This window comes from Pseudomonas orientalis, assembly GCF_002934065.1.
GTDB classification, from domain to species: Bacteria; Pseudomonadota; Gammaproteobacteria; order Pseudomonadales; family Pseudomonadaceae; genus Aquipseudomonas; species Aquipseudomonas orientalis_A.
Genome location: NZ_CP018049.1, coordinates 4,871,535 through 4,929,205, shown reverse-complemented (window position 1 = coordinate 4,929,205; position 57,671 = coordinate 4,871,535). Strand labels below are relative to the sequence as shown.

The following is a 57,671-nucleotide window of genomic DNA, read 5'->3' as shown; positions in this document are numbered from 1 at the left end:
AGTGTTTGTGCTGTACCTGGGCACCATCCTGCCGGCGGGTAGTAACGGCCCCGTCGTCGGCCAGACTTCGCGCGGCCTGTCATTCAGTTTCAGCAGCCCCCAAACCGTAATCTACTTCACCAGCGCCTTGCTCACCGTTCTCGCATTGGGCGTGTTTGCCGGTTACGCCTGGCACAGAAAACTGCGCGCGCCGCGTTACAACGTTTATGAACACGGCATCGAGCGCTTCATCAACGACCAGCACGACTACACCGCCTTTACCGACATCGAAGACCTGTACCTGTTCGGCTCCGGGCAAACCGTGATGACCGGCATGATCACCAACCTGGCCTATCGCCGTAACGCGTCGGAGCCTTTTCACCGAGTGATTGAAACCCTCAAGGGCTTTTACCAATTCCAGCAATTGGTGCGCGAGCTGCATGTACGCGCACGCATGCCGGCGGTGATTGCGACGCTGGAAACGGGTGGAGCGGTGACGTTCAACTGCATCAGCTCGGGGCAGGTCTGGGGCAAGCGCATGAGCGGCAACTTCCTGAAAATCACCACCTCGCCGATTGTGGTCAGCCGCGCATTCCTGCAATACCAGGGCCGCACAGTGCCGATGTCTTCGCTGCGCACCGTGGACCTCAACGCCTGGACCGAAAAAGTGGTGATCAAGGACGAGAGCGGCACAGCTGTCTTGTCGACCATCGCCACCGGCATCCTGAGCCACGACCTGTTCCTCAACACCCTTGATGCGGTATTGGCGGTCGAAGAACAAACCCGCGAGCTGGCGTGAGCCGGCAGCGTTAAGGATGAGGACTGAACGATGATTTATCGCGGTGCAGGCTGGCTCACCTTGTTTACACCCGTGGCGATGGTGCTGCTGTTAATGTGGCTGTGGCCGGATCCGAGCGTCAAGCCCGGCAATACCTCGCTTATGCAAGTGTTGATCGGGTTCGGGATGGGCTCGGCGATCAATGTTGTGCTGGGCTTCGTGTTGAATCGAAAGGTTCACGCCGACGGCGTGCGTCATCACTTCTTTTTCATGCCCATGCAATGGCCGGCACTAGCGATCACGCTGGTGTGCGCGCTGATCGCCCTGTTGAAATAAGCTTACCGACCGCTCGGCAAGGGCGGTCGGGTTTCGACTTGTTCGAGGCTTATACGATACGTGGTGTAAGTGTCGCCATCCCTGAGGTAAAGGTCGCTGTGATAACGGCTGACGGCGCCTTTGAGTTTGATGTGCAGGCCGTTGGCGACGCGCTGGATGACCACGTCTTTCAAGTCGGTGTCCGAGACCAGGAACGGCGGGGTTTTGCCGAGGTACACCTTCATGGTTGCGTCTGTCGATTCACGGTAATCCATATAGAACCTCAGCGTCTTGGGTTCCGAGCGATCCCTGGCTTCCTCGACGATATAAAGCCATTCCCCCGGTATGAAGTTTTGCTTCAGGACTATTTGCGGGGGAAGCTCGGGTTTGTGCACATAGGCATAAATGAGAAACCCCGCAAGGCAGAGCGCGAAGATGATTGCCAGGTACTTTTTAAGCCTGAGCTTGAGGGCTTGCCATTGGGTTTTATTCATAAGCTTCAATGTTAGGGGGAGACGGTGTCATTGCGGTGCGTTGATGATAATCGTGTCCAGACCCAAAGGCAGTGTTCAAATCCACTGATCATTCAAGGCAGTTCGGTCCCCCCCTTCATGACCGGTGTTCAAGATGCCCCGTGGCTCGATCATCATCAGCTTGGCTTCGCCTTCGGCGGCCGTGCGGTGCTCTACGCCGCGAGGGACCACGTAGAGCTCGCCTGGTGCCACATAGACCGGGCCGTCGCCAAGGTCGATACGCAGCGTGCCTTCCAGCACCAGGAAGGCCTCGTCGGTTTCAGGATGGGCGTGCCAGATGAATTCGCCTTCGATGCGCACTACCTTGAATTGGTAGTTGTTCATTTCGGCGACGACGCGCGGGCTCCATTGTTGGTCGATGAGGGCGGCTTTTTGGATGAGGTTTATGGGGGCGGTGGGGGGCTGAACCATGACGGACACTCGGGTAGGTGAGGAAAGTCAGGTTAGCCAGAAGCATGGCGCAGGGCTTGAACGATCATGCAATAGGCGTCATCGCGCGGCTCTGAATTCAAGCCCGCCGCACTTTGCCGGCGAGCCAGGATAGCGCTATCGCCGGAATCGAAAGAAAAGCCGCATACAGGATACCGACACCCAGCAACGGGGAAGCACCCGAGGTAACCAACATCACCGGGATCTGAGCAAGCATTACGACGGCGCCTGCGGACCACTGGGCGCTTTTCAACAGGGCTCCAAGAATCACCGACAGAGCAAGCGCGGCGGGATAGATGAGGGTCCAATAACTGGCCAGGTCCCATGGCTCTTTAGTCCCCGTAACTGCTGAAACAACAGCCCAAAAAAATAGGGAAACAACACAGGTAGCGGTGAATGCCATGATTCTCCTGTTTCACTTTGTCCAAAGACCGTTGGACGCAATCGAAATTTATTATGATCGCAGTGAAGCTCTGCGCTTCACCACGTTGGCAAGCAAACTGGAAAGCGATTCGATTGAGTAAGGTTTCGGCAATAGCTCGAACCGCTGACCACCCGCTTCAATTTTGGCGAACTCGGAGCTGTAGCCTGTGGTGAGGACCACGGGCAACCATGGATAAAGTACTTCGATAAGTTCGAACAACTCGATCCCGCTCATGCCGGGCATCGTGATATCTGAGAAGACGACATGAAAATTTTCCGGATTAGGTGAGAGCGCGATAAGCGCTTCCTGCCCGCCAGATACCCAGTGGACGGTATAACCCAGCTGCTGCAGAGTATCAGAAGTAAAAGTCCCGATATCTTCATTGTCCTCTACAACCAGCACTGCATATCCCTCGCCGCACTCCGTAACTGCAGGTGCGGCATCAATGGTCTTTTGCACGAATGCCTCGACCCGTGGCAGATATAGAGTAAACGTGCTGCCAACACCCTCACAGCTACTGACCAGGACCTCTCCGCCTGATTGCTTTGCAAACCCGAAGACTTGAGAGAGACCGAGCCCAGTGCCCTGCCCAACACCTTTGGTTGTATAGAACGGCTCAAAGATGCGCTCTAATTTGTCTGCAGAAATTCCTGTGCCGGTATCAGATATGGAAACAGTTACGAAATTTCCAGGACGCTCGGGGTGTGAGCGCACTGCGGGGAGCGATGTATTCTTATTAACGTTGATTGAAAGCTCTCCCACACCGCCCATTGCGTCCCGGGCGTTAACGAGCATGTTTACCAGCGCGGTCTCGAACTGGCTTACATCGGCATTGATAAAACACGGCTCATCACAGATATCGATGGTCACACTGATCCGTGACCCAGTGAGTGTGTCCATCATCTCGCCTATTCGCACAACACTCTCGCCAGCGTTAAAGATTTCCGGTTGCAGCTTTTGTCGTCGTGCAAATGCCAACAACTGGCTCGTCAACCGCGCCGCGCGCTCTACCGTACTTGAAATCGCTTTGATGTATTTATCGCGGCGATCTTCTGATAGGACTGGGCTGCTGAGAAGATCTGTACAGGACTTGATAACCGTCAGTAGATTATTGAAATCGTGGGCGACACCACCCGTGAGCTGCCCAATAGCTTCCAGCTTTTGCGATTGCCGCAGCGCCTCCTCTGAAAGCTTCAATGCCTCGTTGGCATCTTCCTCCGCTTGAGTATCCCGGCCAACCGCGTGGATAAAGTCTTTATCCGGCACAGCCGTCCAGGAGATGGTGCGATATGAGTTATCCGAATGCCGGTAGCGATTCTTGAAAGTAGGGAAATGCTCCCCTCGTTTCAGATCGGTCATCGCATCAATCGTCCGCTCCAAGTCATCAGGGTGAACGAAGTCAAGAAACTGGCTATTTATGAGATGTTCTTCAGGCCATCCCAACGTTTTACTCCACGCAGGGTTGACCGCCGAGATTTTCCCATCGAAATGAGCGACCAGCATGAGGTCTGCGGAAAGCCGCCAAATGCGATCTCGGTCCTGGGTTTTCTCGACAACTTGCTGCTCCAACGACTCGTTGAGTTTGGCCAATGCATTCTGGGCATCACGCAGGGCCGTCATGTCGCGAGAAACGCTAAGGATTTTTTCAGGTTTCCCATCCGAGCCAAAAATAGGACTGACTTGAACGTGCCACCATTTCAGCGTCCCACCCATGGTGAAAGCAGATCCCATAAAGCTGGCACTCTTACCTTCGCGAGCAGATTGCACGGCAGCCTTGGCATCCACGTTTCCCTGATCCTGCCAGAAGTCAGGCCATGGACAGCCGCGTATTTCGTTGAAATCGCTGACCTCCATGATCTCTTTACCCAACTCGCTCATGAACGTCAGGCGCGCGTCCAGATCCAGTACCTTGATGCAGTCGTTTATGCTCGCGAGAACACGGTCGGTGAACGCCTCGTTCTCCTCCAGTTTCAGTGCTCCGTGCACCTGCGTCGTGGTTTCGTGGACACGGCAGAACATTCCCTCAGGCTTTCCAGTATCCCCATGCAGTGGCGAAAACGAGAATGACCAGAAAGTCAGCTCGGTCACGCCCTCTCGAACAAGTGTAATCGGATGGTTTTCAAAGCGGCTTGCCTGCCCCTGAAGCGCGCTTTGCGCAATGGTGCGTACTTGCTCCCATGCTTGCCCCCAAACCAAATGAATCGGCGCGCCCAAGGCAGCTTCTGGCGCGCATGGGAGATTGATGAGGTAAGCGTCATTGAAGAACAGTTGTAACGCGTCTCCCCACACGAGGTACATGCTCTCGGGTGAGTTCAACATCAGACTGAGTGAGCTTTTGAGCGCCATAGGCCAAGATTCTCTGGCCCCCAGAGGGGTTGCAGACCAATCCGTTTCGCGTATGAGGCGCCCCATATCTCCGCCGCCGGCAGGGAGGTCAAACGAAACCATGTACTTGAAAGCTCCCTCGGCCAAAAGGTGGCCAATACGCTGCGAGAATAAGAGCGGGCATGATGTCATTTATGCCCGCAGCACAGCCATCTATAAAAAGACCTGGAGGTGCCTTCGGTCGGGTTTGGAGTCAGGCTCTGGTGCTGTGTTCAATGTAATGCTTGAAGTGAATAGTCCCAGGATTTATGACGTCGCCGAGTGAGCGTTTCTGGCCGGTTGCTGCCGGGCGCGAGCGGCAACTCTCAGTTGTTGTTGGCGACCCGAACTATGTGCATACACTGAAACTCTCCGAGAAAGGTAAGATGACGGCCCATCGTAGCTGCGGCTTTGATCATCGAACGTTCCATCCTCGGTTGCGTTGGCTTCCGAGGTATTCACTAAAATCGTGGTGCAGACTAAGGCGATCATCGACGCCGAAAAAGTTGGCGCCGGAGGGGAATTAGAACTTGCTACTGTGGCTGAAAGGTCTAGTGGAATCAGGGGGAGATTACATTTGAAATAATGGTTGTTTGACCTCTGTTTTATTTGCTTCGCTGTGAGATGCGTAACACGGGGGTAAATCACAAATCTTTTTCCGCCCCAACTCTTACCTTACTCCGGCATTTCTACCGGAAACCTTTCGCCACAGATCCAGCCTTCCAGCCCCAACCCCTCCTGCGCTACCTTCCACCGTCGCTTCCAATCCAGCGACCGGACCTGATAATCCGAAAACAATAGGCTCACTTACTTAGGAGCTTATCAATGAGCGTTTCTGATAAATCGTACCCCCGCAATTCCTCAACCCACACCTCCACCCACTTGGGAGGTGCCCAATGATCAACCCACCCCTCAACAAAACCCTCGGCGTCATCACCTTTTCCACCTGCGGCAAACAGCCCAACCTCCACCGCCTATTCCGCGTCAATTCCGGCGTCCCCATCCGTGAAGCCTTGGAACACGCCTCCGAGCTTCTCCACTGTTCAAAAATGCTGGCATTGGATGCAGCGATGGATAACAGCGCAGATCGCTATGCCTGGGCAGCACATTATTTGGGCGAGATGGCGAAGGCGGTGGTGGATGATTTGGCGAACGGGATGTTGCCGAATGGGGTGACGGAGGAGGGGGATTCGGTTGGGGTGTAGGCAGGTGGTTTGAGGGTGTTGGGGCTGGCGCAATCGCAGGCAAGCCAGCTCCCACATTTGGATCGTGTTTCAGGTCGGTAATGGGCGGCAAGCAATGAATCAGCTGTCGCCACTTTTCTACAGACGAAAAAAAAGACCTTGAATTTCAAGGTCTTTTTTTAAGATGGTGCCCGAGGGAGACTCGAGCGTTCCATATACTACGTGGCTTGCATTAGAGTTACATGCTAAGGGATACACGTAGGGATACACGATGCTGAGTGTTGTTTTCAATGCCATCTGTCAGCATTTGGCATTCAGCTTCAGAATGAGAGCATCAAACGCATCTTTATCTATTCCGCGGATTATCCACTTTTTTAGAGTGCCATTCCATTTAGCTCCGGCCTTCTTCAGTTCAGCCTTATGAACCATAGAACTTCCGTTGACTACGTGTCCTTTTCCATATGCCTCTAGCGTTAATGGTACATATGCTTCCTCGACAGGTGCCTGTTCCTCCGATGTGAGCTCAATACTCGGCGAGGTCTCCGGCACGGCGTCTTGGAAGGATTTCAACTCGAGCAGCTTCGCCCTTATCTGCATGCATACAGGATTTGTAGCTGCGAGCCAGTTTTTGTCCCGGCGTCCAGATTCATATTGCCCAGGAGTAATGCCCATAAGGTCAGTCGGTAAGCGGAGGTCACCTGTAACATCGGGAGTGATGAAGAAGCACCGCTCGATACCTAAGCGCCCCACGAACAAACCTAATTCGAAGATTACATTGTCCCTTACTATCGGGTTCTCATTGCCCCGCATTACTGAAAGATCGTCGGGGCTAAAAACAAAAACACCGAAGTCTGATTCCCGCAAGGTTTTTATCAAGCTGTAAATGGTGCTGCCGGAAATTTGGAAAACGCCATTGGCCCACACGGTGCATTCCGCATCACGTGTAAGATTCGAATGAATGGCGTTAGCGATATCTAGGCCCTCGCGCGAAGACCCGATAAATATTTTAGGCTTCATTTTCTCTCCCTGAATCCATGATTAAGTAAAGCTTCCGATGACACCGGTCATAACCGAGCCTGCCAACGCTACTAATTTGCCATCACGGCGTCTACCTTTACCTGGTTTCGCGGTTTTGCTACAGGGGCGTGCTGTCGCAAGCGTGGGAGGGACCCTACAGAGAAATGTCTGGCACGGGGCATGAAACCCGCGGGATCGTGGTAGCGGCAACCACACCAGCTTACTGAAATTTCAATGTTGAAATTGAAAGGATCTTGAAGAAAAAAGGGCATCGTTACCGTATTGGTAACGGTACTCGCAGATGGCTGAAAGGGTAGGGCATATGCACTGGTGAACTGGAGTTCACCAGGTTCACCTGTTCACTAAGCTGGGTGCCCTTCCGCTAACACGATCCGGCGGGTTTCATGCCCCGTCCCTTCAAGAATGCGTCAGGGGCTCCACTATCGAACCAAAGCCAAGATCATGACCCATCTCGCTTCGCTGGAGGAGCATTCCTAATGGGGCTAGGGGGATACCTTAATAAACCGTGTTACGCGCGTTACGCGTGTTACATTTTTCTGTAAGTATATAATTTTAAATGATTTATCTAGTGTTACGCGGCTGTGACTGGTTTGCCGATATGCGTGTTACATGGCAAATAGGTGTTACATCAATGAATGTTCTATGAGGAGCGGTTTGTGATGGCTAAGGCAGGCGTCATCGAGCTGGGGTCTTTCGTTTAGAGGAGCCATGCTACTCTAACCATGGTCATGCTATTCCGCGTAGGCGATCAGTGGTGAAAGCCTGTAACGCATGCCTCATGATCAGAGCTCTATGCTTATTGATCAGATAGTTACTCACGGCGAATCGCTATCCGAATTGTAACATTCCCTCTCAGCTCCCGTGACCGAGGGCAGCTTTTCCTGGCGACGCCGTGATTTTTTACGATGTTTTTATTCCATAAATGGGCCGTAAATTAGACTTTCCCCAATCATGAATCGATTGGGATGAGGGAGCTCCATTTTCTGAGGTGAAGTATGCGGGTTACAGCCTCCCATATCGTCAACTGGGCAAGTACTCAGGCCAAGGAAGCGCAAACTGATCTACCGCGCTGGGTGAGGCGGCTTTGCTTCGACCCCGAAACGACCCGCCAACTTTCATTCCCTGCGGGTGACTCCACCTATGTGCCTGGCTGGGACGGTATTCTTTTCAGTGAGAGGGGGAATGCCTGGGTGCCGTCAGGAGCATCCCGCTGGGAAATCGGATGCGATCAAAATGTGCTTGGTAAAGCTAACGGCGACTACCAAAAACGGACAGAACAAATAAGCGAGGCAGAACGCTCAGCATGTACCTTTGTCTTTGTCACTCCTCGGCGCTGGGCGAAGAAGCTCGACTGGGTAGCGGAACAGTGCAACAAAGACGAATGGGCGGATGTCCGGGCCTATGATGCAGACGACCTGGAGCAGTGGCTCGAGCAAAAACCGGCAGTGGCTTTGCAGTTTGCCGAAGAGCTGGGTTTAAGTGGCTGGGGTGTTGTAAGCCTAGCCCGTTACTGGGATTCGTGGGCGCGGCAATGCAGACCGCCCATCACTCCCGAAGCTCTATTCATGGACCGTACTCAGGTGTTTGAGGCTCTGGGTGAAAAAATCCAGACGACAAATACCTCGTCGAGCTCGGCTCATCCGTTAGTTATACGTGCTGACAGCGTGGAAGAAGCCGTAGCCTTTACGGTGGCGATGGTAATGGCCTCCCGTGACCTGCAAGACCATGCCATGGTTGTGACCGAGCCTCAGGGATGGCGCTATGTGGAAGCGAATCCGCAACTGCGGATTGCCATCGCGGCAAGAACTGAAACGGCCCTTAATCCGATATTGCGCGAAAAATTACGTGTGATCGTGCCCCACGCCACAGGTGATTTGGTCGGTAAACCTGAGGGTGATGAACTGGTATTGGAGCGACCGAACATCTATGAGTTCGAGAAAGCCCTCATTGCTATCGGTATGGAAGAGTCCGATGCCAAACGTTATGCCCTAAGCACTGGACGCTCTTGGACCGTACTTCGCCGGCAAAGAGCCTTAAACCCTGCTATCCAGCAGCCCCCTTGGTTGTTTACCCCACAATCAGCCAGCCTGCCTCTGCTTTGTCTGCTTGGAGCTTGGTCTGCAGACACAGCTGCGGATCGACAAGTAGTCGAGCGAATGGCTGCTCGACCCTATGAAGAAATCGAGCGCGATTTACGCCAGCTAGCCCAACTTGACGATGCCCCAGTGCTGAATATCGGCGCGGTATGGAAAGCTAAATCGCCATTGGAGCTGCTGGACCAATGTGGAAACCGAATCACCAGCGGCCAACTGGATCGTTTTTTCGCCATTGCTCGGGAGATGCTCTCGACACCTGATCCTCAGCTGGAATTACTAGAAGACGATCGGTGGATGGCACAAGTCCATGGCAAGGTTCATCCCCATTCGGGACTGCTGTTTGAGTCGATCTGCGACTCACTTATGAAACTGGCTGTGCGTGGCTCAGAACAAGTGGGACTCAAAGCACTAGACATAGAAGAGCGCGTATCAAGGTTGATCCATGAGTTGCTCGATAAGGCAGATGGCCAACGCTGGCTTTCGTTGGCCTCTTATTTGCCCACCCTAGCAGAGGCCGCGCCAGATGACTTTCTTCGTGTTGTAGAGAGCAGTTTACGGATGCCGGATGCACCGGTGACAAGGCTTATTTCCGAAAACAGTGATTCTGGTTTTGGGGGGCGCTGCTGGCACTCCGGCTTGCTTTGGGCATTGGAAACCCTCAGTTGGGCTCCGCGACGCTTGGCCCCAGTAGCCCTCATCCTAGCCCAGCTCAGCCATGTTCCCATGAGAGGCAACTGGGGCAATAAGCCTAGCGGGAGTTTGTTCGGCCTTTTTCGCTCCTGGCTGCCACAGACCGCAGCTAGCTTGCCGGAGCGTATCAAAGTGCTCAACTTACTGATTGATAGGGATGCTGAAGCCGCTTTTCGTGTATTGAGACAGATTGCAGCAGGCGGCCAACAGGCGGCCTTCCCTGCCCACCGACCAAAGTGGCGTGAAGACGATGCTGGGGCCGGCCGTGGCGTTACCTACGATGAAATGCATGAAATGTTGGATTTCGCCAGGGGAAAGCTTCTCCAACTGAGTGAAGGCAATGCTCCTCGAATCGTCTCTTTGCTGCAAAAAACCACACTTAGAGATATAGAGGAGCTACCCAGGGTGCTGGCACTGATTGAGCCCTTCACCCTGGCAACTGCGAAAGATGAAGATCGGGAAATAATTCGAATTGCGCTACGACAGATTATTCATTGGCATCGTAATTACGACGACGCACCAGCTAACGAGCTGGATGAATGGTTGTCGCCCGCAGAGGCATCCTACGAGCTGCTTGCCCCACGGGGCTTAGTGACTCGCCATCGCTGGCTTTTCGACAGCCATTGGCTAGAGCTACCTAGCCGAGATCGTGATGACGACTCTTGGGAGCGCGGTAATGCCATAACTCAAAAGAGAATTTCGGCATTGACCGAAATTTATCAAGCTCAATGCATGGTCGGTATTGAGAACCTAATCAGGGTGTGCGCTGAGCCCAGTACTGTCGGGGCCACATTGGCTCGGGTTGTTTGGGACGATATTTTCTGGCCTGAGTGGATTACTACGAAGGGTGAGGACTTCTCCGCTGGTATGCCTATGAGTCTGTGTATTGCAGGGTTCCTTCAGACACTCCCTGCACCAGTTTCGGGCGAGCTTCTTCAAGCGGTTATTGGACTAAGTAAACAGGACGCAGGACGACCTGAAAAACTGGCCCGGGTCTTGGCTTTGGCGACACCAAATCAGGAGACCTGGCAACTGGTCGAGGCATGTGGCCCTGAAGTTTCTGCAGCTTATTGGCATGGCGTGCGACTGTATACCCGAGGTGACAACAAGGAACTGAAGTTTGTATTGAAGCGCCTCTTGATGGCTAAACGACCACTGAGCGCGCTTCAATACTGCCAATACTCTCTCGAACACACCGACCCTACCCAGCTCTTTTCAGCTCTTCAGCAGCTGCTACATGGAGAGGTAGAAGATGGCTTGCAACTGGAGTCTTGGCACCTAGAGAAAATGTTAGGACGGCTTGAGGAGTCTGGTGAGATTGACAGGATGGCACTAATACAGCTCGAGTTCGGATTGTTTCCGTTCCTACGATACGGACGAGAAGTTAAGGCCAATGCCTTGTACGAAGGAATTATGTCAGAGCCAGAACTCTTCAAAGAGTTAATTTGTTTATTGTACAAACCAGAGCATGGAGACAGAGAAGAGCCGACTGAAGCATCTAAAGCGACTGCAGAACGTGCATGGAGCATTCTGCACTGTTGCAAGCGCCTACCAGGGACTCAACCTGATGAAAGTATTAATGGGGATATTTTTTACAAGTTCATCAAAGAAGTACGTGACTTATGCCGCGTTGCTGATCGACCAACCATGTGTGATCAAACTCTGGGACAAATCCTTGCTCATGCCCCCGCAGATGAAGATGGTACTTGGCCTTTTGCTCCCGTAAGAGAGCTACTCGATAGTCCTGATCTAGAGGAAATGAGGCGCGGATTCTGCATTGGCACATCGAATAAGCGGGGAGCCACCAGCCGATCACCCTGGGATGGGGGCGATCAAGAGCGAACGTTGGCAACGTACTTCCGTGATCAGGCGAGGCGAATTCAATACTCTCATCCCGTTGTAGCAACAATGTTGGAGGGAATTGCTAAAAGCTACGAGCACCATGGGAAACGTGAAGATATAGAAGCCAATCTCAGAAAGGAGAGTTTCTAGCAGCCCTGCGAATCGTCCCAGATTTCGTAGATACCCCAAACCATAGAGGCCATGACTCGTGAACTCCCGCTTCGGCCCGATTGCTGCCTCTCGTTAAGGGCTGCAATCGGTCAAAAGCGGACGGTCGACATAGCCGTGGCATTATGGTATTGCAGCGGGTAGAAAATTTATTTTTCACGTTTAACGGCTTTTAAGATCGATTGCATCCTATCTGGAGGGGCTGCAACCAGCCTATAAAGAGATGTTCTACCAATGACTGTTGAGACACGGTATTCCAAAGGTAAGTCTCTCAGAAACAAATATCAGTAACCACCCAAATGAGATATGCGAAATGGGCCTCTCAGAATTCAATAGTTCTATATCTCAATTTTGCATAGAGATTTATAAAGCGTTCAATAATTTAAAAGATCCGATAATGACTGCCGCACAAGCAGCAATCACGGACGAAAAGAGTTCGATTTGGGCAACATTAATAACTGATATAATCACTGTAGCCGCAGCCCTAGGCGCACTCGCACTTCCTATATCATTGAATGTTATCGAAACGACTAGGACGCGCTATAGAAGCCCTTCGCTATTAAAAATAACCTCCTCGCTGTCAGGGGTAGATGCCAAAAGGCTAAATCAACATCTATTTATGGTCCTGGGGGCTTCTCTTGTAGCTAAGTTTTTTATTTCAATTCGAGTGTTCGACTTGATTTCCTTGGTTCCGTATTTATTCGGGCTAATGGTCGGATTCTGTGTTGTGGTGTACCGGGTATACCAGCACCTAAAGTTTACCTATACGTTTATGTCTAATATAGAAGCAGTTCATGAGCGTATTTATCTAGATATTAACAAGTATGCAAAACGCAGTTTTTTGTTAGACGATGATAGACGTGGAGCAGTTGGTAGGGGGGTGCTCAAAATAAATAGCTTTTTCTCCAATCGAATAAAAATACAGGACAATATCGCTGCGCTTATGGAGCTTGAATCATATCTGCTCTGCGCAGACCCTATGAGAACTGATTTAGATAGCCGAGTCAGAACTATTTCCTACAAAGCGTTCAACAACCTAGAGAATAACGATGCAAATGAGTTCGTACGTCATTTGCTAGCTTCTCTTCCTTCGGTATTAGCGTCAGTTGAAGTATCTAGAGAGGTAGACGTTTATCAATCCGTCGCTGGCTTTTATTTAAATTTATCCATGGGTGCAATTCTCGCCAAAGAAGAATACCGATCACAGATTGGAGTAATTGAAAGAATCGCGAGATTCAGAGAGGAAAAGCTTCCTTCGTATGGTCGATTTTGCCGCAATGGTCGCTTATTTCTTAGCTTTGCTAACAAAGCTAAATCCGGCAATGAAGCCTATGCATACCTTCAAGCACACTTTAACTTGCTTATCGAAACATCCGCACGCGAGCAGCCGGAAAACATCCCGGAGTTGCTGAGAAATGTTCGTCAAGTAATACAATATAAGGGCAACTACAACAAAGGTGCCTGGGACCTTCCTGAGAGGGTTGAAGAATTGTGGGGATACTCACTGATGCCAGAGCTTGACAAGGATATCAGTGATACTTACGCTGGAAGATTAGCAGTAGACGAGCTTTATAAAAAAATAGAGAAAAAATACAAGCCCGAGATGCGAGCATATATCGACGAAAAGTTTGCAGACAAAATAGTAGCTAGAGAAAAACTTGATAAGATAGATGCGGCCTTAGAGGAGTGCTGGCACGGTATAGAACTGAATAGATTTTCTAGCGAAATAGAAACAGAAACCCTTAGGGTTTTAGCCACCTTATTATCAACTCACCCAGAGATATTCGTAGAGTGCAGGGAGTTACGAAACCCAGCAGGATCGCAATCATTCAATGTGGGGCACTCACCAGTTCCAACCTCAATGAGCGAGTGCGTCGCGGCATTTCTATCCGCGAAGAATTTCTCTGACTTTTATCCAGTTCGCAATGAACTCCAAGAATATAAAATAGTAGATGCAATAGGTGCACTCATAGCTTATGAGCTTTGGAATACTTTTATATTGCGTGCAAGTGGAGCCACGATCAAGCCTGAGATGTCTATTCCGGTGATGCCAAGTTGCCAGCTTAGAGAATTAAAAGCTGCCGCGCAAAGGATCCCCCTACTTCAAATATCACTTCTAAAAGCATTAGCCAATACTCGATTTATAGACCGGTTAGGGATTTTGTCGGAGCAGGCGTTAGCTTTGCGCGAATATGCTTGCGAATTTTGCGAGCTTCTGAGTGGGGCAGTCATAGAGAATACGAAAAATCTGATTGCAAATCAAAAGCTGGATGTTGCATCTCTAGAACGATTCAAGTGCGAAGTTACTGAGGCCTTTGGGGCGTCTGTAAAGAAATATGATTTATTCAAAAGAGTCACACTGGGTGAAGTGTCGCCTATAGTTTCAAATATTAGTCTCCCTCGCGAAGCGTTTCTTTCGGGGAACGATACTTATTACGTTTTCGATACATACGGATTCAATTTTGCTCAAGAGATTCACCACTGGCTAAATGCTCAAATACTATTCCGCAGTCAACTGACTGGAAACGCTGAAATCACATTACCTACTCGCAAAGCTGAATGGATGATTTGCTCTTCTAACGCGCTGAAAAAATTTCAAGCAGCCGGATTTACAACCTCTGGTCGAAAACTTATATGGCCTGACGGGAGGGGGAGTATGAAATTCATTGAGATTAATTGCGATGGTTGTGGATATTACTTGGTTTTCTCTGGTGAGAGTCTGGTTAAAGTTTGCTATGTTCATCGTGAAAGTGCACTGCCAATTAGCATTAGCTTTGCCGATAATGGTGAGTTCGTCGACTTTAAGATTGAATATTATGTTGGTGTTCGGCAATGAGGTGTATTGAATTATCCCATGTTTAGTGACGTGCTCCAGTGACCAGTTTTGGCCGATGCTGTTGAAAAAGTCGGAAGTGGTTCTCAGGGCAAAAAAGTAAGCGCATGAAATTGAAATCTTAAATGGCTGCTCAGGCATTCGACACAGATTTCACGTGGCCGCGCGAAAGTAGGCTACTTCACCGGTCAGCTTCCGGGCAATTCGAGAGAACCGACTGTTTCAATAGAATCGGCCGAAAGCATAAGCCCTCGGCCGCCAAAGATCAGAAAAAAGGTTGAGTCCATTATTTGTAATGGAGGACCTAGCGAAGCGGAAGCAGCTTAAGCTTTCACTTCTTCATCATCCGTCCTTTCTTTTGAGCTGAAGGTCTATGAAATCAAGCTCTGCCTTGATTGCATCATTCGTGAGCGTTTCGACTTTAGTGTTTTTGTTTGCTGCTTCGTTGAGCTTTCTCATATCGGCTATGGCGGCCATTATCCCGTTCAAATGGAGCTTTCGGGCCTTTAGGTAATCAGGCATCTGTGCGCTGTTCTGTGGTGGTTTGTTCATGGTTGGACCAATGGTAGGCCCGAGGCAATCGGCTTCCGCCGGTTGCCTCGGGGAAGGTTTGGGTTAGGCTGCCAATAGGTCAAGCAAGCTGTGTTGGCGCGAGCGATCTACGAGTTCTCGCCAAGTCCAGCTTCCAAAGTGCTCGCCCTGTTCAGGGATCTCCAGCTTCATCAGTGCAACCGGGTCACGACTAATCAGGTTGCGTGCTGCCCACAGCTTGCCGCCGGTCTCCAGCAGTGTTTTCGCGGCCTCATTCCATTGTTCTTCCAGCACAGTGTTCGCCAAGTGAGCCGCTTTATTCTCGATCTCGGTGCGTTCCTTCTGTGCCTCTGTGATGTGCAGATCAATCGTCACCAGCTCTTGTTCCAGGGCGGTGATAAGCAGTTGTTGACGGCGGTGATGCTCAACCGCGGCGGTTAGGTTCTTTGCTGCCTTTTGAGCTTCTGCGTTAGCTGCTTTCTCGCCCTCCACATCGCCCCAGGCGACGGCCTGCGCATAAGCGGTGGCAGCGTCCGTTTCAGCTTGTCGGGCCTTTGCCATGTCTTCCTGATCGTTTTGACGGACCTGCTGCAACCGGGTCTCGATGCTGCTGCGCTTTTCGTTGAGTTCCATCTCGTCAGCTTTCCAGTTCGCCATATCGCTGAGATAGCCCGCAGCCAAGCTCTCACGGTTCGCCAATGTCTCAAGGCGATCAATCTTCTGGTTCAGTTTGCTGATCTCGAGGTTTCGCGAGTCGATGCGTCTTTTGTGATCGTTGATTTCATCCTGCACGGCCCGTTGACGGCCCTGCTGGATGACCTCTGGGCTTTCCAGCGCCTCTTCGAAGGGAGCCAGGTCGCGCTGTATGCTCTCCATTTCGAGGGTCAGTGTGTCGCGGCGGTCTTTCAGTTCTTGGATAGTGTTCATCTGTATTGTCTCTGAGCATTACGTTTGATAGGAGTGGTTGAACGGCTGGCGAGGCCGGGAATGAGCCGGCGCTACCTCGATCAGCAGGCCTGTCGTCAGGCGGCCTTGGCCTCGCCTTCATCCGTTCCAGGGACTGTCTTCACCACATAGCAGCGTTGAGGTCCTAACCCGGGCAGGCGAATCAAGCTGTACGCCTTTCCATCACTTCCCGGCTCGAGCACGCCCCGTTGCAGCAGCTCCTTGTTCACCGCACTGATATTCATGCCCTTGAAGATCTCGGCCCTCCAGGCTTCAGGCAGCACGTAGTAGGTGTTGGTGGTGTGCAGGGCGTCGCCCATGCCGTGTTCCAGGGTCTTGCGAAAGCCCAACCGATCAATCGTGCGTGGGCCGTGCTCATCGATTTTGGCGGCGGCGGATTCCCATCGGGTGAAGCGGCTTTCTCCAAATCGCTCGATGACCTGGCGTAGCCGCGCCAAGATCGCATCACCCTCGAAGTTACCGGCGCCGCCACGTTCGGCCAGCCACGCATGCAGACACACCCGTGCGGCGGTCGTGGCTGTGCCGTCCGGCCAGCCCGTGACGCCGAAGGCGGTGGCCAACTCTCCGGCCGCTGCTGCGAGACCGAAGCGAAGGGCGGCACGTTGCGCCTGACCACTGGCCGAAGCGGGCAGGTTTTGGGTGATAAACTGCTCCACCGTGCGACGAACGATCACCGACCATCTGAGCATTTCCCCAGGCGCGCACAGTGCGTGCAGGAAGGCGGTGAGTGGTGTGCCGTAGTATTTGGCTACACGCGCCTTGAGCGCATCGGAGAGGGCAGCAGCGTCCTCAAAACCGTTCAGCACATCGAACATGCCGAGCCCCTTGCTCGCGTCCGCAGGCACGGCGAGCATGCGTACCTCCATACCGGCTTTCAGCTCCTTGTTAGCATCCGCCATGTGCTGCGCCAACGTCTTCTCGCCGGTCGAGAGAAACAGCAAGCGCCACTCCTGCACCTGTCGGCCCGCTTGCCCTCGATCATTCGCCCGGGCTTTGCCGGTGCCATTGCCGAGCATGTAAACCGTCTCCCCGATAATGCGCGGGTCGCACATGCCGATTTCATCCAGCACCAGGAGGCCGTCTGAGTGTGCAGCGGCGATGGACTCTAGGGCGTTGTCTGTTGAACGCCACGAACGCACCAGTCGCGGCCCGCCATAAACCGAGGCAGCGACTTGTAGGTGAGTGGTCTTGCCACCGGAGCTGTCGCCGTAGAGGTGGAAGCCGCCTGACTCATGCCCCAGCAGGTTCAGCAGAGGCCCTGCAAAGGCCACAGAGACGACAAACGCCAAGCGATGGTTACCAACGCACAGCGCGCCGATTTGCTGTTGCCATTGCTCCAAAGAGCCCGCCTCGCTGATCGGTGGCAACTGCGCACCGGCTTCATAAAAATGCAGGTGTTCGGCATGTGAACCGATTTGTTGTTCGGGCAAAAGGAAGGCGTTGTCGTGCCAACCCAAGCGCGTCACCAAGCGTGCGCGCTGGGCACTGTCGAAGCCGCCGAGATAACTCTGCAGATCATTGCGTGCGTTACGCCCAGATCGGCTTCCTGCAAGGCGCAAACCCATATCTACCAGTGGACCGAGTACGTCTTTGCCGAAGTCGCCGGTCATGGTCCTGGCTGGAATGTTCCAGCGTTTTTTGGCGCCGTCCGGGTCGTCGAATTCGACCAATAAGCCCCAGTTGTGGCCCTTGTCGTCGCGAGTGCGTGCGATGATTTCGAGAGGCGAGCACACGGGACGCGCCTCGCCATCATCGCCGGAATAAAACACCCCTTCAGTCGTCAGGCGAAAGCCGCCTGGCAACAGATCATTTTTCGATTTCGCAGGACGTTTTGCAGGTGTCTTAGCTTTCGGTTCTTGGGGCTCAGTGGGCTCAGCGACAGCGCCGAAAAACTCACCGTTGCGCACCAGCTCGGCGATGTGGCCAGCGGTCCAGCCTTTGGCTAGCGCATCCGCTGCATCGTCGCCGTCTGCCCATTGTCCACCCTTGATGAGCGTCGGCTTGCCGCCTTTGCTGCTCGGCTTGAGCTTGAATACGTCGAGCGAGATCCGTTGTACTGAGGCGGCGCCCAGCTCAATCAGCTTGAGTTCGATGGCGTCCATGCAGGTCTTGCCGCTGGCATCGTTATCCGGCCACAGCACCACCGTGCGCCCTTTGAGTGGCGTCAGGTCGGCCTTGTGCCAAGAGTTGGAACCGTTCGGCCAGCACGTGGCGACGTGATCGGGCATCAGTTCAGCGGCAGCATCAGCGGCCTTTTCACCTTCACACAACACCACAGGCGCATCGGCCCGCTGTGCCAGTTCATCCAGGAGCAGCAATGGCCGAGGTTCCGACAACCCTTGCCAGCGCCATTGTGTGGCTTGCCCATCGGAGCGCTTGCACCAGGTCAGCGGTGCAAAGACCTTCCTCGGTTTGCCGTCTTCATCGGTGTCCAGGTCGAAGCGATACAGCGCCATGACCGGCTGGCCTTGCGCATCCCGATAGATCCACACCTTGGACGGAGCACCGTGTTGCCGGTGTTTGGTTGGACACTTGTTCATGGCCTCGGCCGGGATCGGCTGGATCGCAATCCACTCCGGCGCTGCAGGCTTGGCCGGTGTGCTTTTAGCGTTCGCCGAACCGGCGGAAACGTTGAGCAGGTCCGCCAGCTTTTTGCAGGCATCAACGTCGGTGCCGCCGTCGATGTAGCGCACCAGGTCGATCAGGTCGCCGCCCTTATCGCCGGTGGCAAAATCCGCCCAGGTGCCTTTGCTCAAGTTGACCTTGAGTGAGCCTGCGCGTTTGTCCGTGCGTGTGGGGTTTGGTGCTGTGTATTCCTTTCCACCGTCGACGCGTTTCCCGTTCGGCAGCCAGTGAGTAAGGACGCGGTCGATGTTCTTCAGGGTGGCGCTTTTTACGTCGGAAAAACTCGGACGTTTTGAGTTGTTGTCAGTGCGCGGAGTCATGGTGTGGTCCTCGACTCAAGCAACGCCTCGTTCACGTCGTCGATCAGCGCTTTGGCCATCTCGCCGAGGTAGAACGCAGGCCAACTAAAGCGCTCGCCCGCATCGCTGATGGCGGAGTCGAGGATCAGTTGATTGGCGTGGTGCAGAATCTGGGAGACAGCTTCCAGTGCGTCCTCCAGAGGGATTCCGGCATTCACCCGAAACAGGTTTTGGCCGTTACCGTTGGCGGGGGAGAACTCGGAGCGTCCAAGCGTGCTGGAGTGGGTCACAGCGAACCGCCTTTCTGGCCCATCGGCACAGAGGAGGCATCACCGTACATGGTGAGTGTTTTGATCAAACCCAAGGTGCCGCGCACGTCCCAAATAACAGAGGACAGCACGTGGTTGGAGAGCAGAGGTTTATCCCCGTCTAAGTGGTCTTCCAGCAACATGAGAACGGAGTCGGCCCGGTCGAGCGCACAGGTGATCGCGTCGATAGGCAGACCGGCTTCGGCGTCTGGGCTAACGCAGAGTAGGTCCTCGGGGAGTGCGAATCCTGGGAGCATGCTCATTGGACACCCCCTGCGGCTTCCAGGGCGCGAGCCTTGGACATATGGGCGTTGTAACGAGAAAGGCGTGTAGCGAGGCTGGAGTTGGCATGTAAAGCGGCGAGAGCCATTGCTCGATGAGCAGCGGCGCGAATTTTGGACGGATTGAGGGCAGGCATAGGTGACACTCCAAGTTTGAAGATGGAGCTGCCACTGATCGTCGCCAAACGAATTAGGGTGGCAGCTGTGCGCAGGTTGGCGAACCGGGAACTTGGAACCCGGCAGACCCGAAGGTCTCCCACGCACAGCTGCCATAACACGAAACGGCAGGCACAAAAAAAGCGCCTGCAGTCGGATGGGGCGCCTGTGCGCCAAGTAACTCGGGTCGCCAAACCCGGTCGCTGAATTTGCAGCGACGAGCAAAGAGTAACGTCCGTTTTTTGAAAGTGCAACTGTGCAGATGGCTTGCGGATTTTTTCGGTGGGGCATAAATTGATCAGGCATGTAGATTTACCTCAACGCCTCCGGTTGCCGCCGGGGGCGTTTTCATTTCAGGCATGGACTTCCCAGCGCAGGGAAACAAAGGGCAAGAAGTCGCCATCGAGACGGGCGCGTGCATCTTCGTAGGCTTCGACCTGTTGGCCTTCGTCAACTATGATTGCTCGGGGGGCTTGGCAGGGAACCGACAATGCGCACCAGGTTCCATCTGCCCATCGCATCACCATCACGTCTCGGTTAATGCGTTTTTGCTCAGTACGGTAGCGCTCGAAACGCTGCATACCTCGTGATGAGAAACCCACATTTCTGAGTACAGAGAAGGGCTGCAAAATGGCCTTATTGGCGACACGATTTTTCATGCTGCCACCTGATCGCGGGCAGCGATGCGTGCGCGTGTCCATGCCTGAACTTCCCCCAATACCCACGCAACCGGAGCGCTTCGGGCATTGCTGTTACTCAGCTTCACCGGCAATGGGAATCCGCTTTCAGGTTGACGCATCAGCTTGTAGATAGTCGGGCGTGCGAGCCCTACGATTGAAATGACCTCGGGCATGCGGATGAGCGTCATGGAGGGATCGTGCGAGGGAATTGCTTTTAATACGGTAGTCATAGCGAGCTAACCCTTTGTTAATTGAGACAACGGGTCATACGCTACGCAGGGGAGGAAGAGTGGACTGTGTCCGCTCCCTTTTTTATTTCAGAGGTCTAAGGCCCAGAGCGGTCAAATGCTCTCTAATGGTTTTTTTTGTGCCGTGGCTCTTCCGTTCGGAAAGAATATTGGTCAGTTCAGCATCGGACAGGCTTCGCTTTTCAATTTTCCGACCATTAATGATTTGCTCGGCAGCAGCCTTGATTTTTGCTCGTCTATCCATTGTGTCGGTCTGTATTTTTGAGCTGGGATCACGGTTCCCCTTGCCGGCTTCCTGGCCTCGTCTCGTCGCCTTTGTTGAAAAGGCGTCGTCGAGAATTCGATGCATCAGGCTTGATGTGTTGAAGCCTTTTTTAAACACATCCATCTGCTCCACTTGACGATAAAGGCTCGCCATCAACAAAGCCTGGTTCGCCTCACCTAACAACGTAGCGAAGTCTTCTCGTGCTCGGATTTCGTTTCCGCTACTACGGTCCCGCTCTTTTTCGATCAGTGCAAGGTACTGGCGGGGTGAGTCATGTCTCAGTTGCTCTATCAGGTCTGCATCAATGTCGTAGGTCGCGAGTTCAAGGTCGAATAGCCAATTTGCGAGCGTCTCAACGGCCTGCGTTCCAAGTACCAGGGCGTAGGTAGCCACGAGCTGTGAGTCTGCTGCGGAACGGCTGACCCGAAGGAGCCCTCGAATCACGCTTGGCAACGAGCCTGCTTCCGCAGAGTCGGCATGGTCGTAGATGGCATCACGTAAGGAGTAAAGGGTTCGTGTGATCGATTCTGCACCTGGGGAGTAGGAACCCTCCTCAAGCCAGAACGATGTGGCTGTGTTGATCAGATCGAAGGCACTTTTGAAGTGTTCGTTGAACTGCGGAAACAGCGCAAGACTGCGAACGGCTGCCTCGACATCGTCCTGATCCCACACCAGGCACGTTACGTCGAAACCTGCGATTTCGAGTTCGAGCTCTTCTGCCTCGATGCCCCGCTCAAAGTCCATTTAGATCTCCCCGCCGCCCCGAAGCCGATAGGCTGTTACAGCGATTTGCAGGCGGAGACGCCGATGCCAGCAGGGTTGAGGGCGTGGCTTTTCTGTAACACGACTGCTTGATGTAACACGTGGCGTTCAGAAGCTTTGCAGTGCGTGTAACGCTAAATATATTCAATAAATACAATGGGTTATTGGTGGGCGTAACACGCGTAACACCCGTAACACCATTTTTGAAGGGGTATAGGGTTGACGGCTTCACACGGCCTTTCCAAATTGACCTTGCACTACATTTCCGGCCTCTAGGGAATCAAGGTGATCGGCGTACCATTGCATCATTTTTACGCGTTGCTCAAAGTATTGGGCCTTATTGTATACCCCCGAGATGCCTTCCTCTTTGTGAGCCAACTGCGCTTCAACATGTTCCTTCGGCCAGCCATGTTCTCGAAGTAACGTGCTCGCGGTGTGTCGAGTGCCGTGTCCTACTAGACGCCCTTTGTAGCCGATGGTAGCGAAGACTTTGTTGATTGTGTTTTCGCTGATGGTTGGGTTCTTTGCTCCGACGCCGGGGAAAAGCCAGCGACTCCGTCCCGTTAAACAGTGCAGGTCCCTCAGTGCTGTAACGGCTTGGTGGGGAAGGGGGCATACAAAATCCCGGCGCATCTTCATCTTGGCAGCAGGCGCCGTCCAAATGGCCTTCTCAAGGTCGAACTCTTTCCATTCAGCCAAGCGGACCATGCCTGGGCGGGATGCCGTCCAGATACAAAGCCATGCGGCGGTACGTGCAGTCAGTCTGCTCGGAGTGTTTTTGAGTGCTTGGAGAAACTCAGCGAGTTCAGGCTCCAGCAAGTGTGGATGCTGCTGAGTCTTGGGCGCCTGGGCGGCAATGTCGCGAAGGCGGCTGCCCGGATCGTTTTCGGTGAGTCCTAAACCAATTGCTCGGCCGAAGATTTGGTTGATCCAGGTGCGGCACTTTTCTGCCACGTTGTGAGCGTCTCTAGCTTCGAGGGATGCCTGGAGATCTGCACAGTCGGTGCGGGTGATTTCGTCGAGGGGCTTATCTCCCAATGCCGGGAGTATGTCCTTGTCGAGGTAGGTGCGGATTTTGTGAAGGGTAGAGGTTGCGAGGCCCTTTTCTTCTTTGGCCTTGAGCCAAGCTTCAGCAGCAGCTCGAAACGTTCGAGCCTTGGCCGCATCGATTGCAGCTTTAGCGGATCGTTTCTGCTCAAGGGGATCAGCGCCGCTACTCACCACTTTGCGTAGATCGGCAGCTTTCTCTCTTGCCAGCGCACCACTGACCTCTGGGTAACCCCCGAGCCCCATCCAAGCCCAATTGCCCGCCGGACGTTTGTAGCGTAGCTGCCAGGATTTACCACCATCAGGTTTGACCCTGAAGTAGAGGCCGTTTCCGTCTAGCTCCCGGTATTCTTTTGACTCCGGCTCCAGCCCTGCAAGCGTCGTGTCTGCGAGAGGGCGGCGCTTGATATCTGCGCGCTTCATCCTTGTATCCCAAAGTTCGGTATTTTTCTCAGGATACAAGCAGGGATACAGGGATACAACGGATAAGGGGATGCAGAGGTAGAAAGCCAGACACAAAAAAACCGGCTCAAGTGGCCGGTTTCTCTGGGTCCGAGAGTCTGGTAGAGACTTTCAGATACTGCTATATGGTGCCCCGAGGGAGAATCGAACTCCCACTTCTTTCGAAAACGGATTTTGAATCCGCCGCGTCTACCAATTCCGCCATCAGGGCTCAATGGCGGCGAAGTATAGAGAGGTGATTACCGTTGGTCAATCACGTTTCATGGTCAATTTTGACTATTTCCGCTAGACTTCCCGGCCCTGCTAGACGAACCCCATCATGCGCGTTGCTGACTTTACTTTTGAGCTCCCTGATTCGCTGATCGCTCGCCATCCGTTGGCTGAGCGTCGCGCCAGTCGACTGCTGACCCTGGACGGGCCGAGCGGTGCCCTCGCACACCGTCAATTCACTGATTTGCTTGAGCATTTGCGCCCAGGCGATTTGATGGTGTTCAACAATACCCGGGTGATTCCGGCGCGGCTGTTTGGCCAGAAAGCTTCCGGCGGCAAGCTGGAAGTTCTGGTGGAGCGGGTGCTGGACAGCCATCGTGTGCTGGCCCATGTGCGCTCCAGCAAGTCGCCGAAACCGGGGTCGAGCATCCTCATAGATGGCGGTGGCGAGGCCGAGATGGTCGCGCGCCATGATGCGTTGTTCGAGCTCAGGTTTGCCGAAGAGGTGTTGCCGCTTTTGGAGCGCGTCGGCCATATGCCGTTGCCTCCTTATATAGACCGCCCCGACGAAGACGCGGACCGCGAGCGTTATCAAACGGTTTACTCCCAGCGCCTCGGTGCTGTTGCCGCGCCGACGGCCGGGTTGCATTTTGACCAGCCGCTGCTGGATGCGATTGCCGCCAAGGGCGTCGAAAGCGCCTATGTGACCCTGCACGTGGGGGCCGGGACGTTTCAGCCGGTGCGTGTGGATAACATTGAAGACCACCATATGCACAGCGAGTGGCTGGAAGTCAGCCAGGACGTCGTGGACGCGGTCAACGCGTGCAAGGCGCGCGGCGGGCGGGTGGTGGCGGTGGGCACTACCAGCGTGCGCTCGCTGGAGAGCGCGGCGCGTGATGGCGTGCTCAAGCCGTTCAGTGGCGACACCGATATCTTTATTTTCCCGGGCCGGCCGTTCCATGTGGTCGATTGCCTGGTCACCAATTTCCATTTGCCGGAATCCACGCTGTTGATGCTGGTGTCGGCCTTTGCCGGTTACCCGGAAACCATGGCCGCTTATCAAGCCGCCATCGCCAACGAGTACCGTTTTTTCAGCTACGGTGATGCGATGTTCATCACCCGTAACCCGGCGCCGCGCGGCCCTGAGGACAACTTATGAGTCGTATGTCGTTTGAACTGCTGGCCACCGACGGCAAAGCCCGTCGTGGTCGCCTGACTTTCCCGCGCGGCACCGTGGAGACCCCGGCGTTCATGCCGGTTGGCACCTACGGCACCGTCAAGGGCATGCTGCCCCGTGACATCGTCGCCACCGGCGCCGAGATCATCCTCGGCAACACTTTCCACCTGTGGCTGCGCCCGGGCACGGAAGTGATCAAGAAGCACGGCGACCTGCATGACTTCATGAAGTGGCAGGGTCCGATCCTCACCGACTCCGGTGGTTTCCAGGTGTTCAGCCTGGGCGCCATGCGCAAGATCAAGGAGGAGGGCGTGACCTTCGCCTCGCCGGTGGACGGTTCCAAGGTGTTCATGGGCCCGGAAGAGTCGATGCAGGTGCAGCGCGACCTGGGCTCGGACATCGTGATGATTTTTGACGAATGCACGCCGTACCCGGCTGACGAAGACGTTGCGCGCATCTCCATGGAGCTGTCGCTGCGTTGGGCCCAGCGTTCGAAGAATGCCCACGGTGACAATACCGCGGCGCTGTTCGGCATTGTGCAGGGCGGCATGCATGAAAGCCTGCGCAAACGCTCGCTGGAAGGCCTCGACAAGATCGGCTTCGACGGCCTGGCCATCGGCGGTCTGTCGGTGGGCGAGCCCAAGCACGAGATGATCAAGGTGCTCGATTACCTGCCGGGCCTGATGCCCGCAGAAAAACCTCGTTACCTTATGGGCGTTGGCAAACCGGAAGATCTCGTAGAGGGTGTGCGCCGCGGTGTGGACATGTTCGATTGCGTGATGCCAACCCGTAATGCCCGCAATGGGCATCTGTTCATTGATACAGGCGTGCTGAAGATCCGTAACGCGTTCCATCGCCATGATGATTCGCCGCTCGATCCGACCTGCGATTGCTACACCTGCCAGAACTTCTCCCGTGCTTATCTGCACCATCTGGACAAGTGCGGGGAAATGCTGGGTAGCATGTTGAATACCATCCACAATTTGCGTCACTACCAAGTCCTGATGGCTGGTTTGCGCGAGGCTATTCAACAGGGTACATTGGCCGCCTTCGTCGATGCCTTCTATGCCAAGCGCGGGCTCCCTGTGCCGCCCTTGGACTGAGTTTCCCGACCCTAAGATTCACTATTTGCAACTGGAGTGCTAAATGAGCTTTTTTATCTCTAACGCCATGGCTGACGCCGCCGCGCCTGCTGCTGCCGGCCCGATGGGCGGTGGTTTCGAGTGGATTTTCCTGGTCGGCTTCCTGGTCATCTTCTACCTGATGATCTGGCGTCCACAGGCCAAGCGCGCCAAAGAGCAGAAAAACCTGCTCGGCAGCCTGCAGAAAGGCGACGAAGTCGTGACCACTGGCGGTATCGCCGGCAAGATCACCAAGGTTTCCGATGCTTTCGTGGTACTGGAAGTCTCCGACACCGTAGAAATGAAGTTCCAGAAGGGCGCCATCGCCGCCACGCTGCCAAAAGGCACGCTCAAAGCGATCTGAGTAACAACCTTTACCAATCGACGGGGCGCGCAAGGCGCCCCGCGTTATAAGCGGGCGGCGTGATGCTGAACAAATACCCTCTGTGGAAATACGTACTGATCCTGGCGGTGCTGGCGATCGGTTTTATTTATTCCGCTCCCAATCTCTATCCTGATGACCCGGCGATCCAGATCTCTGGCGCCAGCACTTCGCTGCAGGTCAATCAGGCTGATCTGGAACGCGCGAGCAAAGCGCTGACTGACGCGGGCATCCAGGTTAAAGCGGCAACCTTGGCAGCTGGTTCCAAAGGCGGCTTGTTGCGCCTGACCAAGCAAGAAGACCAATTGCCGGCCAAGGATGTTGTACGCAAGGTCATGGGTGACGACTATGTTGTCGCGCTCAACCTGGCACAGACCACGCCACAATGGCTGCGCAGCATTGGCGCGCACCCGATGAAGCTGGGTCTGGACTTGTCCGGTGGTGTGCACTTCCTGCTGGAAGTCGACATGGACAAAGCCCTCGACGCACGCCTGAAAGTGTATGAAGGCGATGTGAAGAGCCTGCTGCGCAAAGAAAAACTGCGTTATCGCAGCCTGCCGCAGCTCAACGGCGCGATCCAGCTGGGCTTCGCTGACGAAGCTTCCCGCGAACAGGCCCGTGCACTGATCCGCAAGAACTTCAACGACTTTGACATCGTACCGGCCGACCTCAATGGTCAGGCGGTGCTGCGTCTGGCGATGAGCCCGGCCAAGATCGCGGAAATCCGCGAATACTCCATCAAGCAGAACTTGACCACGGTACGTAACCGCGTCAACGAGCTGGGTGTGGCCGAGCCGATCGTGCAGCGTCAGGGCGCCAACCGCATCGTGGTTGAACTGCCGGGCGTGCAGGACACCGCTGAAGCCAAGCGTATCCTGGGTAAAACCGCCAACCTGGAGTTCCGCCTCGCGGCTGAGCCGGGTGCTACCCGTGCGACTTCCGAAGAGTTTGAGTTCCGTGAAGGCAACCGTCCTCCAGCGTTGATCGAGCGTGGCTTGATCATCACCGGTGACCAGGTGACCGATGCCAAGGCCGGTTTCGACTCGCAGCACGGCTCACCTGAAGTGAACATCCGCCTGGATGGCCACGGCGGCGAGCTGATGAGCCGCGCCACGCGCAGCAACGTCGGTCGCAGCATGGCGGTAATCTTCATCGAGCAGCGTCCTGTTACCACCTACACCAAGCAGATGGTCAACGGCGTCGAGAAAGACGTGCCGGTACAGACCTTCAAGGAAGAGAAGAAGATCATCAGCCTGGCGACCATCCAGTCGCCGCTGGGTGCGCAATTCCGCATCACTGGCTTGAACGGCCAGGGTGAATCCTCGGAGCTGGCCCTGCTGCTGCGTGCCGGTGGCCTGGCGGCGCCGATGTACTTCGCTGAAGAGCGCACCATCGGCCCGAGCCTGGGTGCCGACAACATCACCAAGGGTGTCGATGCGGCGCTGTGGGGCATGTTGTTCGTCTCGCTGTTCATCATCGCCATCTACCGCTTCTTCGGCATCATTGCCACCGTGGCCCTGGCGGGCAACATGGTGATGCTGCTGGCGCTGATGTCGCTGCTGGGCGCCACGCTGACCCTGCCGGGTATCGCCGGTATCGTCCTCACCATGGGTATGGCGGTGGACGCCAACGTGCTGATCTTCTCGCGAATCCGTGAAGAGATCGCGGCGGGCATGACCGTACAACGTGCAATCAACGAAGGCTTCGGCCGGGCATTTACCGCGATTCTCGACTCCAACCTGACCACTCTGCTGGTCGGCGGGATTCTCTTTGCCATGGGCACAGGCCCGGTCAAAGGTTTTGCGGTGACCATGTCCCTGGGTATCTTTACCTCGATGTTCACGGCCATCATGGTGACCCGCGCAATGGTCAACCTGATCTTTGGCGGGCGTGACTTCAAGAAGTTGTGGATTTAAGGGGCTGCCATGTTACGTACAATCAACTTCATGGGCGTTCGCAACGTTGCGTTCGGCGTCACCGTGCTCCTTACCGTTCTGGCGTTGTTCAGCTGGTTCCATAAGGGCCTGAACTACGGTCTGGACTTTACCGGCGGTACGCTCATCGAGCTGACCTACGAGAAGCCGGCCGACGTCACCCTGGTGCGCGATGAGCTGGTCAAGGCCGGCTATCACGAGGCGGTGGTGCAGAGCTTCGGCGCCACTACCGACCTGCTGGTGCGCATGCCTGGCGAAGACCCGCAACTGGGTCACCAGGTTGCCGAGGCCTTGCAGAAGGTCGGCGGCGACAACCCGGCCTCGGTCAAGCGCGTAGAGTTCGTCGGCCCGCAGGTGGGTGAAGAACTGCGCGACCAGGGTGGCCTCGGCATGCTGATGGCGCTGGTCGGCATCATGATCTACCTGGCCTTCCGCTTTCAGTGGAAGTTCGGGGTTGGCGCCATCGTGTCGCTGATCCATGACGTGATCGTGACCGTGGGTATCCTGGCGTACTTCCAGATCACCTTCGACCTGACCGTATTGGCCGCCGTGCTGGCGATCATTGGTTACTCGCTCAACGACACCATCGTGGTATTCGACCGGGTTCGCGAGAACTTCCGTGTACTGCGCAAGGCCACGTTGATCGAGAACATCAACATCTCCACCACCCAGACCCTGCTGCGGACCATGGCGACGTCGATCTCCACCTTGCTGGCGATCGCGGCACTGATGATCTTCGGTGGCGACAACCTGTGGGGCTTCTCCCTGGCACTGTTCATCGGTGTTCTGGCCGGTACCTATTCGTCGATCTACATCGCCAACGTGGTACTGATCTGGCTGAACCTCAACAGCGAAGACCTGATCCCTCCGGCCAGCACTGGCAAGGAGGTCGACGACCGTCCTTGATGGGCGTTTGTTGATCGGCGGTACAAAGAAAGGCACGAGATTGAACTCGTGCCTTTTTTTTTGCTCCAAGGCTGGGTATAGCGCGGATCTTTCGGTCCGCTTGTGATGGTCAGGAGGTTCAACGTGAACAAGTCGTTGCTGGTTGGTGCGGTATTGGGTGCTGTCGGTGTGACTGCCGGGGGCGCTGTTGCCACCTACAGCCTGGTAAAAAGCGGCCCTGAGTATGCGCAAGTGCTGGCGGTACAGCCGGTAAAAACCCAGATTAAAACCCCGCGTGAGGTCTGCAAGGATGTCACCGTGACCCGGCAGCGTCCGGTGCAGGATCAGCATCAAATCGCCGGTACCGTCGTAGGCGCCCTGGCAGGCGGCCTGCTCGGCAACCAGATTGGTGGTGGTAACGGCAAGAAGCTGGCAACGGTCGCCGGTGCGGTCGGTGGCGGTTACGCGGGTAACAAGGTTCAGGAAGGTATGCAGAACCGCGATACCTACACCACTACCCAGACTCGCTGTAACACCGTGAATGACATCAGCGACAAGGTTGTGGGCTATGACGTGCGTTACAACCTGGATGGCAAGGAAGGTACTGTGCGTATGGAGCGTGATCCAGGCGGCCAGATTCCGGTGGACAAGGAAGGGCGGCTGATCCTGGGTCAGAACCAGCAGTAATCCAGGGCCTGGCGCAGATTCAAAAAACTGTGCAGTTCAAAATGTGGGAGGGGGCTTGCCCTCGATAGCGGTGGGTCAGTTACAGATTGTTTAACTGATGTACCGCAATCGGGGGCAAGCCCCCTCCCACATTTGATCTGTATTGCTGCTGATAGATGGGCTTGACTCAAATCCCAGGCATAAAAAAAGCACCCCTCGGGGTGCTTTTTTGTGCGCGCTCGCTTAACGCTTCAGCGAAGCCGGCAGGTGCGGCTGGATCGCCGTCAGCACTGCCTTGAAGCATTTGGTGTTGCCGGCAACCACGTGGCCTTTCTCCAGAAAGTCGTGGCCGCCGGTGAAGTCGCTCACCAGGCCGCCTGCTTCCTGGATCAGCAGGGCGCCCGCAGCCATGTCCCACTCGGACAGGCCCGACTCCCAGAACGCATCAAAACGACCGGCGGCCACGTAGGCCAGGTCCAGGCTCGCTGCGCCAGCGCGACGGATGCCGGCAGTCTGGCCAACCAGGGCGCGGAACATGCCCAGGTAGTTTTCCAGGTTGTCCATCTGGTCGTCACGGAACGGGAAACCGGTGCCCAGCAGGGCGCCGTCCAGGCTGGTGCGACCGCTGACACGCAGGCGGCGACCATTGAGCTGGGCGCCACGGCCACGGCTGGCGGTGAATTCTTCCTGGCGGACCGGGTCCAGCACCACGGCGTGTTCCAGGCGGCCACGGTATTTGCACGCAATGCTTACGGCAAAGTGCGGGATGCCGCGCAGGAAGTTGGTGGTGCCATCCAGTGGGTCGATGATCCACAGGTAGTCTTCGCCTTCGCCGCTGCCTTTGTGCAGGCCGGTTTCTTCGCCGAGGATGCCGTGGGTAGGGTAGGCCTTGCGCAGGGCATCGATGATTTTCTGTTCGGCGGCGCGATCCACCTCGGACACATAATCCTTGGCGTCTTTTTCGTCGACCTTGATGGTATCCAGGCGCTCGATGGAGCGGAAGATCAATTCACTGGCGCTGCGGGCGGCGCGCAGCGCGATATTCAGCATGGGCTGCATGGATAGGTCACCTAAGGTTGTTAAAGAAAGCCGGGCAGTTTAGCAGAAACTTTCTTCAGGTGAAGGGCGACGTTAGCTTTCGTGGCATAACCCTAAGCGCTTCTGTAAGATTTGCTCCCCTTTCCCGTGTCCGAGAGCGCCTCCCTTGCTGCAAAACATTCGTGTCGTTTTGGTCAATACCAGTCATCCCGGCAACATCGGTGGGGTGGCGCGAGCCATGAAAAACATGGGGCTGACGCGGCTGGTGCTGGTCGAGCCACGTGTGTTTCCGCACCATGAGGCCGATGCCCGCGCATCCGGCGCCAATGACATCCTGGAAAACGCCCAGGTTGTCGCCACCCTGGAAGACGCCTTGGTCGGCTGCAACCTGGTGCTCGGCACCAGCGCCCGCGACCGCCGCATTCCCTGGCCATTGCTGGACCCGCGTGAGTGCGGTACCAAAGTGGTGGAAGAGGCGGCCGGTGGCGCAGAAATCGCCCTGGTGTTTGGTCGTGAAGACTCCGGCCTGACCAATGAAGAGCTGCAGCGATGTCATTACCACGTGCACATTCCATCAGACCCTGAGTTCAGTTCGCTGAACCTGGGGGCGGCGGTGCAGGTGCTGACGTACGAAGTGCGCATGGCCTGGTTGGCGGCTGAGGGCCAGCCGAGCAAGATGGAGAAGGATGAAGTGGCGTCGACCAAAAGTGGCGAGCTGGCCACGATGGACGAGCTGGAGCGATTCTATGAGCACCTGGAGCAAACCCTGGTGGCCATCGAGTTTCTCGATCCTGAAAAACCACGACACTTGATGGCGCGCCTGCGCCGCCTTTACGGGCGAAGCTCGGTCAGTCGGGCGGAAATGAATATATTGCGTGGCATCCTCACGGAAACCCAGAAAGCGGCCCGTGGCGAGCTCCTTAAGCGGAAGGATTAAAGATGTTCGAGCGTTTGCGAGAAGATATCCAGAGTGTTTTCCACCGTGACCCGGCGGCGCGCAACGCCTTTGAAGTGCTGACCTGCTACCCCGGCATGCACGCGATCTGGCTTCACCGCCTGTCCGGCGCCTTGTGGGGCATGGGTTGGAAATGGCTGGCGCGGCTGGTGTCGAACTTCGGGCGCTGGCTGACCGGGATCGAAATTCACCCCGGCGCCAAGGTCGGCCGTCGCTTCTTCATCGACCATGGCATGGGCATCGTGATTGGCGAGACCGCCGAGATTGGCGATGACGTGACGCTCTATCAGGGGGTCACCCTGGGCGGGACCACCTGGAATAAAGGCAAGCGCCACCCGACGCTGGGCGACGGTGTGGTGGTGGGCGCGGGTGCCAAGGTGCTTGGCCCGTTCACGGTCGGCGCCGGCGCAAAGGTGGGCTCCAATGCCGTGGTCACCAAGGCCGTGCCGCCCGGTGCGACGGTGGTGGGTATTCCGGGCCGGATCATCGTCAAACCGGAAGTCGGTGACGAGCAGGAGGCCAAGCGCAAGGCCATGGCCGAGAAGATCGGCTTTGATGCCTATGGCGTCAGCGAAGACATGCCTGACCCGGTGGCGCGTGCCATTGGCCAGTTGCTCGACCACCTACAAGCGGTGGATGGCAAGCTGGAGGGCATGTGTGGCGCCCTGAAGGACTTGGGCAGCCCTTACTGTGCGAAGGATCTGCCTGAGCTGCGCGAAGAGGATTTCGCCGAGATCAAGGACGAAACCGCCACCAAGGCAAGCTGATATCTCGAAATCACCAGAGATCCCCTGTGGGAGGGGGCTTGCCCCCGATAGCGGTAGGTCAGTTGCCCTATGTGCTGGCTGATCCACCGCCATCGGGGGCAAGCCCCCTCCCACATTTGACCTTCATTGTGTCTGGCGTCGCAGGTTATCCGGTGACGCTGTTCGTCCCCACCCCAGCCTGCTATGATTCGCGCGCCCTTTTTACGGGTAATCCTGACTAAAGTACTAGGTCTTATAGTTGACTTAAATACTCGGGAATCGCATACTTGCTCCCATTCTGAAACACCTTGGTACTTGTCCATGAGACTGACTACAAAAGGCCGATACGCGGTGACTGCCATGCTCGACCTGGCTTTGCACGCGCAAACTGGGCCGGTGTCCCTGGCCGATATCTCCGAGCGCCAAGGCATTTCCCTGTCCTACCTCGAGCAGCTGTTCGCCAAATTGCGCCGCAGCAATCTGGTTTCCAGTGTGAGGGGCCCGGGTGGCGGCTATCAATTGTCCCGCGATATGCAGGGCATCCAGGTAGCCCAGGTGATCGACGCGGTCAACGAATCCGTTGACGCGACCAAATGCCAGGGCCTGGGTGATTGCCATGCCGGTGACACCTGCCTCACGCACCACTTGTGGTGTGACTTGAGCCTGCAGATCCATGAGTTTTTGAGTGGTATCAGCTTGGCTGATCTTGTGACTCGCCGTGAGGTGCAAGAAGTAGCCCAGCGTCAGGACCAGCGCCGTTGCAACACCAAGGCGCCGCGTCTGGACAAGATCGAAGCGTCCGCCGTCGAGTGACAGCCGCAGAGCTAACGGCGCGCCAGCCAGCCTGATTTAGGAGAAAGTCCATGAAATTGCCGATTTACCTTGATTACTCAGCGACCACCCCGGTTGATCCGCGTGTCGCGCAAAAGATGAGCGAATGCCTGCTGGTTGACGGAAACTTCGGCAACCCGGCCTCCCGTTCCCACGTATTCGGCTGGAAAGCCGAGGAAGCGGTCGAGAACGCTCGTCGCCAGGTCGCCGACCTGGTTGGCGCCGACCCGCGCGAAATCGTCTGGACCTCCGGTGCCACCGAGTCCGACAACCTGGCGATCAAGGGCGCGGCGCATTTCTACGCGACCAAGGGCAAGCACCTGATCACCACCAAGATTGAGCACAAGGCTGTCCTGGACACCATGCGCCAACTGGAGCGTGAAGGTTTTGAGGTTACCTACCTCGAGCCCACCACCGACGGTATCGTCACCCCGGCCATGATCGAAGCCGCGCTGCGTGACGACACCATCCTGGTTTCCGTGATCCACGTGAACAACGAAATCGGCACCATCAACGACATCGAAGCGATTGGCGAGCTGACCCGTTCCAAGGGCATCCTGCTGCACGTCGACGCCGCTCAGTCCACCGGCAAGGTCGAGATCGACCTGTCCAAGCTGAAAGTCGACCTGATGTCGTTCTCCGCCCACAAGACCTACGGCCCCAAAGGCATCGGCGCCCTGTACGTAAGCCGCAAGCCGCGCGTACGTATCGAAGCCACCATGCACGGCGGCGGTCACGAGCGCGGCATGCGTTCGGGCACCCTGGCGACCCACCAGATCGTCGGCATGGGCGAAGCCTTCCGCGTAGCCAAGGAAGACATGGCTGCCGAAAACGTGCGCATCAAGGCCTTGAGTGACCGCTTCTACAAGCAGGTCGAGAACCTTGAAGAGCTGTACATCAACGGCAGCATGACCGCCCGTGTACCGCACAACCTGAATTTGAGCTTCAACTACGTCGAAGGCGAGTCGCTGATCATGGCGCTCAAGGACCTGGCGGTTTCGTCCGGTTCGGCCTGCACCTCGGCGTCCCTTGAGCCTTCGTACGTATTGCGTGCCCTGGGCCGCAACGACGAACTGGCACACAGCTCGATCCGCTTTACCTTCGGCCGCTTCACCACTGAAGAGCAAGTCGACTACGCCGCGCAGAAAGTCTGCGAAGCCGTCAACAAGCTGCGCGTTCTGTCGCCGCTGTGGGATATGTACAAAGACGGTGTCGACATTTCCAAGATCGAGTGGGCGGCACACTAACTATAGAAGCCGCCACCCCAGCTCTGTAGCAACGTGGCGGAAAACGCAGGCGTTTCTACAGGGTTCCAGAGCGGCCCTGATGAGTGAGGATTCAGTACCATGGCTTACAGCGAAAAGGTCATCGACCACTACGAAAACCCGCGCAACGTCGGCAAGATGAACGCGGAAGATCCTGATGTCGGCACTGGCATGGTCGGCGCTCCAGCGTGCGGCGATGTGATGCGCCTGCAGATCAAGGTCAACGACGCTGGCGTTATCGAAGACGCCAAGTTCAAGACCTACGGCTGCGGTTCGGCCATCGCCTCCAGCTCCCTGGCGACCGAATGGATGAAAGGCAAGACCCTGGATGAGGCTGTCACCATCAGCAACACCCAGTTGGCCGAAGAACTGGCCCTGCCGCCGGTGAAAATTCACTGCTCGGTACTCGCCGAGGACGCCATCAAGGCGGCCGTTCGCGACTACAAGCAGAAGAAAGGCTTGATCTAAGTATTTGGCGACGAGTAAGGAGTCAACGATGGCTATCAGCATGACAGAAGCGGCTGCGCAGCACATTCGCCGCTCCCTGAATGGGCGCGGTAAAGGTGAGGGGATTCGTCTGGGTGTTCGCACCACGGGCTGTTCCGGCCTTGCCTACGTGCTGGAGTTTGTCGACGAGGTGGTTGCGGAAGACCAGGTGTTCGAAAGTCACGGCGAGAAAGTGATCATCGACCCGAAAAGCCTGACCTACCTGGACGGCACCGAGCTCGATTTCGTCAAGGAAGGGTTGAACGAAGGCTTCAAGTTCAACAACCCCAACGTACGCGGTGAATGTGGCTGCGGCGAAAGCTTCAACATCTGAGGCTTCTTGTGGGTACTCCTTGTCATTTCGCTTTATTCGAGCTGCAGCCGAGCTTTCGGCTGGATCTTGAGCAGCTTGCCACGCGCTATCGAGAATTGGCGCGTGGCGTGCATCCGGACCGCTTCGCTGACGCTTCCGAGCGTGAGCAACGCCTGGCGCTGGAGCAATCGGCCAGCCTCAACGAAGCCTATCAGACGCTCAAAAGCCCCCCGAAACGCGCCCGTTATCTTCTGGCGATGAAGGGCGGCGAGTTGCCGATGGAAGTCACCGTGCATGACCCGGACTTCCTGATGCAGCAAATGCAATGGCGCGAAGAACTCGAAGACTTGCAGGACGAAGCCGATGTGGCTGGCGTCGCGGTCTTCAAGCGTCGTCTGAAGGCGGCCCAGGATGAGCTCAACGAAAGCTTCGCAGCCTGTTGGGATGATGCTGCGCAACGCGAACAGGCCGAACGCCTGATGCGGCGCATGCAGTTTCTCGACAAGCTCACCTACGAAGTGCGCCAGCTAGAAGAGCGCCTCGACGATTAACCCAGTGTGCTGCCCGTGATGCACGCCTGATAGACAGATAAGACCTGATTACCATGGCTCTACTGCAAATCGCCGAACCCGGCCAAAGCCCTCAACCGCACCAGCGTCGCCTGGCGGTCGGGATTGACCTGGGCACCACCAATTCCCTGGTTGCTGCCGTGCGCAGCGGCCTGTCCGAGCCGCTGCCTGACGCCAACGGCCAGGTGATTCTGCCGTCCGCCGTGCGCTATCACGCCGACCGCATCGAAGTTGGCGAGTCAGCCAAGCTGGCGGCGTCGACCGATCCGTTGAATACCGTGCTGTCGGTCAAGCGCTTGATGGGTCGTGGTCTGTCCGACGTCAAGCAACTGGGCGACCAGCTGCCGTACCGCTTTGTCGGTGGCGAATCCCATATGCCGTTCATCGACACCGTCCAGGGCCCGAAAAGCCCGGTGGAAGTGTCGGCCGATATCCTCAAGGTGCTGCGTCAGCGTGCGGAAACCACCTTGGGCGGCGAACTGGTCGGCGCGGTGATCACGGTTCCGGCGTATTTCGACGACGCGCAGCGCCAAGCCACTAAGGATGCGGCAAAGCTCGCCGGCCTGAACGTGCTGCGTTTGCTTAATGAGCCGACCGCTGCCGCCGTGGCTTACGGCCTGGACCAGCACGCCGAAGGCCTGGTCGCCATTTATGACCTGGGCGGCGGCACCTTTGATATTTCGATCCTGCGCCTGACCGGCGGCGTGTTCGAAGTGCTGGCCACCGGTGGCGACAGCGCCCTGGGTGGCGATGACTTCGACCATGCCATCGCGGGCTGGATCATCAGCAGTGCCGGCTTGTCGGCCGATCTGGACCCAGGCGCTCAGCGCAACCTGCTGCAAGCCGCCTGCGCTGCCAAGGAAGCGCTGACGGACGCTGCTGCTGTAGAAGTTCCCTACGGTAGCTGGTCGGCCCAACTCACGCGCGAAGCCTTCGATGCATTGATCGAGCCAATGGTCGCCCGCAGCCTGAAAGCCTGCCGCCGCGCCGTGCGAGACTCCGGCATCGAGCTGGAAGACGTTGGCGCCGTGGTCATGGTTGGCGGCTCCACCCGCGTTCCACGCGTGCGTGACGCCGTCGCCGAAGCCTTTGGCCGCCAGCCGCTGACCGAAATCGACCCGGACCAGGTCGTCGCCATTGGCGCAGCGATCCAGGCCGATACCCTGGCCGGCAACAAACGCGATGGCGGCGAACTACTGCTGCTCGATGTGATTCCGTTGTCCCTGGGCCTGGAAACCATGGGCGGCCTGATGGAGAAGGTGATTCCGCGCAACACCACCATTCCCGTCGCCCGCGCCCAGGACTTCACCACCTACAAAGACGGCCAGACGGCCATGATGATCCATGTGCTGCAAGGCGAGCGCGAGCTGATCAGCGACTGCCGCTCCCTCGCGCGCTTTGAACTGCGCGGTATCCCGGCCATGGTGGCGGGTGCGGCGAAGATTCGTGTGACCTTCCAGGTCGACGCCGACGGCCTGCTCAGCGTGGCTGCGCGCGAACTGGCCTCCGGCGTCGAAGCCAGCATCCAGGTCAAGCCGTCCTACGGCCTCACCGACGGCGAAATCGCCAAGATGCTCAAGGACTCGTTCCAATATGCCGGCGATGACAAGGTCGCCCGCGTACTGCGTGAGCAGCAAGTCGACGCCCAGCGCCTGCTCGAAGCAGTGCAGGGCGCCCTGGATGCCGATGGCGAGCGCTTGCTGGACGCCGAGGAACGCATGGTCATCGACCTGCAGATGCAGGAACTGGCTGAATTGATGAAAGGCACCGATGGTTACGCCATCGAGCAGCAGACCAAGCGCCTGTCGCAAGTGACCGATGCCTTTGCCGCCCGCCGTATGGACCAGTCGGTAAAAGCCGCCCTGGCGGGGCGCAACCTGAATGAACTTGAGGATTAACTGATGCCGCAGATCATTTTTCTGCCACACGCCGAGCATTGCCCGGACGGTATGGTCGTGGAGGCTGAGACCGGCAAGTCCATCCTGGAAGTGGCCCACGACAACCACATCGAAATTGAAAGCGCCTGTGGCGGTGTGTGTGCTTGCACCACTTGCCATTGCGTCATTCGCGAGGGGTTCAACTCGCTCGAGGAAGCCGATGAGCTGGAAGAGGACTTCCTCGATCGCGCCTGGGGCCTTGAAGCCACTTCGCGTCTAAGCTGTCAGGCAAAGGTCGGCACTGAAGACATTACGGTCGAAATCCCGAAATATTCGCTCAACCATGCGGCCGAAGCGCCGCATTGATTCAAGGAACTGTCATGAGCCTGAAATGGGTTGATGTACAAGAAATCGCTATACAACTTGCTGAAGCTCATCCTGAGGTCAATCCTCTTACGGTGAACTTCGTCAAGCTGCGCAACCTCGTAATGGAACTGCCGGATTTTGACGACATCCCGGATCGGGGTGGCGAAAAGGTCCTGGAGGCGATTCAAGGCCTTTGGATCGAAGAAGCAGACTGAGCCGCCTTATTACGCAGTTAGGCAATACCCGATAACCCGCGTATAATTCGCGGGTTTAATTTTTCGTAAATTACCGTTTCTGGAGTTACACCATGGCTGTTCAACGTACTTTCTCCATCATCAAGCCTGACGCTGTTGCAAAAAACGTCATCGGCGAGATCACCACTCGTTTCGAAAAAGCCGGCCTGAAGGTTGTAGCTTCGAAACTCAAGCAACTGTCCAAGGCTGAAGCTGAAGGCTTCTACGCTGAGCACAGCGCTCGTGGCTTCTTCGGCGACCTGGTTGCCTTCATGATCTCCGGTCCTGTTGTTGTACAGGTGCTGGAAGGCGAAAACGCTATCGCTCTGAACCGTGAGCTGATGGGCGCTACCAACCCTAAAGAAGCGGCTGCCGGCACCATCCGTGCTGACTTCGCCGAATCCATCGACGCCAACGCTGTTCACGGTTCGGACTCCGAAGCCGCTGCTGCTCGCGAAATCTCGTACTTTTTCGCTGCTACTGAAGTAACCGCTCGCTAAGCATCGGCTTAAAGAGTGAGGGTGAATCCATGACTACATCGACTGTTAAAACCAACCTGCTGGGTCTGACTCAGCCGGAAATGGAGAAATTCTTCGACTCAATCGGGGAGAAGCGTTTCCGTGCCGGTCAGGTAATGAAGTGGATTCACCACTTTGGCGTCGACGATTTCGACGCCATGACGAACGTCAGCAAGGCCCTGCGCGACAAGCTCAAGGCCATTGCCGAAGTTCGTGGTCCCGAAGTGGTCAGCGAGGACATCTCCAGCGACGGTACCCGCAAGTGGGTGGTGCGCGTGGCGTCCGGCAGCTGCGTCGAGACCGTCTACATTCCCCAGGGCAAGCGCGGCACCTTGTGCGTTTCGTCCCAGGCAGGCTGTGCCCTGGACTGCAGTTTCTGCTCCACCGGCAAGCAAGGCTTCAACAGCAACCTCACCGCCGCCGAAGTGATCGGCCAGGTGTGGATTGCCAACAAATCCTTTGGCAGCGTCCCGGCGACCGTCGACCGTGCCATCACCAACGTGGTGATGATGGGCATGGGTGAGCCGCTGCTGAACTTCGACAACGTGGTTGCGGCCATGCACCTGATGATGGACGACCTGGGCTACGGCATCTCCAAGCGCCGTGTGACCCTCTCGACCTCCGGCGTGGTACCGATGATCGATGAGCTGGCCAAGCACATCGACGTTTCCCTGGCGTTGTCGCTGCATGCACCCAATGACGCATTGCGTAACCAATTGGTGCCGATCAACAAGAAGTATCCGCTTAAGATGCTGCTCGAATCCTGCCAGCGTTATATGGCGACCTTGGGCGAAAAGCGTGTCCTGACCATTGAGTACACCATGCTCAAGGACGTCAACGACAAGGTCGAGCACGCGGTCGAGATGATCGAGCTGCTCAAGAACACCCCGTGCAAGATCAACCTGATTCCGTTCAACCCGTTTCCCCATTCTGGCTACGAGCGGCCGAGCAACAACGCCATCCGCCGTTTCCAGGATCAACTGCACCAGGCCGGCTACAACGTCACCGTGCGCACTACGCGCGGTGAAGACATCGACGCCGCCTGTGGCCAACTGGTAGGGCAGGTGATGGACCGCACCCGCCGCAGCGAGCGTTATATCGCCGGACGCGAACTGAACGCCGCCGACGATTTGCCGCTGATTGCTGTAAATCGAATCTGAGAGAGGATCTCTATGCCCTTGCGCCTTGCGCTGCTTTTGCTTGTTACCGGTCTCGCGGCCGGTTGTGTTTCATCGGGCCATGATAGCCCTTTGCAAACCGACGAGGGGCGTGAAGCGGCGCGAGTGGCGTATGTGCAACTGGGTCTGGGCTATCTGCAGCAAGGCATGAGCGAGCAGGCCAAGGTGCCATTGAAGAAGGCCCTGGAGCTGGATGCCGACGATGCGGATGCCAATGCCGCGCTGGCGCTGGTCTTTCAGGCTCAGGCCGAGCCCGAGTTGGCTGATCGCTATTTCACCACGGCGTTGGCTTCCCGTCCTGGCGACGCTCGGTTGCTGAACAACTATGGCAGTTTCCTGTTCGAGCAGAAACGTTATGCACAGGCAGCGAATTATTTTCGTCAGGCCAGCACCGATACCCTTTATCCCGAGCGTTCGCGCATCTTCGAGAATCTCGGGGTGACGTCGATACACCTGGGTCAGCGCGAGCTTGCGCGCCAGCAATTGGAAAAAGCCCTGCACCTGAACGCTCGCCAGCCACGCGCTTTGCTCGAAATGGCTGAGTTGTCTTACGAAGGCAGGCATTATGTGCCGGCACGCGACTATTACGAGCGTTTCAGCCTGCTCAGCGGGCACAATGCACGTAGTCTGTTGCTCGGTGTGCGCCTGGCGACGGTTCACGAAGAACGCGACACGGCCGCCCGTTTTGGCCAGCAACTCGAACGACTCTATCCCGGTACGCCGGAATATCAGCAATACCTGTCGGAGCAATGATGAAAGCCGCGCACCCGGAAGTTGTAGCCGCTAATCGCGTCAACCCAGGCGAGACCTTGCGTGAGGCCCGCGAAAGCAATGGCTGGTCGCTGGCGCAAGTGGCTCTCAAGCTCAATTTGACCAGCACCTCCCTGGCCAACCTGGAAGCTGGCGCGTTCGACAAGCTGCCTGGGCACACGTTTGCCCGCGGCTATATTCGCGCTTATGCCAAGTTGCTGGGTATCGACCAGACCGTACTGGTCCAGCAATTCGACCAGTTCACCGGCACCGACTCCCAGGGCAGCAATGTGCATGGCCTCGGGCGTATTGAAGAACCGACCCGGGTGTCCCACACGATCCTGCGCATTGTCAGCCTGTTGCTGCTGATTGCCGTGATCGGGGGTGGTTTCGTCTGGTGGCAGGACCAGACTTCCCAGCGCAATAAAGACCTGACCAGCAACGCGCTGGAGCACGTCGAAGTCGAAAGCGCCGACGGCACCACCCAGATTCATCCGCTGGATGAGCCGGAAGACCAGGCGGTCGTCGAAGGGCAAGTCACGCCGCAAGCGCCTGCCACCGCTGAACAACCCGCTCCGCAAGCCGACAGCGCACCTGCAGCGACTGCAACCGTACCCGCGCCGGCTCCCGTAGCGCCCGTGGCCCAGGCTCCCGCAGCGACCGCTCCGGCCCAGGCTCCAGCGCCTGCGACACCGGCTGCGCCTGCCATTTCGCCGCCCACCACCCCCGCGTTGATCGCCGGTGACGGGCGCGTACAGATCACCTTCGTCGCTGACTGCTGGACGCAAGTCACCGACGGTAATGGCAAAGTGCTGTTTAGCGGTCTGAAGCGTAAGGGAGATACTCTTGACCAGGGCGGCAAGCCTCCTTTGACGCTGCGTCTGGGCTATGCCCGTGGCGCGCAAGTGGCCTACAACGGCCAGCCTGTGGACGTAGCGCCGTTCACCAGTGGCGAGACCGCTCGCCTCAAGTTGGGACAATAGTCATGCACGGCGAATCTCCAATCAAACGTCGCGTATCGCGCAAGATCTGGGTCGGCTCGGTGCCGGTGGGCGGCGATGCCCCCATCGCGGTGCAGAGCATGACCAACAGCGACACCAATGACGTGGCCGCCACCGTCGCCCAGATCAATCGTCTGGAAGCGGCCGGCGTGGACATCGTGCGGGTTTCCGTACCGGACATGGACGCTGCCGAAGCGTTTGGCCGTATCAAGCAGTTGGTCAAGGTGCCGCTGGTTGCCGACATCCACTTCGACTACAAGATTGCGCTGCGCGTAGCCGAGCTGGGTGTGGACTGCCTGCGCATCAACCCAGGCAACATCGGTCGTGAAGATCGCGTGCGCGCTGTGGTCGATGCAGCCCGTGACCGTGGTATTCCCATCCGCATCGGGGTCAATGCCGGTTCGCTGGAAAAAGACCTGCAAAAGAAATACGGCGAGCCCACCCCGGCGGCGCTGGTCGAGTCGGCACTGCGCCACGTTGAACACCTGGAGCGCCTGAATTTCCAGGACTTCAAGGTCAGCGTAAAGGCTTCTGACGTGTTCATGGCCGTGGAAGCCTACCGCCTGCTGGCCAAGGAAATCGTGCAGCCGCTGCATCTGGGTATCACGGAAGCGGGCGGTTTACGCTCAGGCACAGTGAAATCTGCGGTGGGTCTCGGTATGCTGCTCGCCGAAGGGATTGGCGATACCATCCGCATCTCCCTGGCGGCAGACCCCGTAGAGGAAGTGAAGGTCGGCTACGACATTCTCAAATCCCTGCGTTTGCGTTCCCGTGGCATCAACTTCATTGCCTGCCCGAGCTGCTCGCGGCAGAACTTCGACGTGGTGAAAACCATGAACGACCTGGAGCTGCGTCTCGAAGACCTGCTGGTGCCGCTGGATGTCGCGGTGATCGGTTGCGTGGTCAACGGACCGGGTGAGGCCAAGGAGGCGCATGTGGGCTTGACCGGCGGTACACCGAACCTGATTTACATCGACGGCAAACCGTCGCAGAAATTGACGAATGACAATCTGGTGGATGAGCTGGAAAAGCTGATCCGCGAGAAAGCGGCCGAGAAGGTCGCCGCTGATGCAGCGCTGATCGCTCGCGGCTGATTGAACGAATTTAAGGATTTGATGTGAGCAAGTCTCTGCAAGCCATTCGTGGCATGAACGACATCCTCCCGGAGCAGACGCCACTGTGGCGCTATTTCGAGAGCACGGTCGCGCGCCTGCTGGATAACTACGGTTACAAGCAGATCCGCATGCCGATCGTCGAGTTCACCGAGCTGTTCAAACGCTCCATCGGTGAAGTGACCGACATCGTCGAAAAAGAGATGTACACCTTTGAAGACCGTAACGGCGACTCCTTGACCCTGCGTCCGGAAGGCACTGCGGCCTGCGTTCGCGCTGTGCTGGAGCATGGCATCACCGGTGGCGGCCAGACCCAGAAACTGTGGTACATCGGCCCGATGTTCCGCCACGAGCGTCCGCAGAAAGGTCGCTATCGCCAGTTTCACCAGATCGGTTGCGAAGTCTTCAACCTGGACGGTCCGGACATCGACGCCGAGCTGATCGTCCTGACCTGGCGCCTGTGGGGCGAGTTGGGCATCCGCGGCGCGGTCAAGCTCGAACTCAACAGCCTGGGCACCAGTGAGTCCCGTGGCCGCTACCGGGTCGCGCTGGTCGAGTACCTGTCTGCCCATCTGGACAAGCTGGACGAAGACAGTCAGCGTCGCTTGAAGACCAACCCGTTGCGCGTGCTTGATACCAAGAACGCCGACACCCAGGCCATACTGGTGGGCGCGCCGAAAATGGCCGACTACCTGGACGAAGAATCCCGTACGCACTTCGAGGGCCTCAAGGCTCGCCTGGATGCGGCCGGTATTCCTTACGTCATCAATCCAAAGCTGGTGCGCGGCCTCGATTACTACAGCAAGACCGTGTTCGAATGGGTCACCGACAAACTCGGCGCCCAGGGCACCGTGTGTGCCGGTGGTCGTTACGACGGCCTGGTCGAGCAAATGGGTGGCAAGCCGACCACCGGCGTAGGTTTCGCCATGGGCATCGAGCGGCTGATCCTGCTGCTGGAAACCCTTGAGCAGGTGCCGGAAGAGATTTCCCGCCAGGTGGACGTGTATCTTTGCGCTTTTGGCGAGGCCGCCGAACTGGCTGCCTTGGCCTTGAGCGAAAAGGTGCGTGACCAGCTGCCGAACCTGCGTCTGCAAGTCAATGCCGGCGGGGGCAGCTTCAAGAGTCAGTTCAAGAAAGCTGACAAGAGCGGCGCGTTGTATGCGCTGATCCTCGGCGATGACGAACTGGCCCAGCAAGTGGTAGGTTTCAAACCCCTGCGTGGTCAGGGCGAACAACAGAACATTGCCTTTGATGCGCTCGCTGCGCACCTGGCCACCTGCGTCGTGCAGGGTTGAAGCTGTCGAACAGCCGAATTTAGCGATTAAGGAGTATTGGGGTGTCGAGTACTGATGATGAGCAACTGGCCGAGTTCAAGGACTGGTGGCAGCGTAACGGCAAGCCCCTGGTGACTGGCGGTCTGCTGGCTTTAGTGGTGGTGTTCGGCTGGCAAGCCTGGACCAAGTATCAGGCCAACCAGTCTCAGGGCGCCTCGATCGTTTATCAGCAATTGCTGGAAACTACCCTGACGCCGGACGGCAAGCCGGATCCTGCGCGAGTGGCAGACCTGGCCGGCAAGCTGAAGAACGAATTTGGCGGTACGACCTACGCCCAGTACGGTAGCCTGTTTGTCGCGAAAGTCGCGGTCGATACCGGCAAGCTGGATGATGCAGCCACCGAGCTCAAGGCCATCGCCGACAAACCGACCAACCCGACCCTGGGTGAAATCGCACGCCAACGCCTGGCACAGGTATTGGCGGCACAGAACAAGGCTGACGAGGCACTCAAACTGCTCGACGGCGATGCTGACAAGGCATTTGTAGCCACTCGCGAAGAGCTCAAGGGCGACCTGTTGGTCCAATTGGGTCGTACCGACGAAGCCAATGCTGCGTACCAAAAAGCCAAGGCGGCGCTGTCTGATGAAGCGGCGGTCGGTGGCTTACAAATCAAGCTGGACGACTTGGCCAAAGGGGATGCGTGACGTGATCCGTTGGAAACATGCAGCATTGCTGGCTCTGGCCGTTCTGGCCGCGGGTTGCAGCAGCAACAGTAAAAAAGAACTGCCGCCTGCGGAGCTGACCAGCTTCAAGGAAGAAGTGGTCCTGCAAAAGCAGTGGAGCCGCTCCATCGGTGACGGTCAGGGCGAAACCTACAACATGCTGGTACCGGCAATCGACGGTGACAACATTGTGGCCGCTGATGTAACCGGCATCGTGACCTCCCTGGATCGCATGACCGGCGACGTGAAGTGGAAGAAAGACCTTGAACTGCCTGTTTCCGGCGCCGTTGGCGTGGGTTACGGCATGGTCATGCTCGGCACGCTCAAAGGCGAAGTCGTGGCGCTGGACTCCGGCACCGGTGAAGAGAAATGGCGCGCCCGCGTGACCAGTGAAGTGCTCGCACCGCCTGCCACCAACGGCGATATCGTCGTGGTGCAGACCCAGGATGACCGCGTGATCGGCCTGGACGCCAGCACCGGCGAACAGCGCTGGTTGTACGACAGCACCCCGGCGGTGTTGACCCTGCGCGGTACCAGTGGTCCGATTGTGACCAACAATCTGGCCGTTGCCGGGCTGTCCACCGGTAAAGTGGTCGCCCTGAATACCCAGAACGGCGTGCCGGCCTGGGAGACCCGTGTGGCTATCCCGCAAGGTCGTTCCGAGTTGGATCGCGTCGTGGATATCGACGGCGGCTTGTTGCTGTCCGGCGAGACCCTTTACGTCGCTACTTACCAGGGCCGTGTCGCGGCACTGGACCTGCAGAGCGGCCGGGTCAACTGGCAGCGTGATGCGTCCAGCTACGCCGGTGTCGCCCAAGGGTTTGGCAGCGTCTACGTAAGCCTGGCGTCCGGCACCGTTGAAAGTGTCGACGAGCGTTCCACCACTGCGCTGTGGAGCAACGACTCCCTGGCTCGCCGCCAACTGTCGGCGCCGGAAGTCTTCTCCAGCTACGTAGCGGTCGGTGACTTCGAAGGCTACCTGCACCTGCTGAGCCAGGTGGACGGTCGCTTCGTGGGTCGCGAGCGTATCGACAGCGACGGCTTGCGTGCGCGTCCGCTGGTGGTGGGTAACATGCTGTATGTGTATGGCAACAGCGGCAAGCTGGAAGCCCTGACCATCAAGTAAGAATCATGCTTGGGGTAACCCCCAGGCGGCCTTGCCTCAATGCTGTTTGTAGGAGCGAGCTTGCTCGCGAAGGACGTCAACGCTAACGCGGGTTTTCCGGATAAACGCGGCGTCCTCTGGTTTTTCGCGAGCAAGCTCGCTCCTGCAGTATTCAGTGTCGAGCAGGGCATGTGGCATTCAAATGCCGCCCCGAGCACCAGCCGCTGCCCTGCAGCGGCTTTTGTATTTTCTGAAATAACGAAGTGGAGAGCCGCATGGTTCCCGTAATCGCCCTGGTGGGCCGACCTAACGTCGGCAAGTCCACCTTGTTCAACCGCCTGACCAGGACTCGCGACGCCATCGTCGGCGACTTGTCCGGTCTGACCCGTGATCGCCAATACGGTGAGGCAAAGTGGCAAGGGCGCTCCTACATTATTGTCGACACCGGTGGTATCTCCGGTGACGAACATGGCATGGACGAAAAAATGGCCGAGCAGTCGCTGCTGGCCATTGAAGAAGCCGATGTCGTGTTGTTCCTGGTGGACGCCCGCGCGGGCTACACCGCTGCCGACCAGATGATTGGCGAGCACCTGCGCAAGCGCAACAAGCGTTCCTATCTGGTCGCGAACAAGATCGATAACATCGATCCTGAAGCGGCCCGCGCCGAATTCAGCCCGATGGGCCTGGGCGACGCGATCCCGGTTGCCGGCGCCCACGGTCGCGGCATCACGCAGATGCTCGAAATTGCCCTCAGCACCTTTCCCAAGGATGACGATGAGGAAGAAGAGGGTGAGGAGGAGATCGTCGCCGAAGGCGAGGAAGCCAAGCGCATTCCTGGCCCGAGCGAAAAAGACGGTATCAAGATCGCCATCATCGGCCGCCCTAACGTCGGCAAGTCGACCCTGGTCAACCGCATGCTCGGTGAAGACCGGGTAATCGTCTATGACGAACCCGGCACCACCCGCGACAGCATCTACATCCCGTTCGAGCGCAACGAGGAAAAGTACACGCTGATCGACACCGCCGGTGTGCGCAAGCGCGGCAAGATCCACGAAGAAGTTGAAAAATTCTCCGTTGTCAAAACCCTGCAAGCGATCAAAGACGCCAACGTGGTGATCTTCGTGATGGACGCCCGCGAAGGCGTGGTGGACCACGACCTGAACCTGCTGGGCTTTGCCCTGGAAGCCGGTCGCGCCCTGGTTATCGCGATCAACAAGTGGGACGGCATGACGCCGAGCGAGCGTGATTTCGTCAAGATCGAGCTGCAGCGTCGCCTGTTCTTCGTTGAGTTCGCCGATATCCACTTTATCTCGGCCCTGCACGGCACCGGCGTGGGCAACCTCTACGCCTCGGTACAGAACTCGTTCAAGTCTGCGGTCACGCGCTGGCCGACCAACCGCCTTACCCAGATCCTGGAAGACGCGGTGGGCGAGCACGCGCCGCCGATGGTCAACAACCGCCGCATCAAACTGCGTTACGCCCACTTGGGTGGTGCCAACCCGCCGATTATCGTGATTCACGGTAACCAGATCGAGAAGGTGCCCAAGTCCTATGTGCGTTACCTGGAAAACACCTACCGCCGTGTCTTGAAGCTGGTCGGCACGCCGATCCGTATCGAGTTCAAGGGTGGCGAGAACCCATACGAAGGCAACAAGAACACATTGACCGACCGTCAGGTGAACAAGAAGCGTCGTTTGATGACTCACCACAAGAAGGCCGACAAGAAGCGCCGCGACAAGAAATAACCGCAGCGTCACGTTGTAAGCTGCAAGCTGCAAGAGAGGGCGCCGTTGGCGCCCTTTTTTGTGCGCCGCGGTTTGCCCCTTGACCCGCTTGCAGCTTGCAGCTTAAAACTTGCAGCTCACCCGAAGGGGGCTCCCATGATCACCAGCAAGCTGCCGAACGTCGGCACGACCATTTTCACCAGCATGTCACAGTTGGCGGCCAACACCGGCGCAATCAACCTGTCCCAGGGTTTTCCCGACTTCAACGGCCCTCAGGATTTGCTCGACGCCGTGGGTCGGCACGTCGCCAACGGCCATAACCAATACGCACCGATGAGCGGTTTGCCCGCGTTGCGCCAGCAGGTGGCGGCCAAGATTGCCCGCAGCTACGGTGTCAGCGTCGATGCCGACCGTGAAGTGACCATCACGCCCGGCGCCACCCAAGGCATTTTCTGCGCGATCCAGGCGGTCATTCGCAACGGTGACGAGGTGATCATCTTCGACCCTTGCTACGACAGTTACGCACCCTCGGTGGAACTGGCCGGTGGGCGCTGCGTGCATCTGCAACTGGGCTTGCAGGATTTCAGCCTGGATCTGGAGCGCATCAAGGCCGCGCTGTCGCCGCGCACGCGCATGATTGTGCTCAATACCCCGCACAACCCCAGTGGCGCGCTCGTCAGTCGTGAGGAGCTGGACCAGTTGGCCGAGCTGATTCGCGGACGCGATATCTACCTGCTCAGCGATGAAGTGTACGAACACCTGGTGTTCGACGACGTGCCCCACGTCAGCGTGCTGGCCCACGAGGAGCTGTACGCGCGCGCCTTCGTGGTCAGCTCGTTCGGCAAGACCTATCACGTCACGGGCTGGAAGACCGGCTATGTGGTTGCACCGCCGGCCCTCACTGCCGAGCTGCGCAAAGTGCATCAATACGTCAGCTTCTGTGGTGTGACGCCGTTGCAGTACGCGCTGGCCGATTTCATGGCTGAGCACCCGGAGCACGTGGATGCGCTGCCGGCGTTCTATCAAGCCAAGCGCGATCTGTTCTGCCAGTTGCTGGCGCCGTCGCGGTTCAGCTTCAGCCCATCGGCGGGGACTTACTTTCAACTGGTGGATTATTCGCGGATCCGCCCGGACCTGGATGATGTCGCCATGTCCGAATGGATGACGCGCGAACACGGCGTGGCGTCGATTCCGATCTCGGTGTTTTACCGCAACCCACCCCAAGGCCAGCGCCTGGTGCGCCTGTGCTTTGCCAAACGCGAGGAGACGCTGCAACAAGCGGCGGAAAAACTATGCGTGATTTGAGTGCCTTGCCGAACCTGAACATCGCCCTGATCCAGACCACCCTGGCGTGGCACGACCGCCAGGCCAATCTTGAGCATTTCGAGCTGCTGCTGGAGCAGGCCAACGGCGCCGACCTGATCGTATTGCCGGAGATGTTCACCACGGGTTTCTCCATGGAATCGGCCGCCCTGGCGGAACAGGAAAACGGCCCGACTCAGCGTTGGCTTCAGGCCCAGGCGGCGAAATACAACGCCGTGATCACCGGCAGTGTGATCATTCAGGCGGCTGACGGCAGCCACCGTAACCGCCTGCTCTGGGCGCGTCCCGACGGTGAAGTGCTGCATTACGATAAACGCCACCTGTTCCGCATGGCCGGCGAGCACGACCACTACACGCCCGGCGAGCGCCAGGTGCAGTTCGAGTTGAAGGGCTGGCGTATCCGTCCGCTGATTTGCTACGACCTGCGCTTCCCGGTGTGGAGTCGCGATGCCCAGGACACCGACTTGCTGCTGTACACCGCCAACTGGCCGGGCGCGCGGCGCCAGCACTGGAACCGTTTGTTACCGGCACGGGCGATTGAAAACCTGTGCTATGTGGCAGCGGTAAATCGGGTGGGGACTGACGGCAAGGGCTTTGCCTACACCGGCGATAGCCAGGTGTTGGATTTCCAGGGTGAGACATTGCTGAGCGCGGGGGAGGCGGATGGGGTATTCCAGGTGATTCTGGATGCAGCGGAGTTGGCGGCGTATCGCACCAAATTCCCGGCGAATCTGGATGCCGATAGTTTTCAGTTTGTCTGACAGACCGCTATCGGGGGCAAGCCCCCTCCCACATTTGAAGGTATTCACAAGTCAAAAAGTGGGAGGGGGCTTGCCCCCGATGAGGCCATCAGCACCACCACCATAGCCCAAAGTAAAAAGGCCCCTGGATTCTCACCCAGGGGCCTTTTGCATGGCGCCGATAAAGCTTACGCCGCCTTCGCTTCCTGCTGGCTCAACGAGCGGTTCAACGCACTGAACAGCGCCTTGAAGCTCGCAGTGGTGATGTTTTCATCAATCCCCACGCCATGCACCGGACGCTCGCCATTCACGCGCAGTTCGATATAGGCCGCCGCCTTGGCGTTGGTGCCCGCGCCGATCGCATGTTCGTTGTAATCCATGATCTCCACGCCAATCGGCAAACCGGCCACCAGCGCTTCCAGCGCGCCGTTGCCTTTGCCTTTCCAGTGCAGGTTGGTTTCGCCCTGGCCCTTGCCGGAGACTTCCACTTCCACATAGCTGTTGCCGTTTTCTTCCTGCAGGCGGTGGCTGACCAGCGCATACGGAGTGTTGGCTTGCAGGTATTCACGCTGCAGCAACGCGTAGATCTGCGGTGCGGTCATCTCCAGGCCCACGCGGTCGGTCTCGGCCTGTACCACCTGGCTGAATTCGATCTGCATGCGGCGCGGCAAGCTGATGTCGTATTCCTGTTCCAGCAGGTAGGCGATGCCGCCCTTACCCGACTGGCTGTTCACCCGGATCACCGCTTCGTAGCTGCGACCGATGTCGGCCGGGTCGATCGGCAAGTACGGCACTTCCCACAGTGCATCGTCTTTCTGCTGGGAGAAGCCCTTGCGGATCGCGTCCTGGTGCGAGCCGGAGAACGCGGTGTGCACCAGGTCGCCGACATACGGATGACGCGGGTGCACTTGGATCTGGTTGCACTCTTCGACGACTTTGCGCACGCCGTCGATGTCGGAGAAGTCCAGCTGCGGGTCGAGGCCCTGGGTGTACATGTTCAGTGCCACGGTGACCAGGTCGACGTTACCGGTGCGCTCGCCGTTGCCGAACAGGCAGCCTTCGACACGGTCGGCGCCGGCCATCAGGCCCAGTTCGGTGGCGGCCACGCCGGTGCCACGGTCGTTGTGGGTGTGCAGGCTGATGATCACGCTGTCACGGCGGTTGATATGGCGACCGAACCACTCGATCTGGTCGGCATAGATATTCGGCGTAGCGCATTCCACGGTGGCCGGCAGGTTGAGGATCATCTTGTGCTCGGGCGTCGGGTTCCACACCTCGATCACCGCGTCACAGACTTCCTTGGCAAACTCCAGCTCCGTGGCGCTGAAGGTCTCGGGGGAGTATTCGAAGGTCCACTGGGTTTCCGGTTGCTGCGCGGCGTATTTGACGAACAGCTTGGCGGCGTTGACCGCGATGGCCTTGATGCCGTCCTTGTCCTGGTTGAACACAATGCGGCGGAACGACGGCGACGTGGCATTGTACAAATGCACGATGGCCTTTTTGGCGCCGCGCAGGGATTCGAAGGTGCGCGCGATCAAGTCTTCACGGCCCTGGGTCAGCACCTGAATGGTGGTGTCCTCGGGGATGTGGTTGTCTTCGATCAGGGTGCGCACGAAATCAAAATCGGTTTGCGATGCGGCAGGGAAGGAGGCTTCGATTTCCTTCACGCCGACCGCGACCAGGGTCTTCCAGAAACGCAGCTTTTTCGCGGCGTCCATCGGCTCGATCAGCGACTGGTTACCATCACGCAGGTCGGAGCTGCACCAGATCGGCGCTTGGGTGATGGTTTTAGAAGGCCAGGTGCGGTCCGGGATATCGATGGTCGGGAACGCGCGGTACTTCGAAGACGGGTCTTTGAGCATGCTCATCGCAAAATCCTTTGTTGTAGGGCCGAGAAGAGGCGGCCTGCCGAGTCACTATTATGGGGGCGACGCTTGGGGCGAGACAGATCGATTCAGCCTGGCAGTCGTGCGCTGACAAGGCACAGGCTGCGGTGCTGGCGGAGCTGAATGAGGGTGTGAGAGGTTTTCATAAGCCCAACCCTAATCGTGGGCACGGCAGATGGCAAGTGATCTTGGAAAATCGATAGGATTTCTCCATTTGTGCATTTTTTGAGAAGTTTATTGTCGCCTTTGTAAATCTTCTTTGGTTTTATTGCTGCGCTGTCTCGAGGTGCACAATTTAAAAAATGGAGCAGAGGGCATGTTCTCAACCGAGTGGCGCAATGGTGAAGGACTCACCATTGCCTGCCGTACTTGCGGCGATGCTCACTCAGGTGATTTTCTGAAAGACTTGATAATCTCCCGCCGTATGGCTGCCCGTCACTGTGCGTCCGGGGTCCCTCGGGATCGATGGACCGCTGATGGCGATGCTTTTGTTATAGGTTGTGGCTGGATACACGCCTATCCCTACGCCACCATTGAGTTCGGCCAGGCCTGGAACGTTCCGGGACGTATTCATGTGAGCCTTGCCAACCAGGGCCAGCACCTTTTCGCCGGGTCTGCGGTTTTGCAGGATGCGTGTCGCGTAATAGTTGAATTCCTGCAAACGAGTCACGCCCTTGTCATTGTCGCCGATATCGCCGTAAAAGCCCGGCATGTCCGCCCGGCGAGTCAAATAGTGATGTTCCAAGGCTCTTATCGCTATACCGTTTTCCTGGGCGAGACGGGATAATTCCGAGAGTGTGGGCGAGGCGCCGGGCGGGCGGCCGCTCCCCATTCCCACGTCCTTGACCTTGCCTGCGGCGTCGGTTTCGACATTTTCCAGATAGATGGCTTTAACGCCGGCGTCTTTGAGGGTTTGCATGTTCTCCTTGAGCAGTTGAAAACTGGTGATTTCATTATGGCTCTCGCCCAGCACCACAACGTCAGTGGTCTGATAGGCGTCCCTCAGGAGTTCAGCGGGCGATGTGTTGGGTGCCAGCTCGAGTCGAGGCGGGCGTGGCGGCATTTGCCCCCCTGCGGTCATAGCCTGGTAGAACTGCTGGGCATCTCTCCTGAACCAGTGTCTGGCCACTGGCAGGGATGTGCGGGTGAAGTCGGCTTCCACCAGTCGACCGTTGTTGCGGCTGAGGTATTCGGTCTTGGGCAAGGTTTTTTTGACTGGCGTTTCTCCTCCCTCAATCGGTGCTCCTCCTCGTAACTCATTCAGCCGCCATTCGCCGTTTCCAGCCGATTGCAGGGACGCTACGATTCGGTTGCCCCTCGGTGCCGTCAATGGAACGTTGGGATCAACGATATTGACCTGCCCGCTGCGGGCGTGAAATACCGAGTCGATCCGGTAAACCCCGTTCGTGCCGGTGCTGTCGGTAAAGCGTACGTACCAGTTGTCCTCGACGTTATAAGTACCATCGGGTCTCAAGGGGCGGCCACTGATGATCTCATTGGGCAGGGTAAACGCGCTTAAGTCACGGTTCGGCACGGCGACGGCGGTGGTGGTGTGGGAACCGACGCTGGCAATGCCACTGCTGGTGGCGGCGAGCGCGGGCGTGGGTATGACTGGAGCAGGTAGCGCCCTGGAGCCCATGTGCGGGGTCAGCGCTCCTGCTGTCGTTGATGCTCTGAACACCGGGCGCATCGGCGCCGCGCGAACATTGTAGATACGCGATCCCGCCAGGGTGAAGTCGCTGTAGATCGCGCGTGCCAGGCCTGGCTTTTTGATCAGGTGCGGCAAGAGTCTGCTATTGACGCGTAACGCGGTGACGCCGGCCTTGCCCAGACGAACCCCGGTGGATATTCCTTTGCCGGCCACCGGTATCAAATCCGCGAAAATCAAGGCCACTTCAATGCCGAACTCGATTTTGTTGAGTTTTGATTGCTCTGCGACCTCGGCGCTGCTCACGGATTGGTGATCAGCTCGGTCGATCATCATCTGTACATGTTGTTGGTACAGATGATCCTGAGCGTTGGCGTCGATGGGCTCGAGGCTCAAAGCACCGCCCAATAGCTTGACCGATGAGATGAGCAGTTCGGGGTTTATTATCTTCATTGGGTTGTAGGCATGCTTTTTAATCGCGCCCTTGAACTCATCAATTTGATCCTTGCTGACCGGCGATTTTCTTTGCGCAATGTAGGATGCCCATTCGCCCTTGGCCAACAGGGTGTCCAGGCTCTTGTGGTCAGCCACTTCACGAAAGGTGATGCCGTCAGGCGCTTTGGGGGTGTACAGCACCAGTGATGCATCGCTCCGGTTGCCGATCACCATCACGCCCTGCACCGCCAGCCCACGGTGGATAAGGCTGTTGGCAACAATGGTTTTCCCGTCCACCTGGGGACGCGTTGCAGGATCGGGGTGCTCCACCACCGCATCCACCCATTGCGCCGCACGTTTGGTACTGGTGTCTTTAATTGCGGGTTCCGTGTAGGCCTCGGGATTGAGCTCTGCGAGAAACGCCTCTTTAATCAGGGTTGCTTTCAGGCTGTCTTTCCACGCCGTACGCAATTGCGCAGCGCTGCCCGATTCGGCATCTGTGGTCATCTCGCGTTTCAGCAGTTTGACGTACTCACCCCCGACGTCAGTGACGTTGACCAGTTTTTTGAGGTCGTCGGTGTCCAGGATAACCGGATTGCCCGCCAGATCCAGAATGGGGTCGCCCTTGGTGTCAACGAGCGGCAGGGTCATTTTTACATCGGTGAACGTGCCTCTTTCCACGCCTGGAAAGCCGCTGGGGTTCTTCAACGCCAAGTCTGTCAGGCTTACGCTTTGCCGGTTCGCGTAGAGAGGCCCGCCGGTTCCCTTGCCGCCTTGAACACCGGTTCGGGTGTGTACCTGAACCATGAGCTTATCTGCATCGACGTGTGCATCCGGGTAGTGCTGCTTGACGGCGGCATTCATCCGCTCACGGGAGAAGCGCGGCAGTGAAGGGATTTTCTCCAGCATCGGAGTCAGCTTGTCCAAGCTTTTTTCTTGCTCCTCTTCCAGGCGCGTAAAAAAGGCTTCTTGCAGCGGATTCAGATTTTTTAACCACTCGGGTTGGTGTTTGTCGGCCAGTTTGGCATCGCGCGCCTGCATGGCGTTGTTGCCATCAAGCAGATAAGACCAGTCGGCCGCATTATCAATGCTCTGGAGTGAGGCGCTGTCGGTGAGTGGATTGACGCCGTCAGCGGGTGCCAGGGCTTTGCCCAGGTGGGTATCGATCTCCGCCTGCTGACGTTTGAGCATCCAGGGTATGGCTTCTGCCAGTACATCCCCTGATGACGGCTCGACACTGCGCATCAGGTCTTCCCCGGTTAACGAACCAGGCCGGTTTTGCAGCGAGGGTGGCAGGGTCTGCAGTAACAGCTGCGCATCGGTTGAGCCTTGATCCAGGCGGTTTGCCAAGGCCTGGCGTGCCTGGGCCGGCGTGGCAAACTCCTCGAAACCTTCTGCGGGTGTGTAAAGCACCACCGGGCCATTAGCCTCGTTGAGCGTAAAGGTGCGCCCGTTCGGCCAAGTCGGTGGGCTGTCATGGGAGCCGTCATTGCGGGTGATGAGAAATGCGCCCGCCAGCATCGCGCCGCGTTCTGTCTTGTTATCAACAGTCACGGGATAGACCCCCAGGCGGGTGCCATGGGCGAATTTCTTTTCCCGGGCGGCCAGGGTGGGGTAGCGCAGCGCGTTGTCGATCAGCTCCTTGCCTTGCGCACTCAGGGTGCCGTCGGCCACACGCAGCGAGGCCAGGATCGACAATTGTCTTTTATGCAGGATCAACAGATGGTCTTTTGGCGACAGCTGCAGTTTCGGCTCCCCCTCCACTGGCCCGGGCGTACTCCAGAACTCTTCAAGTGCCTGGGGATATTGCGTAGCAATGCTTCGGGCAATGGATTGCAATGAACTTGACGTGAGGGCGGGTGTTCCAGGATCGCCAGGGGTTTGTCGCGTAGCAAATTCGGTGCGGACGTTGCGCTCGGGGCGCAGTAGCGCATTCGGATTGTCCAGGATTTTTTTAACCATGCTGGCCAGCGCGGTCATCAGGGGTTCGGAAGATTCCGGCGACTGAGTATCACCCCCGACGCGGTAGCGTTCGTAATACAGGAGGTGGGTATCGAGAGGCCTGACGTCCGGAAACGCTTTTTCAAGCTGTGCCTGTACAAACGTTTCAAACTTTGGCTGTCTGCTGTGTAACCGTTGCATGTCTTCAGTCAGAAGACTGTGTTCAAGGCTCAGCGCTAATTGCTTGGTAGGGTTGTATTGCTTCACTAACCGCGGGTAGCGCATTTTGGCGGGGTTCATGGCATACGAGTTGGGAGTGGCCGGGCTATCTGGGGCGTAGCTTGAGGCGGGCGCAGGTTCTTGTGCAGTGGGGGCGGGCGTAGGTAAAACGGCGGGTGAGACAAGGGGCGCGAGGTTGGCGGGAGAAGTCGGCGGGAATGGCTGATGCCGCTCTGATAGCGCTTGGGTAAGGGAGAACATAAGGTGAGTCTCACTGGATTTGGATGTCCATGTGTCAGTTCATGCTCGTTACGCTCCGTGTAATTCGTTGACTGGGTGAAGATTGGGCATCAGACGGTTCCTGCCAAAAGTGTAAGACGATGGAAATACACCGCGTTGAAAGTCCCGTAGTGGAGACGTCGGACGACGGTGTGCGACGATGTGCGACGTCCAACTGCGGGCGAGCCGGTCAGGGTTGGAACGCACCAATGAAAATTGCCGGGTCAACCCGTGCATCGTTCAGGCTGACGTTCCAGTGCATATGCGGCCCGGTCGCGCGACCTGTCGAGCCGACCTTGCCTACCACCGTGCCGCGCGCCAGCTGGTCGCCAACCTTCACGTCAATTTTCGACATATGGCAGAACATGCTGATAAACCCCTGGCCATGGTCGACGAATACGGTGTTGCCGTTGAAGAAGTAGTTGCCGGTCAGGATCACCTTGCCCGCCGCTGGCGTCTTGATCGGTGTGCCCGCGCCCACGGCAAAGTCCAGGCCCGAATGGGGATTGCGCTCCTCGCCATTGAAGAACCGTCTTACCCCGAACTTGCTCGACAGCGGCCCGTTGACCGGTTTGTCCAGCAGCAGGTTGCTCGGTGTGTTCGGGCTGAAACTGCGGTAGACCTTGAGCTGCACGGCCAGTTCGCCCTCGATGCGCTTGAGTTGCGCCGGTTCCGGGTTGACCTGGCTTTTGTTCTTCAAGGTGATGCGTTGCTCGGGGTATTTCTTGAAGCCCACCACGAACGGCAGCTGGCGCCCGCCACTGGTGATGCGTTCGGTGCCCGGCTTGACCGTCAACGGGATACCCACAATCGCCAGCCAGGTGTTTTGTTCCTTCACCACCAGCACCGGTCTGTTCAGGTAGGTGGCCTTGGGTGCGGCCGCCGCCGTGCCCAAGTCCACGACAGCGACGCCACCGGGCACCGGCTTGTTCAGCAGGCGGGTGATGTAGCTGTCGGCGTGGGCATTGAAGGTCAGGCAAACGAGCATCAACAAGCTGAGAAAGCGTGGCATCGGTCAATCCAGTAGAGATAGGGTGACGGGGGTCAGGTGATTGTCTTCCACCCGCACCTGCAGTTGGCCTTCACCGAGGCGTGCGGTCAGGCGCTGGCCGGTGTGGGTTTGCGCAGCATTGCGAATCGCCTGGCCGCGCTCGTCGAGCAGGATGCTGTAGCCACGGCCCAGGGTGGCCAGCGGGCTGACCACGTGCAGCGTCTGCACCTGGCTTTGCAGTTGCAGGCGCCGCGCCTTGAGGCCTTCGCGCATGGCACGGGGCAGGCGCTCGGCGAGGCTGTCCAGGCGCTGGCGCAGCAAGGCCAGTTGACGCCCCGGATGTTGGCCGGCGAGGCGGGTTTCCAGGCGAATCAGGCGTTCGCGACGGGTATTGAGGCTGCGCTCGAACGCGCGGCGCAGGCGCATGTCCAGGTCGTCCAGGCGCTGGGCCTGCTGGCGCAGGCGTTC

The 57,671-nt window shown here is 57.2% G+C and carries 51 protein-coding genes and 1 tRNA gene (2 of these 52 cut by a window edge); 32 read left to right on the top strand and 20 right to left on the bottom strand.

The window, feature by feature from the left end; genetic code table 11:
* Both BOP93_RS22205 and BOP93_RS22200 read left to right on the top strand, forming a co-directional pair.
* Positions 1–778 carry the 3' portion of a hypothetical protein gene (locus tag BOP93_RS22205; RefSeq protein WP_104504671.1) on the top strand. It extends 119 nt beyond the left edge of the window, so only the last 778 of its 897 coding nucleotides appear in the window; its start codon lies off the left edge, out of view; it ends in the stop codon at positions 776–778.
* A gap of 30 nt (positions 779–808) precedes the next feature.
* Complete coding sequence (locus tag BOP93_RS22200; protein WP_104504670.1) at positions 809–1,093, top strand: hypothetical protein; 285 nt, start codon at positions 809–811, stop codon at positions 1,091–1,093.
* Positions 1,094–1,095: 2 nt separating this feature from the next.
* On the opposite strand, the gene BOP93_RS22195 is transcribed toward BOP93_RS22200, so the two are convergent.
* From BOP93_RS22195 to BOP93_RS22180, 4 genes are all read right to left on the bottom strand, one after another.
* Positions 1,096–1,566: a hypothetical protein gene (locus BOP93_RS22195; RefSeq protein WP_104504669.1), complete on the bottom strand. Its 471-nt coding sequence runs from the start codon at positions 1,564–1,566 to the stop codon at positions 1,096–1,098.
* A gap of 75 nt (positions 1,567–1,641) precedes the next feature.
* Positions 1,642–2,016, bottom strand: coding sequence for a cupin domain-containing protein (locus tag BOP93_RS22190; protein ID WP_104504668.1), 375 nt, complete (start codon positions 2,014–2,016; stop codon positions 1,642–1,644).
* Between the two features lie 97 nt (positions 2,017–2,113).
* The gene (locus BOP93_RS22185) at positions 2,114–2,437 is read right to left on the bottom strand and encodes a hypothetical protein (protein WP_104504667.1); all 324 of its coding nucleotides are present in this window, start codon (positions 2,435–2,437) and stop codon (positions 2,114–2,116) included.
* A gap of 51 nt (positions 2,438–2,488) precedes the next feature.
* Positions 2,489–4,870 carry a PAS domain-containing protein gene (locus tag BOP93_RS22180; protein WP_104505345.1) on the bottom strand — a complete coding sequence of 794 codons (2,382 nt, stop codon included), beginning with the start codon at positions 4,868–4,870 and terminating at the stop codon, positions 2,489–2,491.
* Between the two features lie 848 nt (positions 4,871–5,718).
* Between BOP93_RS22180 and BOP93_RS22175 the strand changes: the two genes are divergently transcribed.
* Positions 5,719–6,027, top strand: coding sequence for a DUF3077 domain-containing protein (locus tag BOP93_RS22175; RefSeq protein WP_104504666.1), 309 nt, complete (start codon positions 5,719–5,721; stop codon positions 6,025–6,027).
* A 279-nt stretch (positions 6,028–6,306) separates the two neighbouring features.
* Here BOP93_RS22175 and BOP93_RS22170 read toward each other — a convergent pair whose 3' ends face one another.
* Entirely contained in the window at positions 6,307–7,023 is a 717-nt protein-coding gene (locus BOP93_RS22170; RefSeq protein ID WP_104504665.1) for a nucleotide-binding protein, read from the bottom strand.
* Between the two features lie 1,256 nt (positions 7,024–8,279).
* Here BOP93_RS22170 and BOP93_RS22165 point away from each other — a divergent pair.
* Positions 8,280–11,822 carry a hypothetical protein gene (locus BOP93_RS22165; RefSeq protein WP_104504664.1) on the top strand — a complete coding sequence of 1,181 codons (3,543 nt, stop codon included), beginning with the start codon at positions 8,280–8,282 and terminating at the stop codon, positions 11,820–11,822.
* A gap of 415 nt (positions 11,823–12,237) precedes the next feature.
* Positions 12,238–14,676, top strand: coding sequence for a hypothetical protein (locus tag BOP93_RS22160; protein ID WP_237140379.1), 2,439 nt, complete (start codon positions 12,238–12,240; stop codon positions 14,674–14,676).
* A 339-nt stretch (positions 14,677–15,015) separates the two neighbouring features.
* Here the strand turns inward: BOP93_RS22160 and BOP93_RS22155 are convergent, their stop codons facing one another.
* The 10 genes from BOP93_RS22155 to BOP93_RS22110 form a co-directional block, all read right to left on the bottom strand.
* Complete coding sequence (locus BOP93_RS22155) at positions 15,016–15,225, bottom strand: hypothetical protein (RefSeq protein WP_237140378.1); 210 nt, start codon at positions 15,223–15,225, stop codon at positions 15,016–15,018.
* Positions 15,226–15,288: 63 nt separating this feature from the next.
* A complete protein-coding gene (locus tag BOP93_RS22150; protein ID WP_104504661.1) occupies positions 15,289–16,131 on the bottom strand; it encodes a chromosome segregation protein SMC in 843 nt (280 codons plus the stop codon).
* Between the two features lie 95 nt (positions 16,132–16,226).
* On the bottom strand, positions 16,227–19,115 hold the full coding sequence (locus BOP93_RS22145; RefSeq protein ID WP_104504660.1) for a DUF927 domain-containing protein: 2,889 nt from the start codon (positions 19,113–19,115) through the stop codon (positions 16,227–16,229).
* Complete coding sequence (locus tag BOP93_RS22140; RefSeq protein ID WP_104504659.1) at positions 19,112–19,384, bottom strand: DUF3077 domain-containing protein; 273 nt, start codon at positions 19,382–19,384, stop codon at positions 19,112–19,114. Before BOP93_RS22140 ends, BOP93_RS22145 begins: the two co-directional genes overlap by 4 nt.
* Positions 19,381–19,665: a hypothetical protein gene (locus tag BOP93_RS22135; protein WP_104504658.1), complete on the bottom strand. Its 285-nt coding sequence runs from the start codon at positions 19,663–19,665 to the stop codon at positions 19,381–19,383. The genes BOP93_RS22140 and BOP93_RS22135 overlap by 4 nt, the downstream gene beginning before the upstream one ends.
* Positions 19,666–20,192: 527 nt before the next feature.
* Positions 20,193–20,498, bottom strand: coding sequence for a hypothetical protein (locus BOP93_RS22130; RefSeq protein WP_104504657.1), 306 nt, complete (start codon positions 20,496–20,498; stop codon positions 20,193–20,195).
* A complete protein-coding gene (locus BOP93_RS22125) occupies positions 20,495–20,749 on the bottom strand; it encodes a helix-turn-helix transcriptional regulator (protein WP_026078127.1) in 255 nt (84 codons plus the stop codon). Before BOP93_RS22125 ends, BOP93_RS22130 begins: the two co-directional genes overlap by 4 nt.
* Before the next feature lie 82 nt (positions 20,750–20,831).
* The gene (locus BOP93_RS22120; protein ID WP_104504656.1) at positions 20,832–21,776 is read right to left on the bottom strand and encodes a hypothetical protein; all 945 of its coding nucleotides are present in this window, start codon (positions 21,774–21,776) and stop codon (positions 20,832–20,834) included.
* 246 nt (positions 21,777–22,022) lie between these two features.
* The gene (locus BOP93_RS22115) at positions 22,023–23,264 is read right to left on the bottom strand and encodes a tyrosine-type recombinase/integrase (protein WP_104504655.1); all 1,242 of its coding nucleotides are present in this window, start codon (positions 23,262–23,264) and stop codon (positions 22,023–22,025) included.
* A gap of 165 nt (positions 23,265–23,429) precedes the next feature.
* Positions 23,430–23,514, bottom strand: a tRNA-Leu gene (locus tag BOP93_RS22110).
* Positions 23,515–23,622: 108 nt separating this feature from the next.
* Here BOP93_RS22110 and queA point away from each other — a divergent pair.
* From queA to BOP93_RS22080, 6 genes are all read left to right on the top strand, one after another.
* On the top strand, positions 23,623–24,672 hold the full coding sequence (queA, locus tag BOP93_RS22105; protein ID WP_104504654.1) for a tRNA preQ1(34) S-adenosylmethionine ribosyltransferase-isomerase QueA: 1,050 nt from the start codon (positions 23,623–23,625) through the stop codon (positions 24,670–24,672).
* Positions 24,673–24,677: 5 nt separating this feature from the next.
* A complete protein-coding gene (tgt, locus tag BOP93_RS22100) occupies positions 24,678–25,793 on the top strand; it encodes a tRNA guanosine(34) transglycosylase Tgt (protein ID WP_162303237.1) in 1,116 nt (371 codons plus the stop codon).
* Positions 25,794–25,836: 43 nt separating this feature from the next.
* Positions 25,837–26,175 (top strand): preprotein translocase subunit YajC, encoded by a 339-nt coding sequence (gene yajC, locus BOP93_RS22095; RefSeq protein WP_003175975.1) that lies wholly within the window; start codon positions 25,837–25,839, stop codon positions 26,173–26,175.
* A 62-nt stretch (positions 26,176–26,237) separates the two neighbouring features.
* Complete coding sequence (gene secD / locus BOP93_RS22090) at positions 26,238–28,109, top strand: protein translocase subunit SecD (protein ID WP_104504653.1); 1,872 nt, start codon at positions 26,238–26,240, stop codon at positions 28,107–28,109.
* A gap of 9 nt (positions 28,110–28,118) precedes the next feature.
* On the top strand, positions 28,119–29,033 hold the full coding sequence (gene secF / locus BOP93_RS22085) for a protein translocase subunit SecF (RefSeq protein WP_065892375.1): 915 nt from the start codon (positions 28,119–28,121) through the stop codon (positions 29,031–29,033).
* 123 nt (positions 29,034–29,156) lie between these two features.
* Entirely contained in the window at positions 29,157–29,699 is a 543-nt protein-coding gene (locus tag BOP93_RS22080; RefSeq protein WP_005791197.1) for a glycine zipper 2TM domain-containing protein, read from the top strand.
* A 222-nt stretch (positions 29,700–29,921) separates the two neighbouring features.
* On the opposite strand, the gene suhB is transcribed toward BOP93_RS22080, so the two are convergent.
* Positions 29,922–30,737, bottom strand: a complete 816-nt coding sequence (gene suhB / locus BOP93_RS22075; protein ID WP_003175971.1) for a type III secretion system regulator SuhB — start codon at positions 30,735–30,737, stop codon at positions 29,922–29,924.
* Positions 30,738–30,882: 145 nt separating this feature from the next.
* On the opposite strand from suhB, the gene trmJ reads away from it, so the two are divergent.
* From trmJ to BOP93_RS21960, 21 genes are all read left to right on the top strand, one after another.
* Positions 30,883–31,653 (top strand): tRNA (cytosine(32)/uridine(32)-2'-O)-methyltransferase TrmJ, encoded by a 771-nt coding sequence (trmJ, locus tag BOP93_RS22070; RefSeq protein WP_065887476.1) that lies wholly within the window; start codon positions 30,883–30,885, stop codon positions 31,651–31,653.
* Positions 31,654–31,655: 2 nt separating this feature from the next.
* Positions 31,656–32,438 carry a serine O-acetyltransferase gene (gene cysE / locus BOP93_RS22065; protein ID WP_065892373.1) on the top strand — a complete coding sequence of 261 codons (783 nt, stop codon included), beginning with the start codon at positions 31,656–31,658 and terminating at the stop codon, positions 32,436–32,438.
* A 300-nt stretch (positions 32,439–32,738) separates the two neighbouring features.
* Entirely contained in the window at positions 32,739–33,230 is a 492-nt protein-coding gene (gene iscR, locus BOP93_RS22055) for a Fe-S cluster assembly transcriptional regulator IscR (protein ID WP_003194020.1), read from the top strand.
* Positions 33,231–33,280: 50 nt separating this feature from the next.
* A complete protein-coding gene (locus BOP93_RS22050; protein ID WP_065887478.1) occupies positions 33,281–34,495 on the top strand; it encodes an IscS subfamily cysteine desulfurase in 1,215 nt (404 codons plus the stop codon).
* Positions 34,496–34,594: 99 nt separating this feature from the next.
* Positions 34,595–34,981: a Fe-S cluster assembly scaffold IscU gene (gene iscU / locus BOP93_RS22045; protein ID WP_003175965.1), complete on the top strand. Its 387-nt coding sequence runs from the start codon at positions 34,595–34,597 to the stop codon at positions 34,979–34,981.
* A gap of 28 nt (positions 34,982–35,009) precedes the next feature.
* Positions 35,010–35,333 (top strand): iron-sulfur cluster assembly protein IscA, encoded by a 324-nt coding sequence (gene iscA, locus BOP93_RS22040; protein WP_003175963.1) that lies wholly within the window; start codon positions 35,010–35,012, stop codon positions 35,331–35,333.
* Between the two features lie 8 nt (positions 35,334–35,341).
* Positions 35,342–35,863 carry a co-chaperone HscB gene (hscB, locus tag BOP93_RS22035; RefSeq protein WP_065892372.1) on the top strand — a complete coding sequence of 174 codons (522 nt, stop codon included), beginning with the start codon at positions 35,342–35,344 and terminating at the stop codon, positions 35,861–35,863.
* A gap of 53 nt (positions 35,864–35,916) precedes the next feature.
* Positions 35,917–37,779, top strand: coding sequence for a Fe-S protein assembly chaperone HscA (gene hscA, locus BOP93_RS22030; protein ID WP_104504651.1), 1,863 nt, complete (start codon positions 35,917–35,919; stop codon positions 37,777–37,779).
* A gap of 3 nt (positions 37,780–37,782) precedes the next feature.
* Positions 37,783–38,124 (top strand): ISC system 2Fe-2S type ferredoxin, encoded by a 342-nt coding sequence (gene fdx / locus BOP93_RS22025; protein WP_104504650.1) that lies wholly within the window; start codon positions 37,783–37,785, stop codon positions 38,122–38,124.
* 14 nt (positions 38,125–38,138) lie between these two features.
* Positions 38,139–38,339, top strand: a complete 201-nt coding sequence (gene iscX, locus BOP93_RS22020; protein ID WP_003238461.1) for a Fe-S cluster assembly protein IscX — start codon at positions 38,139–38,141, stop codon at positions 38,337–38,339.
* Between the two features lie 92 nt (positions 38,340–38,431).
* Entirely contained in the window at positions 38,432–38,857 is a 426-nt protein-coding gene (ndk, locus tag BOP93_RS22015; RefSeq protein WP_003175956.1) for a nucleoside-diphosphate kinase, read from the top strand.
* A gap of 29 nt (positions 38,858–38,886) precedes the next feature.
* Positions 38,887–40,035, top strand: a complete 1,149-nt coding sequence (gene rlmN / locus BOP93_RS22010; RefSeq protein WP_065887481.1) for a 23S rRNA (adenine(2503)-C(2))-methyltransferase RlmN — start codon at positions 38,887–38,889, stop codon at positions 40,033–40,035.
* 12 nt (positions 40,036–40,047) lie between these two features.
* The gene (gene pilW / locus BOP93_RS22005; RefSeq protein WP_104504649.1) at positions 40,048–40,806 is read left to right on the top strand and encodes a type IV pilus biogenesis/stability protein PilW; all 759 of its coding nucleotides are present in this window, start codon (positions 40,048–40,050) and stop codon (positions 40,804–40,806) included.
* Complete coding sequence (locus tag BOP93_RS22000) at positions 40,806–41,786, top strand: RodZ domain-containing protein (protein WP_104504648.1); 981 nt, start codon at positions 40,806–40,808, stop codon at positions 41,784–41,786. Before pilW ends, BOP93_RS22000 begins: the two co-directional genes overlap by 1 nt.
* Before the next feature lie 2 nt (positions 41,787–41,788).
* Complete coding sequence (gene ispG / locus BOP93_RS21995; RefSeq protein WP_003175952.1) at positions 41,789–42,898, top strand: flavodoxin-dependent (E)-4-hydroxy-3-methylbut-2-enyl-diphosphate synthase; 1,110 nt, start codon at positions 41,789–41,791, stop codon at positions 42,896–42,898.
* 23 nt (positions 42,899–42,921) lie between these two features.
* Positions 42,922–44,211, top strand: a complete 1,290-nt coding sequence (hisS, locus tag BOP93_RS21990) for a histidine--tRNA ligase (RefSeq protein WP_104504647.1) — start codon at positions 42,922–42,924, stop codon at positions 44,209–44,211.
* 41 nt (positions 44,212–44,252) lie between these two features.
* On the top strand, positions 44,253–44,894 hold the full coding sequence (locus BOP93_RS21985) for a YfgM family protein (protein ID WP_065951255.1): 642 nt from the start codon (positions 44,253–44,255) through the stop codon (positions 44,892–44,894).
* The gene (gene bamB / locus BOP93_RS21980) at positions 44,887–46,038 is read left to right on the top strand and encodes an outer membrane protein assembly factor BamB (RefSeq protein ID WP_057723954.1); all 1,152 of its coding nucleotides are present in this window, start codon (positions 44,887–44,889) and stop codon (positions 46,036–46,038) included. The genes BOP93_RS21985 and bamB overlap by 8 nt, the downstream gene beginning before the upstream one ends.
* A 254-nt stretch (positions 46,039–46,292) precedes the next feature.
* The gene (der, locus tag BOP93_RS21970) at positions 46,293–47,762 is read left to right on the top strand and encodes a ribosome biogenesis GTPase Der (protein WP_057723953.1); all 1,470 of its coding nucleotides are present in this window, start codon (positions 46,293–46,295) and stop codon (positions 47,760–47,762) included.
* Between the two features lie 135 nt (positions 47,763–47,897).
* Positions 47,898–49,046, top strand: a complete 1,149-nt coding sequence (locus tag BOP93_RS21965; RefSeq protein WP_104504645.1) for a pyridoxal phosphate-dependent aminotransferase — start codon at positions 47,898–47,900, stop codon at positions 49,044–49,046.
* Entirely contained in the window at positions 49,034–49,825 is a 792-nt protein-coding gene (locus BOP93_RS21960) for an amidohydrolase (protein WP_104504644.1), read from the top strand. Before BOP93_RS21965 ends, BOP93_RS21960 begins: the two co-directional genes overlap by 13 nt.
* A gap of 167 nt (positions 49,826–49,992) precedes the next feature.
* On the opposite strand, the gene leuA is transcribed toward BOP93_RS21960, so the two are convergent.
* From leuA to xseA, 4 genes are all read right to left on the bottom strand, one after another.
* Positions 49,993–51,672, bottom strand: a complete 1,680-nt coding sequence (gene leuA, locus BOP93_RS21955) for a 2-isopropylmalate synthase (RefSeq protein WP_104504643.1) — start codon at positions 51,670–51,672, stop codon at positions 49,993–49,995.
* Positions 51,673–52,075: 403 nt separating this feature from the next.
* Positions 52,076–56,014, bottom strand: a complete 3,939-nt coding sequence (locus BOP93_RS21945; protein WP_205885779.1) for a membrane-targeted effector domain-containing toxin — start codon at positions 56,012–56,014, stop codon at positions 52,076–52,078.
* Positions 56,015–56,402: 388 nt separating this feature from the next.
* Positions 56,403–57,224, bottom strand: a complete 822-nt coding sequence (locus BOP93_RS21940) for a peptidoglycan DD-metalloendopeptidase family protein (RefSeq protein WP_104504642.1) — start codon at positions 57,222–57,224, stop codon at positions 56,403–56,405.
* Between the two features lie 3 nt (positions 57,225–57,227).
* On the bottom strand, positions 57,228–57,671 hold the 3' end of the coding sequence (gene xseA, locus BOP93_RS21935; protein ID WP_065891542.1) for an exodeoxyribonuclease VII large subunit. It continues 936 nt past the right edge of the window; the window shows 444 of its 1,380 coding nt (coding positions 937–1,380); the start codon falls outside the window, past its right edge — the gene reads right to left on this strand; its stop codon occupies positions 57,228–57,230.

Coding starts and splice junctions, on each gene's coding strand:
- BOP93_RS22200 (WP_104504670.1), top strand. CDS start 809: ATGATTTATCGCGGTGCAGGCTGGCTCACCTTGTTTACACCCGTGGCG.
- BOP93_RS22195 (WP_104504669.1), bottom strand. CDS start 1,566: ATGAATAAAACCCAATGGCAAGCCCTCAAGCTCAGGCTTAAAAAGTAC.
- BOP93_RS22190 (WP_104504668.1), bottom strand. CDS start 2,016: ATGGTTCAGCCCCCCACCGCCCCCATAAACCTCATCCAAAAAGCCGCC.
- BOP93_RS22185 (WP_104504667.1), bottom strand. CDS start 2,437: ATGGCATTCACCGCTACCTGTGTTGTTTCCCTATTTTTTTGGGCTGTT.
- BOP93_RS22180 (WP_104505345.1), bottom strand. CDS start 4,870: ATGGGGCGCCTCATACGCGAAACGGATTGGTCTGCAACCCCTCTGGGG.
- BOP93_RS22175 (WP_104504666.1), top strand. CDS start 5,719: ATGATCAACCCACCCCTCAACAAAACCCTCGGCGTCATCACCTTTTCC.
- BOP93_RS22170 (WP_104504665.1), bottom strand. CDS start 7,023: ATGAAGCCTAAAATATTTATCGGGTCTTCGCGCGAGGGCCTAGATATC.
- BOP93_RS22160 (WP_237140379.1), top strand. CDS start 12,238: ATGACTGCCGCACAAGCAGCAATCACGGACGAAAAGAGTTCGATTTGG.
- BOP93_RS22155 (WP_237140378.1), bottom strand. CDS start 15,225: ATGAACAAACCACCACAGAACAGCGCACAGATGCCTGATTACCTAAAG.
- BOP93_RS22150 (WP_104504661.1), bottom strand. CDS start 16,131: ATGAACACTATCCAAGAACTGAAAGACCGCCGCGACACACTGACCCTC.
- BOP93_RS22145 (WP_104504660.1), bottom strand. CDS start 19,115: ATGACTCCGCGCACTGACAACAACTCAAAACGTCCGAGTTTTTCCGAC.
- BOP93_RS22135 (WP_104504658.1), bottom strand. CDS start 19,665: ATGAGCATGCTCCCAGGATTCGCACTCCCCGAGGACCTACTCTGCGTT.
- BOP93_RS22130 (WP_104504657.1), bottom strand. CDS start 20,498: ATGAAAAATCGTGTCGCCAATAAGGCCATTTTGCAGCCCTTCTCTGTA.
- BOP93_RS22125 (WP_026078127.1), bottom strand. CDS start 20,749: ATGACTACCGTATTAAAAGCAATTCCCTCGCACGATCCCTCCATGACG.
- BOP93_RS22120 (WP_104504656.1), bottom strand. CDS start 21,776: ATGGACTTTGAGCGGGGCATCGAGGCAGAAGAGCTCGAACTCGAAATC.
- BOP93_RS22115 (WP_104504655.1), bottom strand. CDS start 23,264: ATGAAGCGCGCAGATATCAAGCGCCGCCCTCTCGCAGACACGACGCTT.
- queA (WP_104504654.1), top strand. CDS start 23,623: ATGCGCGTTGCTGACTTTACTTTTGAGCTCCCTGATTCGCTGATCGCT.
- tgt (WP_162303237.1), top strand. CDS start 24,678: ATGTCGTTTGAACTGCTGGCCACCGACGGCAAAGCCCGTCGTGGTCGC.
- yajC (WP_003175975.1), top strand. CDS start 25,837: ATGAGCTTTTTTATCTCTAACGCCATGGCTGACGCCGCCGCGCCTGCT.
- secD (WP_104504653.1), top strand. CDS start 26,238: ATGCTGAACAAATACCCTCTGTGGAAATACGTACTGATCCTGGCGGTG.
- secF (WP_065892375.1), top strand. CDS start 28,119: ATGTTACGTACAATCAACTTCATGGGCGTTCGCAACGTTGCGTTCGGC.
- suhB (WP_003175971.1), bottom strand. CDS start 30,737: ATGCAGCCCATGCTGAATATCGCGCTGCGCGCCGCCCGCAGCGCCAGT.
- cysE (WP_065892373.1), top strand. CDS start 31,656: ATGTTCGAGCGTTTGCGAGAAGATATCCAGAGTGTTTTCCACCGTGAC.
- iscR (WP_003194020.1), top strand. CDS start 32,739: ATGAGACTGACTACAAAAGGCCGATACGCGGTGACTGCCATGCTCGAC.
- BOP93_RS22050 (WP_065887478.1), top strand. CDS start 33,281: ATGAAATTGCCGATTTACCTTGATTACTCAGCGACCACCCCGGTTGAT.
- iscU (WP_003175965.1), top strand. CDS start 34,595: ATGGCTTACAGCGAAAAGGTCATCGACCACTACGAAAACCCGCGCAAC.
- iscA (WP_003175963.1), top strand. CDS start 35,010: ATGGCTATCAGCATGACAGAAGCGGCTGCGCAGCACATTCGCCGCTCC.
- hscA (WP_104504651.1), top strand. CDS start 35,917: ATGGCTCTACTGCAAATCGCCGAACCCGGCCAAAGCCCTCAACCGCAC.
- fdx (WP_104504650.1), top strand. CDS start 37,783: ATGCCGCAGATCATTTTTCTGCCACACGCCGAGCATTGCCCGGACGGT.
- iscX (WP_003238461.1), top strand. CDS start 38,139: ATGAGCCTGAAATGGGTTGATGTACAAGAAATCGCTATACAACTTGCT.
- ndk (WP_003175956.1), top strand. CDS start 38,432: ATGGCTGTTCAACGTACTTTCTCCATCATCAAGCCTGACGCTGTTGCA.
- rlmN (WP_065887481.1), top strand. CDS start 38,887: ATGACTACATCGACTGTTAAAACCAACCTGCTGGGTCTGACTCAGCCG.
- pilW (WP_104504649.1), top strand. CDS start 40,048: ATGCCCTTGCGCCTTGCGCTGCTTTTGCTTGTTACCGGTCTCGCGGCC.
- BOP93_RS22000 (WP_104504648.1), top strand. CDS start 40,806: ATGAAAGCCGCGCACCCGGAAGTTGTAGCCGCTAATCGCGTCAACCCA.
- ispG (WP_003175952.1), top strand. CDS start 41,789: ATGCACGGCGAATCTCCAATCAAACGTCGCGTATCGCGCAAGATCTGG.
- bamB (WP_057723954.1), top strand. CDS start 44,887: ATGCGTGACGTGATCCGTTGGAAACATGCAGCATTGCTGGCTCTGGCC.
- der (WP_057723953.1), top strand. CDS start 46,293: ATGGTTCCCGTAATCGCCCTGGTGGGCCGACCTAACGTCGGCAAGTCC.
- BOP93_RS21965 (WP_104504645.1), top strand. CDS start 47,898: ATGATCACCAGCAAGCTGCCGAACGTCGGCACGACCATTTTCACCAGC.
- BOP93_RS21960 (WP_104504644.1), top strand. CDS start 49,034: ATGCGTGATTTGAGTGCCTTGCCGAACCTGAACATCGCCCTGATCCAG.
- leuA (WP_104504643.1), bottom strand. CDS start 51,672: ATGAGCATGCTCAAAGACCCGTCTTCGAAGTACCGCGCGTTCCCGACC.
- BOP93_RS21945 (WP_205885779.1), bottom strand. CDS start 56,014: ATGAACCCCGCCAAAATGCGCTACCCGCGGTTAGTGAAGCAATACAAC.
- BOP93_RS21940 (WP_104504642.1), bottom strand. CDS start 57,224: ATGCCACGCTTTCTCAGCTTGTTGATGCTCGTTTGCCTGACCTTCAAT.